53 protein-coding genes, 1 tRNA gene and 2 pseudogenes (1 of these 56 only partly in view) are annotated in these 56,253 nt (G+C 60.6%); 23 read left to right on the top strand and 33 right to left on the bottom strand.

All coding sequences use genetic code 11. The features are described from left to right. Positions 1-208 precede the first annotated feature (208 nt). The 7 genes from E4Q08_RS17135 to E4Q08_RS17165 form a co-directional block, all read right to left on the bottom strand. A complete protein-coding gene (locus E4Q08_RS17135; protein ID WP_169071257.1) occupies positions 209-1,156 on the bottom strand; it encodes a ParA family protein in 948 nt (315 codons plus the stop codon). A gap of 517 nt (positions 1,157-1,673) precedes the next feature. After that, positions 1,674-3,857: an SF1B family DNA helicase RecD2 gene (gene recD2, locus E4Q08_RS17140; RefSeq protein ID WP_169071258.1), complete on the bottom strand. Its 2,184-nt coding sequence runs from the start codon at positions 3,855-3,857 to the stop codon at positions 1,674-1,676. 163 nt (positions 3,858-4,020) lie between these two features. After that, the gene (locus tag E4Q08_RS17145) at positions 4,021-6,186 is read right to left on the bottom strand and encodes a DEAD/DEAH box helicase (RefSeq protein WP_169071259.1); all 2,166 of its coding nucleotides are present in this window, start codon (positions 6,184-6,186) and stop codon (positions 4,021-4,023) included. A 110-nt stretch (positions 6,187-6,296) separates the two neighbouring features. Next, a complete protein-coding gene (locus E4Q08_RS17150) occupies positions 6,297-8,036 on the bottom strand; it encodes an Lcl domain-containing protein (RefSeq protein WP_169071260.1) in 1,740 nt (579 codons plus the stop codon). Positions 8,037-8,061: 25 nt separating this feature from the next. Next, positions 8,062-9,354: an ATP-binding protein gene (locus E4Q08_RS17155; RefSeq protein ID WP_169071296.1), complete on the bottom strand. Its 1,293-nt coding sequence runs from the start codon at positions 9,352-9,354 to the stop codon at positions 8,062-8,064. A gap of 1,029 nt (positions 9,355-10,383) precedes the next feature. Further along, positions 10,384-10,875, bottom strand: coding sequence for a FlhC family transcriptional regulator (locus tag E4Q08_RS17160; protein WP_169071261.1), 492 nt, complete (start codon positions 10,873-10,875; stop codon positions 10,384-10,386). 5 nt (positions 10,876-10,880) lie between these two features. After that, positions 10,881-11,153 (bottom strand): flagellar transcriptional regulator FlhD, encoded by a 273-nt coding sequence (locus tag E4Q08_RS17165; RefSeq protein WP_169071262.1) that lies wholly within the window; start codon positions 11,151-11,153, stop codon positions 10,881-10,883. An 81-nt stretch (positions 11,154-11,234) separates the two neighbouring features. Here E4Q08_RS17165 and E4Q08_RS17170 point away from each other — a divergent pair, with 81 nt between their 5' ends. Next, a complete protein-coding gene (locus tag E4Q08_RS17170) occupies positions 11,235-11,879 on the top strand; it encodes a LexA family protein (protein ID WP_169071263.1) in 645 nt (214 codons plus the stop codon). Positions 11,880-11,987: 108 nt separating this feature from the next. Here the strand turns inward: E4Q08_RS17170 and radC are convergent, their stop codons facing one another. The 5 genes from radC to E4Q08_RS17195 form a co-directional block, all read right to left on the bottom strand. Beyond that, positions 11,988-12,587: a RadC family protein gene (gene radC, locus E4Q08_RS17175; RefSeq protein ID WP_169071264.1), complete on the bottom strand. Its 600-nt coding sequence runs from the start codon at positions 12,585-12,587 to the stop codon at positions 11,988-11,990. 91 nt (positions 12,588-12,678) lie between these two features. After that, on the bottom strand, positions 12,679-13,464 hold the full coding sequence (locus tag E4Q08_RS17180) for an ArdC-like ssDNA-binding domain-containing protein (protein WP_169071265.1): 786 nt from the start codon (positions 13,462-13,464) through the stop codon (positions 12,679-12,681). A 100-nt stretch (positions 13,465-13,564) separates the two neighbouring features. Beyond that, the gene (locus E4Q08_RS17185) at positions 13,565-13,831 is read right to left on the bottom strand and encodes a hypothetical protein (protein WP_169071266.1); all 267 of its coding nucleotides are present in this window, start codon (positions 13,829-13,831) and stop codon (positions 13,565-13,567) included. A gap of 13 nt (positions 13,832-13,844) precedes the next feature. Next, complete coding sequence (locus tag E4Q08_RS25835; RefSeq protein ID WP_169071267.1) at positions 13,845-14,597, bottom strand: DUF7146 domain-containing protein; 753 nt, start codon at positions 14,595-14,597, stop codon at positions 13,845-13,847. Further along, positions 14,503-14,934, bottom strand: coding sequence for a primase-helicase zinc-binding domain-containing protein (locus E4Q08_RS17195; protein WP_169071268.1), 432 nt, complete (start codon positions 14,932-14,934; stop codon positions 14,503-14,505). Before E4Q08_RS17195 ends, E4Q08_RS25835 begins: the two co-directional genes overlap by 95 nt. Before the next feature lie 1,168 nt (positions 14,935-16,102). On the opposite strand from E4Q08_RS17195, the gene E4Q08_RS17200 reads away from it, so the two are divergent. The 3 genes from E4Q08_RS17200 to E4Q08_RS17210 all read left to right on the top strand — a co-directional run bounded on the left by E4Q08_RS17200 (position 16,103) and on the right by E4Q08_RS17210 (position 18,181). Next, complete coding sequence (locus E4Q08_RS17200; RefSeq protein ID WP_169071269.1) at positions 16,103-16,777, top strand: HNH endonuclease; 675 nt, start codon at positions 16,103-16,105, stop codon at positions 16,775-16,777. 83 nt (positions 16,778-16,860) lie between these two features. Next, positions 16,861-17,562, top strand: coding sequence for a hypothetical protein (locus E4Q08_RS17205; protein ID WP_169071270.1), 702 nt, complete (start codon positions 16,861-16,863; stop codon positions 17,560-17,562). Positions 17,563-17,596: 34 nt separating this feature from the next. Continuing rightward, the gene (locus E4Q08_RS17210; protein WP_169071271.1) at positions 17,597-18,181 is read left to right on the top strand and encodes a hypothetical protein; all 585 of its coding nucleotides are present in this window, start codon (positions 17,597-17,599) and stop codon (positions 18,179-18,181) included. Here the strand turns inward: E4Q08_RS17210 and E4Q08_RS17215 are convergent. After that, entirely contained in the window at positions 18,167-18,355 is a 189-nt protein-coding gene (locus tag E4Q08_RS17215; RefSeq protein WP_169071256.1) for a hypothetical protein, read from the bottom strand. The genes E4Q08_RS17210 and E4Q08_RS17215 overlap by 15 nt on opposite strands. A gap of 779 nt (positions 18,356-19,134) precedes the next feature. Here E4Q08_RS17215 and E4Q08_RS17220 point away from each other — a divergent pair. Both E4Q08_RS17220 and E4Q08_RS17225 read left to right on the top strand, forming a co-directional pair. Next, on the top strand, positions 19,135-19,413 hold the full coding sequence (locus tag E4Q08_RS17220; protein WP_169071272.1) for an HU family DNA-binding protein: 279 nt from the start codon (positions 19,135-19,137) through the stop codon (positions 19,411-19,413). 431 nt (positions 19,414-19,844) lie between these two features. Further along, positions 19,845-20,714: an NHL repeat-containing protein gene (locus E4Q08_RS17225; protein ID WP_169071273.1), complete on the top strand. Its 870-nt coding sequence runs from the start codon at positions 19,845-19,847 to the stop codon at positions 20,712-20,714. Positions 20,715-20,917: 203 nt separating this feature from the next. On the opposite strand, the gene E4Q08_RS17230 is transcribed toward E4Q08_RS17225, so the two are convergent. The 5 genes from E4Q08_RS17230 to ssb all read right to left on the bottom strand — a co-directional run bounded on the left by E4Q08_RS17230 (position 20,918) and on the right by ssb (position 24,629). Beyond that, positions 20,918-21,238, bottom strand: coding sequence for a hypothetical protein (locus E4Q08_RS17230; RefSeq protein ID WP_169071274.1), 321 nt, complete (start codon positions 21,236-21,238; stop codon positions 20,918-20,920). A gap of 64 nt (positions 21,239-21,302) precedes the next feature. Next, the gene (locus E4Q08_RS17235; RefSeq protein WP_169071275.1) at positions 21,303-22,364 is read right to left on the bottom strand and encodes a recombinase RecT; all 1,062 of its coding nucleotides are present in this window, start codon (positions 22,362-22,364) and stop codon (positions 21,303-21,305) included. 93 nt (positions 22,365-22,457) lie between these two features. Further along, positions 22,458-23,291 (bottom strand): PD-(D/E)XK nuclease-like domain-containing protein, encoded by an 834-nt coding sequence (locus E4Q08_RS17240; protein WP_169071276.1) that lies wholly within the window; start codon positions 23,289-23,291, stop codon positions 22,458-22,460. A gap of 555 nt (positions 23,292-23,846) precedes the next feature. Beyond that, positions 23,847-24,095 carry a hypothetical protein gene (locus E4Q08_RS17245; RefSeq protein ID WP_169071277.1) on the bottom strand — a complete coding sequence of 83 codons (249 nt, stop codon included), beginning with the start codon at positions 24,093-24,095 and terminating at the stop codon, positions 23,847-23,849. A gap of 84 nt (positions 24,096-24,179) precedes the next feature. Then, a complete protein-coding gene (ssb, locus tag E4Q08_RS17250) occupies positions 24,180-24,629 on the bottom strand; it encodes a single-stranded DNA-binding protein (protein ID WP_169071278.1) in 450 nt (149 codons plus the stop codon). 261 nt (positions 24,630-24,890) lie between these two features. Between ssb and E4Q08_RS17255 the strand changes: the two genes are divergently transcribed. The 3 genes from E4Q08_RS17255 to E4Q08_RS17265 all read left to right on the top strand — a co-directional run bounded on the left by E4Q08_RS17255 (position 24,891) and on the right by E4Q08_RS17265 (position 27,367). Further along, complete coding sequence (locus tag E4Q08_RS17255; protein ID WP_169071279.1) at positions 24,891-25,544, top strand: hypothetical protein; 654 nt, start codon at positions 24,891-24,893, stop codon at positions 25,542-25,544. A gap of 464 nt (positions 25,545-26,008) precedes the next feature. Then, a complete protein-coding gene (locus tag E4Q08_RS17260; protein ID WP_169071280.1) occupies positions 26,009-26,242 on the top strand; it encodes a DUF4224 domain-containing protein in 234 nt (77 codons plus the stop codon). A gap of 21 nt (positions 26,243-26,263) precedes the next feature. Continuing rightward, positions 26,264-27,367, top strand: a complete 1,104-nt coding sequence (locus E4Q08_RS17265) for a tyrosine-type recombinase/integrase (RefSeq protein ID WP_169071281.1) — start codon at positions 26,264-26,266, stop codon at positions 27,365-27,367. Positions 27,368-27,474: 107 nt separating this feature from the next. Here the strand turns inward: E4Q08_RS17265 and E4Q08_RS17270 are convergent. From E4Q08_RS17270 to E4Q08_RS17285, 4 genes are all read right to left on the bottom strand, one after another. Further along, positions 27,475-27,564, bottom strand: a tRNA-Ser gene (locus E4Q08_RS17270). Between the two features lie 78 nt (positions 27,565-27,642). Continuing rightward, positions 27,643-28,926, bottom strand: coding sequence for a serine--tRNA ligase (serS, locus tag E4Q08_RS17275; RefSeq protein ID WP_034911197.1), 1,284 nt, complete (start codon positions 28,924-28,926; stop codon positions 27,643-27,645). A gap of 87 nt (positions 28,927-29,013) precedes the next feature. Next, entirely contained in the window at positions 29,014-30,330 is a 1,317-nt protein-coding gene (locus tag E4Q08_RS17280; RefSeq protein WP_034911195.1) for a replication-associated recombination protein A, read from the bottom strand. 393 nt (positions 30,331-30,723) lie between these two features. Further along, positions 30,724-32,121: a wax ester/triacylglycerol synthase domain-containing protein gene (locus E4Q08_RS17285; protein ID WP_169071282.1), complete on the bottom strand. Its 1,398-nt coding sequence runs from the start codon at positions 32,119-32,121 to the stop codon at positions 30,724-30,726. A 308-nt stretch (positions 32,122-32,429) separates the two neighbouring features. Here E4Q08_RS17285 and E4Q08_RS17290 point away from each other — a divergent pair, with 308 nt between their 5' ends. Continuing rightward, a complete protein-coding gene (locus E4Q08_RS17290) occupies positions 32,430-32,873 on the top strand; it encodes a phasin family protein (RefSeq protein ID WP_034911190.1) in 444 nt (147 codons plus the stop codon). Between the two features lie 56 nt (positions 32,874-32,929). On the opposite strand, the gene E4Q08_RS25840 is transcribed toward E4Q08_RS17290, so the two are convergent. Further along, positions 32,930-33,343: a LysR substrate-binding domain-containing protein gene (locus E4Q08_RS25840; protein ID WP_308240161.1), complete on the bottom strand. Its 414-nt coding sequence runs from the start codon at positions 33,341-33,343 to the stop codon at positions 32,930-32,932. Then, entirely contained in the window at positions 33,304-33,873 is a 570-nt protein-coding gene (locus tag E4Q08_RS25845) for a LysR family transcriptional regulator (RefSeq protein ID WP_308240162.1), read from the bottom strand. The genes E4Q08_RS25840 and E4Q08_RS25845 overlap by 40 nt, the downstream gene beginning before the upstream one ends. Before the next feature lie 127 nt (positions 33,874-34,000). Between E4Q08_RS25845 and E4Q08_RS17300 the strand changes: the two genes are divergently transcribed. Then, on the top strand, positions 34,001-34,180 hold the full coding sequence (locus tag E4Q08_RS17300) for a hypothetical protein (protein WP_169071283.1): 180 nt from the start codon (positions 34,001-34,003) through the stop codon (positions 34,178-34,180). A 193-nt stretch (positions 34,181-34,373) separates the two neighbouring features. Then, positions 34,374-34,808, top strand: a complete 435-nt coding sequence (locus tag E4Q08_RS17305; RefSeq protein ID WP_034911186.1) for an acyl-CoA thioesterase — start codon at positions 34,374-34,376, stop codon at positions 34,806-34,808. Positions 34,809-34,826: 18 nt separating this feature from the next. On the opposite strand, the gene E4Q08_RS17310 is transcribed toward E4Q08_RS17305, so the two are convergent. The 5 genes and pseudogenes from E4Q08_RS17310 to E4Q08_RS17330 all read right to left on the bottom strand — a co-directional run bounded on the left by E4Q08_RS17310 (position 34,827) and on the right by E4Q08_RS17330 (position 41,858). Continuing rightward, on the bottom strand, positions 34,827-36,302 hold the full coding sequence (locus E4Q08_RS17310; RefSeq protein ID WP_169071284.1) for a DUF294 nucleotidyltransferase-like domain-containing protein: 1,476 nt from the start codon (positions 36,300-36,302) through the stop codon (positions 34,827-34,829). Then, complete coding sequence (locus E4Q08_RS17315; RefSeq protein ID WP_211203473.1) at positions 36,283-38,469, bottom strand: 3'-5' exonuclease; 2,187 nt, start codon at positions 38,467-38,469, stop codon at positions 36,283-36,285. The genes E4Q08_RS17310 and E4Q08_RS17315 overlap by 20 nt, the downstream gene beginning before the upstream one ends. 12 nt (positions 38,470-38,481) lie before the next feature. Continuing rightward, on the bottom strand, positions 38,482-38,850 hold the full coding sequence (locus E4Q08_RS17320; protein WP_169071286.1) for a response regulator transcription factor: 369 nt from the start codon (positions 38,848-38,850) through the stop codon (positions 38,482-38,484). 31 nt (positions 38,851-38,881) lie between these two features. Continuing rightward, a pseudogene (locus tag E4Q08_RS17325) lies at positions 38,882-41,648 on the bottom strand (ATP-binding protein). Between the two features lie 9 nt (positions 41,649-41,657). Then, the gene (locus E4Q08_RS17330; protein WP_034920411.1) at positions 41,658-41,858 is read right to left on the bottom strand and encodes a hypothetical protein; all 201 of its coding nucleotides are present in this window, start codon (positions 41,856-41,858) and stop codon (positions 41,658-41,660) included. A gap of 236 nt (positions 41,859-42,094) precedes the next feature. On the opposite strand from E4Q08_RS17330, the gene E4Q08_RS17335 reads away from it, so the two are divergent. After that, positions 42,095-44,203: an ATP-dependent helicase gene (locus tag E4Q08_RS17335; protein ID WP_169071297.1), complete on the top strand. Its 2,109-nt coding sequence runs from the start codon at positions 42,095-42,097 to the stop codon at positions 44,201-44,203. A 138-nt stretch (positions 44,204-44,341) separates the two neighbouring features. Here the strand turns inward: E4Q08_RS17335 and E4Q08_RS17340 are convergent, their stop codons facing one another. From E4Q08_RS17340 to E4Q08_RS17355, 4 genes are read right to left on the bottom strand one after another with little or no spacing between them, the layout of a single operon-like run. Then, entirely contained in the window at positions 44,342-44,632 is a 291-nt protein-coding gene (locus E4Q08_RS17340; RefSeq protein ID WP_034920415.1) for a DUF167 domain-containing protein, read from the bottom strand. 3 nt (positions 44,633-44,635) lie between these two features. Beyond that, positions 44,636-45,175, bottom strand: coding sequence for a YggT family protein (locus tag E4Q08_RS17345; RefSeq protein ID WP_034920418.1), 540 nt, complete (start codon positions 45,173-45,175; stop codon positions 44,636-44,638). Continuing rightward, positions 45,175-45,990 carry a pyrroline-5-carboxylate reductase gene (gene proC / locus E4Q08_RS17350; RefSeq protein ID WP_034920419.1) on the bottom strand — a complete coding sequence of 272 codons (816 nt, stop codon included), beginning with the start codon at positions 45,988-45,990 and terminating at the stop codon, positions 45,175-45,177. Before proC ends, E4Q08_RS17345 begins: the two co-directional genes overlap by 1 nt. Continuing rightward, positions 45,987-46,676, bottom strand: coding sequence for a YggS family pyridoxal phosphate-dependent enzyme (locus tag E4Q08_RS17355; RefSeq protein WP_169071287.1), 690 nt, complete (start codon positions 46,674-46,676; stop codon positions 45,987-45,989). Before E4Q08_RS17355 ends, proC begins: the two co-directional genes overlap by 4 nt. Positions 46,677-46,745: 69 nt before the next feature. On the opposite strand from E4Q08_RS17355, the gene E4Q08_RS17360 reads away from it, so the two are divergent. From E4Q08_RS17360 to hybE, 10 genes and pseudogenes are all read left to right on the top strand, one after another. Then, positions 46,746-47,792 carry a type IV pilus twitching motility protein PilT gene (locus tag E4Q08_RS17360; RefSeq protein ID WP_169071288.1) on the top strand — a complete coding sequence of 349 codons (1,047 nt, stop codon included), beginning with the start codon at positions 46,746-46,748 and terminating at the stop codon, positions 47,790-47,792. 35 nt (positions 47,793-47,827) lie between these two features. Further along, positions 47,828-48,964 (top strand): PilT/PilU family type 4a pilus ATPase, encoded by a 1,137-nt coding sequence (locus E4Q08_RS17365; RefSeq protein ID WP_169071289.1) that lies wholly within the window; start codon positions 47,828-47,830, stop codon positions 48,962-48,964. A 198-nt stretch (positions 48,965-49,162) separates the two neighbouring features. Then, positions 49,163-49,525 (top strand): putative transposase, encoded by a 363-nt coding sequence (locus E4Q08_RS26210; protein WP_353739865.1) that lies wholly within the window; start codon positions 49,163-49,165, stop codon positions 49,523-49,525. Between the two features lie 90 nt (positions 49,526-49,615). Then, positions 49,616-50,787 (top strand): annotated as a pseudogene (locus E4Q08_RS17370) (hydrogenase small subunit). 1 nt (position 50,788) lies between these two features. Continuing rightward, the gene (gene hybA, locus E4Q08_RS17375) at positions 50,789-51,823 is read left to right on the top strand and encodes a hydrogenase 2 operon protein HybA (RefSeq protein WP_169071290.1); all 1,035 of its coding nucleotides are present in this window, start codon (positions 50,789-50,791) and stop codon (positions 51,821-51,823) included. Further along, positions 51,820-52,989 carry a Ni/Fe-hydrogenase cytochrome b subunit gene (hybB, locus tag E4Q08_RS17380; protein ID WP_169071291.1) on the top strand — a complete coding sequence of 390 codons (1,170 nt, stop codon included), beginning with the start codon at positions 51,820-51,822 and terminating at the stop codon, positions 52,987-52,989. The genes hybA and hybB overlap by 4 nt, the downstream gene beginning before the upstream one ends. A 166-nt stretch (positions 52,990-53,155) precedes the next feature. After that, the gene (locus E4Q08_RS17385; RefSeq protein ID WP_169071292.1) at positions 53,156-54,859 is read left to right on the top strand and encodes a nickel-dependent hydrogenase large subunit; all 1,704 of its coding nucleotides are present in this window, start codon (positions 53,156-53,158) and stop codon (positions 54,857-54,859) included. Positions 54,860-54,938: 79 nt separating this feature from the next. Continuing rightward, positions 54,939-55,430, top strand: a complete 492-nt coding sequence (locus E4Q08_RS17390) for a HyaD/HybD family hydrogenase maturation endopeptidase (RefSeq protein WP_034916029.1) — start codon at positions 54,939-54,941, stop codon at positions 55,428-55,430. Next, complete coding sequence (locus E4Q08_RS17395; RefSeq protein ID WP_034916027.1) at positions 55,430-55,741, top strand: HypC/HybG/HupF family hydrogenase formation chaperone; 312 nt, start codon at positions 55,430-55,432, stop codon at positions 55,739-55,741. The genes E4Q08_RS17390 and E4Q08_RS17395 overlap by 1 nt, the downstream gene beginning before the upstream one ends. After that, a protein-coding gene (hybE, locus tag E4Q08_RS17400; RefSeq protein ID WP_169071293.1) for a [NiFe]-hydrogenase assembly chaperone HybE crosses the window boundary here: on the top strand, positions 55,738-56,253 show its 5' portion. The gene runs 105 nt beyond the window's last position; only the first 516 of its 621 coding nucleotides appear in the window; its start codon is at positions 55,738-55,740; the stop codon falls past the right edge of the window. Before E4Q08_RS17395 ends, hybE begins: the two co-directional genes overlap by 4 nt.

Consider the following 56,253-nt stretch of genomic DNA (forward strand, 5'->3'; position numbering starts at 1 on the left):
CTTTAGGCTTTCGTCTAGTGAGATTCTTGCCGAGAATTTTTTGCGACTTCCGAAGACGATCTAGACCGCAGATAAGACAGAATCTTTCGATAGTCTTGAGTTGTTGCCTCTCCAAATCCAAGTGATTCGAGATATCGAAGATTTTTGTCAAGCAGCTCGATAACTTCGGCGAAACCCTCAAGTTGCTCATTCGAGTCTCGATCATTATTCACGGCAACAACCTCTTAGCAATTGCCTCACAAGTTGACTTCATCATGGGAATGACCTTCTTGATGTTCTGAGTCTCATAAGCCGTCCATACCGGCCAGCCCGCGTCGATCGCCTCTGCAACACCAGTCATGTGCTTGACAACAGGTTTGATCATCTCGTCGCCCCATTGACGGCGCAGAGCAGCTAGTTGTTCTGTATGAATATTGGTCAATCCAGACGCTGCGTTACCGGCAGTCTTCGCCATAAATGGAACGATGGCTGCCATTTTCGTCTTCGGGCAGTAGGCCCCTGGCACGTCCTTGTCGGCGACCGAAGATCCGGTGCGCAAGAAGTCAAGCTTCTTGTCAATTTTGTTCGTTACGAGCGTGCGAAAGTGTGTTACCCCACGACTTGACATCGCATCTGGTATCACCGGTATAAGGAAATAGTTGCTCGCGGCCAGAGCATTCTGACTCACGAGCTTCGTGGCAGGTGGACAGTCGAAAACAATGTAGTCGTAATTGCTGTCGGCTCTCACGTTGTCAAGCCACTCGGCCATCAATGTGCGCTTGTGCCATTCCGAGAGCATTGCCGACCCCATTGTCGTAGATGCCATTTCGATTTCCGTGTCGTCTAATTCAAACTGTGCGGGCACGAGATCAAGATTTGGAAAGAGATCGTATTTTGGGCTACGACTATGCAGGATATTCTTGTGAATTATCTCCGTGCCCGGCATCTTTACTTTGCGATTGCAAAACGACTCGAAGATGGTGTTGCAAGTAGTTCTCGCGATCGCCGCCTTGTCCCACAGCGCGCCGCCCATCATGACAATGGACAGACTGGATTGGTGGTCAACATCGACGACCAAGACCTTGGAGCTTGCTGCCAGATGGGCCGCAAGGTGGAAGGTGAGCGTGGATTTACCAACGCCGCCTTTGAAGTTGATTACTGACACCTTGATTGCCATGGCTTCCCCCGGTTACACGTTATTGATGGCCGGACCTCCTGCAGGGGCAAAGGATAGGAAATCCAAAGGTACCAAAGGGAGTATATGAGCCAGAGGGAGTATATGAGCTTCCATCAAGCGGCGTCAATCTCGCATTTGGCCCCGGGAGGCCCTGACAAGTCATGCGAAACCCGCCCCGCTCAGTGAGTTGTCCCACGACGGGCGATGGTAGCTCGTTTTGCTTTGGCTTCGAGCGTTGCGTGTTGGCACTTTCAGATCGGCACCGGTTGGGCTGCGCTTAGAGCTCGCCCATGGTGGTGTAGAGGCCCTGCCGGAACGGCGACACACGGGCAAGCATCAGGCGTGGTGGCAAGCATGGCACTGCTGAACATCGAACGGCGGCTTCCGTGTTGTCGGCGGTTGCGATGAATGGCCGCTTCCAAAATCCTCGACCGTCGGTTCAGGGTCGAAACGGGACGTAGCACATAGTTGCGACGACCCCACGCCGATTACCTTGTGACGCAAGAGTGGTGGCCCGCTATCGGCCCGTCGTGGAGAGACGCTCCTTCAGCTTCGACCACCGCCGTTCGACCTGCTTCCCCTTGACGGCCATGGCCAGCGCCTTCTTCTGGCCGACGAGCACCACCAGCCTTTTGCCACGGGTGATGCCCGTATAGATCAGGTTGCGCTTGAGCATCATGTAGTGCTGGGTCGAGATCGGAATGACCACCACCGGGTACTCTGAGCCCTGGGACTTGTGGATCGTCGTCGCGTAGCAAAGCACCAATTCGTCGAGTTCGTTGAACGGATAGGTGACCACCCGGCCATCGAAGGTCACGGTGAGTTCCTCTTCGTCCCGATCTATGCCGGTCACGAAGCCGATGTCGCCGTTGAAGACATCCCGGTCGTAGTTGTTCTCGATCTGCATCACCTTGTCGCCGACGCTGAAGCGGTTGCCGAACTTATCGACACTGTGTTCGCCGGGAGGATTCAGAGCCTCCTGCAGTGCCTGATTGATGCCTCGGGCACCGGTAATTCCCCGGTTCATCGGGCAAAGCACCTGAATGTCGCGAACCGGATCGACGTTGAACTTTCGGGGCAGGCGCGTCTGCACCAGATCGACCACAGTTTGCGCGATCACGTCCGGTTCCTCAGCGGCGACGAGGTAAAAATCCGAGGTCTCTCCTCTATTCGGCAGGCTGGGGAAAACACCCTGGTTGATCTGATGGGCGCTACGCACGATGCGCGAGGTGGCTGCCTGACGGAATACCTCGGTGAGGCGAATCACGGGCACGGCGCCCGAGTCGATGAGATCGGTCAGGAATTGACCGGGACCGACCGAGGGCAGTTGATCCACGTCGCCTACGAGGATCATCGCCGTGGAGGTGGCGACCGCCTTGAGGAGTTGGTTCGCCAGTGGCACGTCGATCATGGAGCACTCGTCGGCAACCAGGAGATCACATTCGAGCGGATTTTCCGCGTTGCGCTTGAACTGGCCACTGAGCGGATTGACTTCCAGCAAGCGATGGATGGTCTTGGCTTCGAGACCTGTCGATTCGGAGAGGCGTTTGGCCGCCCGTCCGGTGGGCGCACACAGCAGCGGCCTGACGCCCTTGACGGTCAGGATGGTCAGAATCGAATTGACCAGGGTGGTCTTGCCCACTCCAGGCCCGCCAGTGATCACCAGGATTTTCGAAGACAGCGCGAGACGAATGGCTTCCTTCTGGCTGTCGGCCAACTGGATTGAGAGCTTCTGCTCGACCCAGGGAATGGCCTTGTCGGCATCGAAGGCCGGCAGAGTCCCTGGATCGGTCTTGAGGCGCCGGATTTGAGCGGCAATCGATTGCTCGGCGTAGTACAGAGGCGCCAAGAACACGCAGGGCTGGCCTTCGACGGTATCGGGGAACAGTACCTCGTCGGTGATTTCCTGAGCAATGGCGGTTTCGATGATGGATTCCGGGATATCCAGCAGTTTCACTGCCAGGGGAACCAGTTCGGCATAGGGCAGACCGCAGTGGCCTTGGCCCGAGGCTTCGGTGAGCGCATAGGAAATGCCGGCCTGGGCGCGAAGGGGAGAATCCTTGGCAATGCCAATCTTCTGCGCGATCGTGTCGGCAGAAAGGAAGCCGATGCCGCGAATATCCTGGGCCAGCCGGTACGGGTTTTCCCGAACGATGTCGATGGCACCCTGGCCGTAGGTCTTGAAGATGCGAACGGCGCGGGATGTCGAAACGCCATGCGCGTGCAGGAAGACCATGATGCTGCGAATGACCTTCTGGTCGGCCCAGCCGGACGTGATCCTTCTGGCTCGCACTTCCCCGATGCCCGGAATTTCACGAAGACGTTCGGGTGATTGCTCGATCACATCGAAAACGGCCGCGCCGAAGGACTTCACCAGTTTGCCGGCGTAGATCGGCCCGATTCCCTTGACCATACCCGATCCAAGGTACCGTTCGATGCCCGTCAAGGTGGTCGGCGGGGAAATTTTGACGAACACGGCGCGGAACTGGCGGCCATGTTCGCGATCAGTGACCCAGGTCCCAGAGGCGGAAGCGTATTCACCGGGGGAAACGATGGGAGTGTGGCCGATCAGAGTGATCAGTTCTCGCTCACCCTTCACCTTCAGTCGGAGGACGCAAAAGCCGTTCTGCTCGTTGTGAAACGTGACCCGCTCAACGAGGCCGGCAAGGCGGTCGAGTGCGGCGGCGTTGGCGTCAGTCATGGCGAACCGCGGTCACGACGCCCCGCGAGCGATTGGCCGCTTTCCTTCTGCTTGCCCTTCCCATTTGTCGTCGTATCGCCTTCAAATTTCGGCGCCATTGTACGAATGTGCACTCCCACGTGCCATGGCAAGGTGGCCAAGGCTCCCTGCCCAGACAAATCGCCTAAATCCCCTTTGATGCAAAATCACGGGCCGCAGCTAAGTTAAGTCGTCGTGAGGCAAAGCTATTGAAGAACAAGCGGTCGGGTAGAGCCCAGTCCCACTTTTCGGGTGCACCCATCGCGGGCCGCTGGAGAATATCTGCCGGGTCAGGCAGCGGCGCAGTGGCGATTGCAGCCAGCGCATCGCTGACCTCGGCTTCGGCAGCGGCACGTACTCGCAGGCAGATGCCCATGTTTTCAGCCGTCAATCCTTGTGCTCGCAACAGCCAAACCAGTGCGTCCTGCGTGGCATCACCCCGCCAGGCAAATAGACTCACCGTGCGCCCTTCCGTAGACATAAGCTTTTCAGACAGATTCAGTTGATTGTAGTGGCAGCGTGCCGCTGTCAGCACCTCGCAAGCAGTGTCATCAAGCCATTCCGGGTAGTCGGTTCCGGCCAGCAGCATGCGCATCTCTTTGCGCACGCGATCATGAACTGGCATGCCGGAGCCGCCTGTTCTCGGCAATTTACCGGTGCTTGCGACGATCAGTTCCACGCGCAGCTTGTCATGGTCTATTTGGGCGATCTGCCAACGCCGCCCTGCAAAGATCAGTGCATCACCGATGCCATGGGCTCGTTTCAGGGGCAAGGTGCCCAGTTCCTTGCCCGCGTGCCGCAGTCGGTACTCGCGAGTGTCCTGAAAGGCGGCGAAGAAAGTGAAGTGATTCACGCGCCTCTCCCCAACGCGGCCGTGCAGGAGAACGCGATTGCTATCCTGCATGATTAGCTCGTTCGCCGCCAAGCTGCGCAGTAGTTCGATGAAATCGTCTGCGGCAACGCGAAACGGACCTTCCACACACAGGACCCGGTAAGCCTCTGCTGCGGTCACCCCACAACGCTCGCCGATCAAGCTCAGAATCTGCTGCACGAGTGTGGAGTAATGGAACGAACTGGGAGGTGGTGGCTCATACCACTTGGCCAGAAACAACCGAATCACTGCGATGGACTGCAACAGGTCGTCGTGCAGACCAGCCGCGAAGCCCGAGTCTGCAGCCAGTTCTTCCGTCACACAATACTGCCAAAGTTCGGCAGCCTCACCTTCTCGTCTTCCAGCTCGCCCAATACGCTGACATAGGCTTGCCACAGATTCAGGAGCACCGATTTGCACCACGCCGCGAATGGCGCCAATGTCGATGCCCATTTCCAGGGTACTGGTGCAAATTGCACTGACCGGCAGATTGCCGCGCTTCAGTTCAAATTCAGTGCTCTCACGTTCCGTTTTGCCTAGGCGGCCATGATGCGGGAGGAAGGTAACCGGCAATCCCGTGGTTTCGCAGAGACGGCGCAGGGTATCTGCGTAGAACTCGACCATGCCGGTACTGTTGGGAAAAATCAGGTAATTCGCGTCGCGCAGCCGCTTTAATAGGCTTGTCGCAATACTCGTGTGGGCCGTCTCAGCGGTATCTCCACCATTGGCGGGTTGCGACACCGCCTTAAGCACCAGGCGCAGTGATTTCGTCTCTGCCGTGCTGGCAATTACCCGAACATCTTGCCCTTCGTCCAGCCGCAGGAAATCCGCCGCCATTCCCATGTCGCCAAGAGTAGCCGACAATCCCACGCGCTGTATCCGTCGCCCCAGTGCAGCCTCCAGACGATGCAACAGCGATTGCAGTTGGCGGCCGCGCTCACTGGCGATGAACGCATGCAACTCATCGACAACCACCGCTTCGAGCGTTCCGAACAAATTGCTCAACTCAGCGCCCCGACGAAACAGGAGGGATTCAAGGGACTCTGGAGTGATCAGCACCACGCCACGGGGCGCAGCGACGAAGCGTTTTCGAGATGCGTCTCCGATGTCGCCGTGCCATGGATAAACGGCGATCCCCAGTCGCTCGCAAAGAACGCTCAGACGATCGCGCTGATCGTTGATGAGCGCCTTCATCGGCGCCACATAGAGCAGAACGCCTTCCGCACCGCCCTGCCATAGCCGGGTGAGCAGGGGCAGGAAAGCGGCCTCCGTCTTGCCGGAAGCGGTGGCTGCCGCGATCACCACATCGAGCCTGCCTTCCAGGATGGGCAACAATGCTTCCGCCTGTGCGGGCCGAAGGTCCGACCAACCCTGCTCATATAGCCAGCGCTGGAGAGGTGGGGCAAGATGCTCGAAGGTCGCGCGTGTCTCCGGTGCCATGTGAATCAGCCGAGTTCCAATTGAGCAACGACGGTCAGATTTTCCTCGAATTCCAGCATATGTCTATCAACTGGCCGTCCGACGTGGCTGGCACGAGAACAAGGCGGGCTTCACTCCCAGTTGGCAATCACGGTCGCAAGCACCTCTTTGAAGACAATAATCTCATCATCGTTTTCTTCAAGGGCGATGTCGCCCGTTAGATCGAGCGCACGTTCGTTGAGTTGGTCAATGACGGCTCCGGGGAGGAGGTCAAGCGGCAGGAGCCGCACGCGAAGATCTGAGAACGAAACACGTTGCTGGCAAGCCAACCAGTGTAAGACTTCCGCGAATGTGGGCACCGGCTCGGGCAGAACTTCCTTAACCATGACCGGCTCCGTGACGGCTGGTGCAGACCCAGCGAGCCACAAAGCGGAGAGCTCGGCAACCTCAGCCGGCAAGAGCGACGGGTTTCGCTTGATGAGGTCAATTGCATAGCGTGCAAGCAATTGCATCTGCTCAGGAGCTTCTATCCACTGTTCCAATCTTCCCAGCCAGGTGTCGAGTGTCGCATCCGCGGCTTCGAACCTTTCGACTCTCTCGACAGTCCCCGCCAATTCAGGTTTGCTTAGGTCTACGCGATCAGACTGTGTATCCCGCACCAGGCGAACGTGGTCATTAAAAGTGCGGCCGAGATTGCTGACTTTGCCATCGTAGAAATCCACGCCCCAAGCAAACTGCGGATGATCGGCGTTGTGAGAAGCTGACCAAAAGTATGTGCTTGGGGTCTTCGGAAAGACCTTGATATCAATGGCCGGCTTACCTCTGGTCCGATCTACGAGGCCCTGCAACTCTACAATATCAGGGAGCCGCCAATCGTTGAAGCCAGCAAATCGGTGCTGTAGCGTCGTGGCTTGATCCCAAGTATAAGAGTCGGGCTTCCCAACACAGGTCGTGCCGTCCCATGTTTGCCCCAGGGCGCAACGCATCCACATCAACCCGGTACGCTTATCGATAGTAGTCCCGCCGGGCCGATTAAGGAAATTGCTGTGCTCGTCGTAGCACCGTGGCTGAGGTGAGAACTTTGGCCGTGGTGAAAAGTTAGCGATCACGCTCTTGTGCCCATCCATGAGAACCGTACAACTCTTGTCATAGCTGGAGCAAGCGCCGCTCCAACCTGTGAAAACAGCGCCACCACTTGGAACAGCGGTCAAGATAACAACGGCGCCGGCTGGGAACCCTTCAGAGCCATCGGCCTCACCAAGATGCTCTTGTCGCTCGACGGTAACGGAGCCCAAGCCCAAGCCAGCTATAGTTGTCTGCAGTCCAAATCTAACCAAAGACGGCCCGCCGCGGACACAACGAACATGAACGTTGCGGCTATTCTTGTTGCCAAGAGTACCTGCGTCACCAATTTTGAAATTTACTAACCACGCCCTGAATCCGTCTCGAGAGAAGGCATGCTCGGGTGTGCACGACCAGAAGCACTTGCTTGGGGTGTTAGGAAAAGCCTCGGTATCGATAGCCGGATCGCTTCTTTCTCTATCAAGGATCGTTCTCAGTTCATCAATTTCTGGAAGCCTCCAGTCGTCGTAACCGCCAAAACTATGACGTAACTGTACCGCTTCGTCCCAACTGAAGGTATCAGCTGCGCCGAGGCAAGCAGCTCCTTCCCACGTCTGCCCTAACGCGCAACGCATCCACATCAGTCCCGTACGCATGTCTGTTACGGTACCGTCACGATTGTCCATAAAGTGCTGGCTAGCATTTCGGAATTGCTCGGCATTCCCGGCAATGCTCGGCTTCGGTATCGGCAAGTCACTTTCCGCCAGTGTCTTTCGCCAACGCTTGCTGATCTTTCCGAAAGTATTCATAGCAGGCTGGCCAGTTGGCTAGGGATTACAGTGTGAGCTGAACCAACTCGTCACTGATCTCCCGACTTGAAACGTCGGCATCCGTAGTCAGCTCTACTTCCCCCAGCAAGTCTTCCCAGCTGCTCCCTGGGTTCTGTTCCAGCACCGCCAGCAACCCGATGAACGCCTTGATAGCGGTACGCGGCGTGCGGAAAGTGGCCTCGCCAATCCGCTGCTCGCAGTAGTTCATGAACGCAGCAATGGCCGTATGGGGAAGCGGGAATGAATGGTTGTTCCCTCCGTGATAGACCAAGTGGACCTTGCTCAATAGCGTGGCGAACTGCTCCCGGCTCAGGTTGTCGAGGCGAAGTACGGGCCCAGTGTGATCAACCAGGCCGTTCCGTGCGAATGGATTATCAGTGAGGCGGGACTGCAGGGCCGGGTAGCTATAGAGGCCGCGCCTCGGATCGGTTAGGAATTCTGGGGTGCCACCAAGAAGAAAGCCGAGTCCTTCGGCGCCACCCTGTTCAAGGTCGTTAAGGATGCGAAGAATCTGTTCGTAGTTGCTATTACGTGATAATGGGTTGGGGAGTTTGTAGAGATTGACCAGTTCGTCGAGGCAGATGAGCAGGCCTTTGTAGCCCGCCAGTCGACAAAAGCGGGCCAGAAGTTTGATCTGATCGTAGAGGGCTGCATCACCGATTATTTCACGCACTCCGAGAGCCTGCCTGGCATCCGTCTTGGCGCTGAACTCGCCGCGCAGCCACCGGATGGCGCTCGCCTTGAGGGTATCGTCGTCCTTCTCGTAGGCACGCCAGTAGGCGGCGATCACCGTGGCGAAGTCGTATCCCATGACGAGTTCAGTCAGGTTTTCTAGTCGATCGTGGATAATGTCCTCTGGCTTGCGACCTGTCTTACGTGCCTCAGCGAGGGCGGTGGTGATGAATTTTTCGACCACGGTGGTCAGGGCTCCCCCGCTCGGCTTGGTACGGGTGGCCACATTCTTCATCAACTCAGCGTACAAGCTGCGGGCTTCACCGCCCGATGCTTGCAGGCGCCGACCTGGGTTGAGGTCGGCGTGAGCGACCACCAGTTGGCGATCCATGGCCTCGGCTCGAACGACATTCAGGAAAAATGTCTTGCCGGATCCGTATTCGCCGATGACCAAGCGAAAGGCCGAGCCGCCCTCAGTGATGCCACCAAGATCCTTGTCGAGAGCCATGATTTCGGCATCTCGGCCAACCTGGATGTGTCGTGCGCCCAGCCGGGGCGTCACACCCGCACGTAGAGACTGGATCAGAGCATCGCGTTCACGGGGACGGAGTTCTGGACTGAGCATCGCAGGCGGCTTCTTGATATTCAATGGTATGAGCATCTTACGCCCTTGGCCGCTAGCGATGTTCTGAAATACCAGTGTCGATTGTTGTGAATGGCCGGACAAGTGGCCTGAGGTGGCCCATCTGGCTTCAGCCAGACAGTCAGCAGCAGCAATGCGGGAGATTTGATGAATGGCGGGCATTGCCGCTTGCTAACTGCCACGAGCCAGACAGCCTTGCCGGCACTCATCTCGAACCGAGGTTCTTGCTAGTCGGACGCGGCCTCGCCCAGGCCGCCAACCGCGCCAATCTAGCGATAGTCTTTTTGAGATAATGCGGTGCGTCGGCATCAGACCGCTGCCGCAGACGACCAGCGTAGTTGGCAAATAGTCATCATGCCCACGAGCGGCCTCAAACGCCTCCTCCGGGCCGACAGCCGTCCATCACCAACCAGACATTCCGCGATGGCGTACCTCACGAAACCAAAGCACACGCCAACGCAAAACCCGTCCAAGCCACTCGAAAAGCCACTGTAAAACAACCACTTGAAAAAACCGTACTAAATTTTCGAAGTCAGGAGGTTTCGAGAGAAATGCCGCCTAAGAGCGCAGATATGACATTTGTTGGGTAGTCGAGGTCAACAGGTTTACACGAAAAACCCCGCAGAACATGGCGTTGAGCGGGGTCTTCATTTTTGCTGCAGAGAGTTTACAGCCGGTATCCTGGCGGGGACGCAGGGATTCGAACCCCCGGTACCGATTCGCGTCCCAAGCGCCGAATCATGCGTCCACCCGATCGACTTGCCAGTCTCCTGCGACGCCTGCCAGTGGTGTCAGTGGCGATCAAGAAGCGCCGATTACCTCAAGAGCCTGCTCCTACACCTGCTCTTTGCCGTCGCGGTCCCAGAAGAAAAGCTGCAGTGCCCTCCAGGGCAAGGCACTGACAACCATGCACCGGCAAGGGGTCATAATCTTTCGATCGCTCAGCCCGAACGCCAGACCCAAGCAGACCACCCTGCGCCTTAAACCGATGGCCCCTGGTTCGGAGCACGCTCAGCCCCGCGCCTTCGCCAGACGACAAAACGGGCAAGACCGCGCCTGCGAGACATCCGGCTCGTAGATGAACATCGCCTGACACCTCGCGCACCGGTGCCAACTGACGATCCGGGAGCGGACGTCCCTGATGGCATACCAGGCGGCGTTGATGTCCAGGTGATCCTGAGCAAGCCGACAATGCACCTCCCAGACCGACAAGAGCATCGCCGCCGTAACGATGCGGCCATCGCCATCGTCGAGCCGATTGTAGAGCGCGACGAAGGTCGAGAGATCGGCCAGCTTCCTCGCGCTGGTGATGAACGGCCGCACTGAATCCGGTAACTTGCCGTTGGGCGGACTCTGGCCGTGAAGCTGGCGCCAGCGCAGGCGTAGTGGCTTCGGGTGGATGCCCGTCAGGTAATGAACGATCGGCACACGCAGCTTCAGCCGGATCAGCTCGTGGGCTACCCGGCTGTTCTCCAACTGGTCAGGAGCCAGCAGCGCCGACATGATCGCTAGACCAGAGTCGCTTCAGCATAGGTGCCCTTCACCTCCCTCGGCATCTGGAGCAAGCGGTTGAGCGCGGCATCGGTCAGCCGGAAGGTGTAGAGCGATACCGGGACGGTCTCGGCCAACTCGTCGATCTCATCGAGGTCGAGGGAGCCGATCTTGTCGATCACCGCGCGCGGCAAGCCCGTCATGACTTCCGCCGCCCTCCCCTCCCGCGCCAGTTGTCGCGTGAGCAACAGGAACTGCCGGTTGATCTTCTGCACGTCGCGCTTTTCCATGATAGGCAATCAGAGAAGTGAACACACGAGCGCATTTTATATTACACTATGACCGAATTGCAACCTTTCGGAGCATGATTCATGACAGCTTCAGACAACCCAACGACTGCCGGCAGCAACCCGGTGGCGGAGATCCTCGAAGCGCTGATGAGCAAGCACCGCCTGAATCAGACCGAACTCGCCAACCGCTCGGGCGTTTCGCAACCGGCCATCAACCGAATCCTCAAGGAACGCTCGAAGGCCAAGCAGCCGCGGAAGGAAACGCTCGACAAGATCGCCGCCGTGCTCGGCGTGACGCCCGATCAATTGACCGGCCGGGCGGCTATCCCCAGCCGCATGCTCGCCCGCGGCGTGGTACCGGTATTGACTTGGGAGAACCTGCTGCCGGCCGGCTCACCGGAAGATCGGTGTCAAGGCACCTGGCTGGCCTGCCCGGTCGAACACAGTGATGAGACTTTCGCCCTGCCCGTGCTGGGTGAGGCGATGAGCGGAGACGAGGGCTACCGCGAAGGGGAGATCCTGTTCGTCGACCCGGATGTTCCCCCGGCACACGGCAAGGATGTCGTGGTGCTCAAGGGAGCCACCGCCCTCTTCCGGCGGTTGGTGGTCACGCCGGAGGGGCGCTTTCTCAAGACGCTCAATCCCGCCTGGCCGACAGCGATCCTGCCGCTGCCGGACGACGCCGTCATCTGCGGTACGGTGGTCTTCTCTGGTCGCATTCGCTGATCATTACGTTCGCCGGGCCTTGATGTAATTCTCCATTACATTGCATCGCCCCGGGTCAGGCGGCTCCAGCAAAAAAATACCCGCCGAAGCGGGTATTTTTGGTTGCGATCACATCAGTCCTCTTTCTGCGAAGGACAGCACGGTCGTCTCGGCCACAATGAAGTGGTCGAGCACGCGGATGTCGACGAGCGCCAACGCTTGCTTCAGCTCACTGGTGAGCAGTTCGTCGGCGCGGGACGGCTCGGCTTGCCCCGAGGGATGGTTGTGCGCCAGAATCACCGCCGAGGCGTTGAGTTTCAGCCCGGCGCGGACCACTTCCCTGGGATAGACCGAGGTCTGCGTCGTCGTGCCGCGAAAAAGCTCCATGCCGGCGATCAGCCGGTTCTGGGCATCAAGCCAGAGCGCGAGAAAGCTCTCGTACGCCTGCCCGGCCAGGAACAGCCGCAGGTAGTCGCGAACTGCCCCGGGCGAAGCCAGACTGACGGACGTATCCGCCAAGGTTTCCCCGAGTGCGCGGCGAAGGAGTTCGCGGGCGGCCATCAGCCGGTTCGGCAGGGGATAGGAGAAGGGTTCCTCCGCCACCCGCAGCGCCTGGTCCAGGCGAATCCGACGTAGCCCGAACAGCTCGGCCAGGGAGTACAGGGCATATCTTTGGGCCTCTTCACCGAGCAGGATCGAGAGCAGTTCGCGATCGGTTGAGTGGATCATCTTGGGTGCCTCCAAATGGCAAGGCGGGACGGCACCCTCCCCTTGCGGGACGATGGCACGCCCCGCGGGGTTAGGTATTTGACTGACTGGGTTACCGCTGGTCGCCCTTGGGGCTGCCGGCTTCGAGGATCTCCTGGCTGACCTTGAAGATTCGCTGCGCGGATTTCTCCGGCAGCGGGTCGCCTTCGAGCCACGACTGGATGTAGGCTCGCGACTCGTCCTGACCCGGGAGATTCAGGATCGAACACAGGAGAAAGGCCACGCCTTCGGCCTCGACTTCCTGGAGACTTCTGGGCGTCGAGGCCGCGTCCTGGCAATCAGCCGCCAAGGTGTGCCCGAGCACGACGTGCGCCATCTCGTGAAAGCGGGTCTTGTGGGGATAGTCGGCCAGCTTGCTGACTGCGATACGACGTTTCACCGCATAGCCCTGGACGTTGCCGTCCAGATAATCGAAGCGCTCAGCGGCGATGTCGAGCGCCGTCAGGGCCGCTTCGGCATGCCACTGCGGTGATTCCACCGGCTCGGTGTAGTCCTCGCCTTCGGTCTGCTCCAGGCTGAACCAGCGTGGCAAGCACTTGAAGCGGGTGAACACCGCTTCGGCGTCAGCGGACTCCCCAGAAACGGGCTCGTCCCGCCGTTTGACCGTGATCGGCATCCACAGCGACAGGGCTTTCTCTCCTTTGCGCACCGAGCGGCCCAGCGCCTTCCAGCGGCCAAAGCTCGCGATCGGTGACAGGGGCAGACCCTTTTGGTCGAGCTGAATGGCCGCCAGAATCTGGTTGCCAATGCTGAAGCGGTGGAACCGGCGGTAGGCCGCGCTAATGATCCCGGGCTCGGTGAGAGCCCGTTCGAGTAAGGGTGCGAATTGGTCGTACATGGTGCCTCCAAGGAAAAGAGGGAAGGCACCGCCCCCGTCGGGGAGCGATACACTCCCCGTGGGATGAAGAAACCGGTCGAGGCCGGCGATGGGTGCTGCGTCAGCTGCGGTGAATCGACGACCACACAGACAAGGCAAACTCGCGCGCTTCGACGGCATGCGGTCCGAGAAACCGGGGCGCCGTGCCGCCCGCCTGGCGCGCGAGGATTCGGCTGACGACGGCGATCTGCTGGCGCACACCGATGTCGCCATCGAAACGCGTTTGCAGGTATTGCCGGTAGTCGCCCTGCCATCCCTCGGGCGGGGCAAAGGGTCCGCAACTGCCGGGCAGGGTCTCGACCCGGCTGAAGTCGATGACTCCATACATGGCTTTCTCCTGATCAGGCGGCTCGGGTCAGCGCCGTGTCGACGCTGCCGAGGGCAGGAAACCCGGCCTTGCCAAGCCGGTTGAACACATCGAGCCAATCGACGCCCTTTCTCTCTGCGGGAATATCGAGCGTTGGCGCGATGGCGCCGGCGCGAATCCCCATGGCCCAGAGGCGAGTCACCAGTCCTCTCGCCGCTTCCTGTCCGTGACCGGAAGGATGCTGTCGAGACGGTCGATCCTTGTCGGCAAAGACGAGGACCTGACGCACGCCGGGCGGCGGAACGAAGGTTTCCAGAAGATGAGCGTTGCCGGTCGCCCAGGTTGGGAGGCCGGTGACCTCGATCACGGCCAACGCCGTCTCGATGCCTTCGGTCACCGCCAGGCGCCTGCCCGGCGCGACCAGGCGGATCGCGCCGCCGGTCAACTGTTTCGCCGTCTCGTGGCGCATCAGCTTCTTCGGCGCGTCCACTGGCGCTTTGTCGCCATCGACGGTCAGGTAGGTGCGATGCAGGGTAACGGCATCGCCGCCCTGCCCGGTCACCTGCGCGAGGATTGCGGGATAGCACCTGACGAGGCGCTGATCTGCGTAGTACCCCAGGTCGGGATGAAAGCGCAGGGCCTCGGGCGCTCGTGCGGCCAGGCCGCGTCGCGTCAGGTACCGGCGAGCCGGTTCAGCTGCTGGGTGGGTAAATGGCAGCGATTCCCGCCAGGTGCGGTTGAGCTGTTCGCGGCGTGTGGTATCGTCCGCAGAGCCACTGCGGCCCACCCCAGGCGACGCTCTCCTCGCTACGCTGGCGGCTGGGGCCCACGAGCTGCTGCGCGACTTCGCGAATCGTCTGGCCAAAATCCCAGCCGTTGATCCACATCAGCAGTGAGAATCCGTCGACGAAGTAGCCGCAGGTATTGCAGACGCCACCGCCGGTTTCGCTGACATCGGGAAAAACCCGAAAGCCATCGCGGCCACCATGGACCGGGCAAGGGACATGCTTCCCCCGCTTTGCCACGGCGTCCTGCAAAGCCGGCGCGAGGTCGGACAGGACCCGCTGCCACCGTCCGCGGGCGTCTTCCTTGACACGCGACGCCTGGTACTCGTATTTCATCATTGGTGCCTCCATGGAATGTCCCGACCGGGACCTTCCGAAGCACCCCTGACCGGGGATCCCTGGAAAGGTCCCGGCCGGCCGGGTGGGAAATCTCCGCGCGGTCTGGAGGTAGCCCCGCCGGGATACGCTCCCCGGCGGGGTGGATGCTGCTGCTTGTTTTGTCGTGGCCAGCTACCACACCTCGATCCTGCCCTTAGGGTGCGGGAACGAAATTCGATCGGCTTTGCGCAGGGGGCTCGGCGAACCCCCTCCGAAAAGCCCCGGCGCGGTGGCCGGGGAAGACTTGCGAGGGAGCGAGCAGCGACGATGGTACGTAGTCACGGTGAATCCAGACCGCCGAAACGTGACCGGAAAGTATCGATTTCGGTAGTCCGTCTGTCCGCTTCAAGATTGGCAGGGCGCGTGCAGTTCTTGGCTTGGGGAGCAGCCCTACGGCAACCCGGAATCTGTGACCAGAGTTGAGCGATGGTCGGTTTGAGCAGCCTCCCGAGTGGAGCGGCAAAACGAGTTGCTCATGATGCCGAGTGTTGTCCAGCAGCGCCGGAACGAAATATCGGGCTAACGGTGGCGGCCATAGTCCTCGACGCTTCAGGCTTCGATGTTGAAGTTCTTTGCCTTCGCGGTCACCCGTAAATCCATTCGACGGTCGAGGTCGTCATCGTCGGCTACGTGAAGTGAAGCCGCCTCTCGCAAAGTCGTTGTGATCTTCCGCTTGTCGGCGTCAGCTGCCGGTGGGGTTCTGTGCCAGCTCAAACCGCAATGCGCTGCATTTCAGCCATTGGGCTGAGGGCCGTCCCGAACGACAACTTGCCATATTGGCAAATTCACACTCCCGACCCGGGGCAGACGGTGGAGGCTCTTGAAAGCAGTCTTTCACCGCACCACCGGACAACGCGAAAACGGCCGTTCGGCTTTCGGCGGTGCTATTCTCGCCTGACCGACAGCTTTTAAGCGGGAGCGGTCACCGGGTGTAGGATGGCGTCGGTCGGCAATCGGCCACAAGCGGCCTATCAGAAACTTGCTCATCAGCGGTCATTCACAGTTGAGACAACCCCTTATTTACACACCAATGTCATCCTCTCCGTACTATCACTACATATGCGGACCGGTGGGTCCGTTTAATAGCTGTTGAGCACCAGATCGTGCGCTCGGACGAAAGGCAATTTGAATGACGTATCGCCGCTTTGACGGCCAGGAGAATGAGTTTGAGGAATGGGCTTTGAGCAATCCTGGCGGGATTGTTGTGAACTCCAGTCCTGGCCGACTGAACCCAACCTACCTAAAGGCGCACCGGCCGAAATGCAATTCGTTTTGGAACCATCCCGAGGCTAGGACCAACTACTCAAAGCACTGCTTTGACTCAGCAACCGAAGCGATTGAGTATCTGCGCGTCAACGAAATCGGGAAGCCAGGATTCGAGTGCACGGCCTGCAGAGTTGCTGCACTGGAACCTACCCCAGAGTTCACGGAGTTCGAGAAGAGAGTAGCCGTCCTTCTTGCCGAAGGAGTAACACAGGATCCGCCGGGGAACATACACCCAAGTAAGGTAGAAATTTCTGGCGGTACCGCTTACTACAGAGATCCCCTTGTCGCTGCACGGGTCCAGCAGTACGCGGAAGGCAAATGCGAACTTTGTAGAGCCCACGCACCATTTAGAACTGTGAGAGGGACTCCATACTTGGAAATACATCACGTTCGAAAACTCGCGGATGGAGGCGGGGATACGGTATGCAACACGGTTGCGCTATGCCCCAACTGCCACCGAGCAACCCACTACGCACAGGACGCTCGAGACCTTACGAGGGCGTTGTATGATGCGCTTGCTCGACTCCGTCCTCAGTAACCTGGTGCCCAACCCCACGTTCCAAGGTGCCGGCCGCACAAGGCCGTGTCCGGCCCCTGAACGCGAACGTTAGAGAGCAAAGCATGCCTCGTCGCACTCGTCCAGCAACAACTCAACGCAGCGAACATTGGCTGCGGGTTGCGGTCAACCAATACGAGGTCGTACTGAACCAACGCGTCCAGACCGCCCTTGGGATCGACGCTACTGACACCATCGAGTGGCTTTCACCCGTACGTTCCGACGATTTTGCGGAGTACTTCGATCAAGAATTCGTCGATCGCCTTGGTCTTGGCGAACTTGATGTCCCGCTGAACGACTTTTGGCCGAAAAGCGGCCCGCGATGGGATGGTCTTGCTAGAACCAAGTCGGGTAAGCTCATCCTCGTTGAAGCAAAGGCGTACATCGAGGAGGCAGTCGACTACAAGAGCAAGGCTGGCGCGGATTCGAAGGCGAGGATCAGTAAGGCGTTGGCAACCGCCAAAGCTGCATTTCGAGCCACAGCAGATGCCAACTGGGAAGAGCCCCTCTATCAGTACGCCAACCGTCTTGCACACCTTTACTATCTACGAGAACTCAATAAGCGCGATGCCTACCTTCTGTTCGTTTACTTTGCTAATGCCCCGGACGTCCCAAACCCGTGCACTTCAGCGCACTGGGAAGGGGCAATTCGCCTCGCCGAGAAGTGTCTAGGCTTGGGGGCACACCCGTTCAGACCGTACATCGGGTCGGTGGTTTGGAGCGTCGGTGAAATGCTCTCTAACCCGCTGCCGCAACCGACGCGCTGAGGCGCGCAGCTGAGCGCCACGTTAGGCGTCATACATGCATCCGGCTCAGCCAGAACTCAGCCCAAGAGATTCCGCCCTCTGGCGTGTGGGGCGCAACCTTCAGCGTTTCCAGTCCATTGAGGCGCTGCTCAAGTTGCTGCTGCCCACAACCAAGCTCGTGGGATCGTTTCAGCAGATCGAGTCCCAGATTTTGCAGAACAAGCGAGCCGCGAAGAAGGCCAGCCTTGGGACGCTGACGGAAACCTATTCACGACAGGTGCTGGGTCCGAAACAAGACGCGGAGGAGCCGGAAATCGGGTCAGAGATCCTGTTCTCATTCTCGCATTCGATTGATGCCACTCCCGAAGTCTTGAAGCAGATGCGCTCCGAGTGGAAGCGCCTTACAAAGGAGCGCAATCAGCTAGTGCATTCAACATTGCTCGTGTACGACTTGGAGTCAAACGAAGGATGCATCGCGCTCTGCGAGTACCTTGATGAGCAGTACGAACGCGCACGTGTACTCATTGAGCGATTGAGGCATCAGGAGAAGGCACGCTCGTTGGCAGCTTCAGCCTTCAAGCAGATACACGAGTCAGGGGAACTTGAAAGGCTACTCGCAGAGCCTTCAAATGACGCCTAACGATGCGCTCCACCGGCCGCATTCCGCATCTGTCACGCGGTTTGTGAATCCGTCGTTGCTCTTGCGCCGCCACAACAGTGTCTCGGGCACGTCCGGGAAATGCAGAGCGAGCTGCTGCTGCGCGCGCTCGGACATTTTGAGGCGCCGGGTCTGGGATTGCTTTGAGTTGGCCATGCTGGGCTCCGTTTCTGATGGTAGAAGTGTCCTTCTATCGACGAACCACTGCAATGATTCAATTGGCACGAATCCAGTGCTACTTAAGTGCGTGAATCTGCTTTGCGGTGATTAAGGTTGCGCATCCATCATGGAACCCAACCCAACCCAGTAAGTTGCGCGATATAATACAGACAATGCAGAAATCGTAGCGAATAATCAATTACTTGCTGCAGCATTGCGGTGCTCCTTATGCTTAGGTGCTGCTGGTGGGGTTAGCGAAGGGGAGGACCGCGCGCCCTTCGCGCGGCAACCATGCAGCTTGGCGGTCCGGCCGACGAAAAAATATGCAAGGAACGCAAGGCACCCGCTCATGAACTTGCATCGCGGACAGCCTACGTCCCCCGTGCATCATTCATAGGTCATTTCCGCGAGCCGCACCTCTGGCTGAACGACTGCTCGATGTCACTTTGCGCGAGTACGCCCGGCGATGCTGAACGACCACAACCGCTTCAAAGCTGCCGGTCAGGCGAGAACAGCACCGCCGAAAACCGAACGGCCGCTCTCGCGTGTCGGGCCGTTGCGATGAATGACCGCTTTCCAAAGCCCCGGCCATCGGTTCAGGGTCGGTTCCGGCCCACTGCGTTCTATCTGGCCGCGCGCACTCCAATGACGAAGCGCCAGAATGACGAAAAGTTGCCCGTGCTAGTCCAGTGCTATTCTGAGCGACCCCTTGAGGCACAATACGCAATTAGCCTTCAACGCCCGCTTTGAAACAACCCAAATCCAAAGGAAATGACATGAACAAAGCCGAACTGGTTGATGCCGTGGCCGCAAAGACAGGTCAAACCAAAGCGGCCACCGCGGTGCTGCTCGACGGCTTCATTGAAGCCGTCACGGAGTCTCTGGTCAAGAGCGAGTCCGTGCAACTGATTGGTTTCGGTACGTTCGAGGTCACCGAACGCGCGGCCCGAGAGGGACGAAACCCAGCCACCGGCGCTGCTCTGAGAATCGCCGCCAAGAAGGTCGTCAAATTCAAGCCGGGAAAAGCCCTGACCGAGGCTATAGCAGGCGAGTGAGAGGGGAGAAACAAGATGCAGAGCCGGTCTCCAAAACTGAAGCGCATCGCCGGGTGCCAGCCGCATCGATGCCAAGATCAGGCAGTTTGGCCCAGTGGAAGCAAAGCTGCGATTTGAGGACATGTAAGACTTGCCTGGCTACCGCGCGGCTTCTCAACCAGCGTCCCGTCGAGCCACTGCCGGCGCTGAATTCCTTCTATCCACGCTCCACAAAGAGCCCAAGATCACGCTGGCTGCTTTGCTTGCACTCCTGGCTGGACTGCCGACAAGGGCGCACCTGTGGTTCTGGTCGCGCATCAGATCACCATCAATGCCTTCACCCGCGAGGGCATAGCGTCAGGTGGCGGCAGTCTGTTCGCGCTGAACGGATCGGGCGAGCCCCGTTTGCTCGGTTCGATCAAACCCCGACTGAATTCACACCGGCGAGGTGAATGAGCATGCGCATCTTTGTATTGGCCGCTCTCTTCCTGTTGTCTCTGCCAACCTTTGCGCAAACGGGCCTGCGCGCAACGCAGCTGGCCGAGTTCGCAGATGGGCTTTCGCAACCTCACGACGCGGCCTTTTCGCCGGACGGCCAACTCATCTATCTGACCGACATGCGCAACAGCCGCATCCAGGTTCTCGAAGCCATGACGCTGAAACCGGTCGGCCGCTTCGGTGCCGGTGAGTTGTCCTATCCGCACGATGCCGAGTTCGACCAAGCCGGTCGACTGCTCGTCGCCGACACCGGCAACGACCGCGTGGCAATCTACGAGATCAAGGGCGCACAGGCCAAGCTGGTCGGCGAACTGAAGGGTCTCGCCGGCCCGGAAGGGGTAGCGGTCATGCCCGACGGCCGGATCCTCGTCACCAACACGCGCAAGGCGACGCTCAGCGTGTTTCGCGACGGAAAGCTGGTGCAAACGGCCGGCGGCCCAGGCAGCAGGGACGGCGAGCTGCGCAATCCGCATGACGTCGAAGTCGCAAGCGATGGCACGGTGTATGTCGTCGATTCGGCCAATAACCGCGTCCAGGTGTTCGACGCCGCACTGCAGCATCGCGCCAGCTTCGGCGCTGCGCTCGGCCTGAGCGGGCCGAAATACCTCGCCATCGACGGCGATCGCGTCTGGCTGGCCGACGAGTACAATCATCGCATCCTGCTCCTTGATCGCAGCCATCAACTGCTCGGTGTGCTCGGCAGCGGCAAGCGCGGCCGCGCCGCTGATGCCTTCCACAAGCCCGAGGCCGTGCTTGCCCGCGCGCCCTACGTCTGGGTCATCGATACCTACAACGATCGCGTCGTGCTGCTGCGCATCGACTGAGCCACGGCGGTCCGGGAACTCGTGTGCCGAGGGCCGTTGATCCGCGAGGCCGTCCGCTGGCCAGCGAATGGCGCCAATCACGTGACCCCGCAGCAGACGGCGGCAAAAAAATGCCCCGGGAACCACTGCCTGGTCGGGCAGGAGTCCCCGGGGCGACCGGTGGTTCCCGAACGCGGCTGGGCCGTCTTGCCGCGATGGGTTGATCAATCTGGAAAACAATGCCGATGACGCGCCAGCACCCGCTCGCGGATGTCGTCGGAGTCGAGGCCAAACAGCGCGCAGCATCTGCGGTACGAGAAGGCGCCTGGCCACTCCTGCGGTGCACGCAGCCAGGCGAGAATGTCGCGCCGCGTCGCCGCGGAAACCCGCGCATCGAAGAGATCGCGCAGTGACTTCTCCAGGAGATGCCCATGCAGACGGACAAGATCTTCGTCAGTCCACAAGGCGTTTCTCTCGGCTCCTGCCCCGCCCTTCCCTCTGACAGACGCCGGCGGCTGCGGCATGGGTTCGTCGTCCGCGTGCATCACTGTCTCCGAGGTGAGCGGCCGAGGTGCTCGCCCGGGACGGGGAGAACCTCGGCATCGCTGCTCAGACCGACGGGCTGTTGACCACGCCGCGGATCGGTGACGATGGGGACGATTGCGACGGCTGCGTCAACGCCGCCTTGCGGCTGCGATAGGCGCGTAGGAGCTGCTCGAGATCGTCGCCGGCGACAAAGTCTTCCGCCTGCGCGTAGACCTCGTCCAGGGCCTCGATCGATAACGCCTGACCGATGCTCGCCAGCAGATCGGCGAGCGGTTTGCGGGTCGCCACGCGTGCCGGGTCGGACGCCTGGCCGGCGTCATCCGGCGGCTCGTCGAGGACCGGCGCCCAGGAGCCGTCGATGGCCTCGGCGATCCCGAGGTTCTGGGTCTCACCGCGCTCGTTGATCTCATCCATCGCCAGCGCCATCGCCAGCTCGGGTGATTTCGGCAGCAGATGGCACAAGCGGCGAATCACCGTCTTGAGACCCATCGGGACAAAATGCGTGTCCCACGGACTCTCCTTGCGGAGTTTCCTGGCCATCTGGTAGCCGCGGGAATGATCCCGAACCTGCTCGACCTGCTCTTTCGACAGGGCGTGGAAGGTGCGGGTACCGTCCTTGAACACCGCGACGGCATAAAACCCGACGATCGCGCCTCGCTCCTCGTCGGCAGCCGGAAAGCCGTTCTGCTTCAACGGCTCGTGCATCAACGATCGATTGAGACCGAGGACGATGTCGAAACGGTCGTTGATCCGGACTTCGTGACCGTAGATATCCTGCACCAGGCCACTGTTGCGGGCGAGCTTCATCAAGCCCTGATAGCCGGGAATCAACTGGCACTGGCTACCAAACGGGACGAGGTGCGCTTCGCCCATCAGGCCAACTTCCAGGCCGAGCTGGCTGGACTGGATGACGGCCGCGAAGACGCTGCGCGGATCGACATCGGCGAGTTTCGGATTCAGGCGGAAGGCGGTCAGCGCGATCCGCACCATGCGATCCGGGCTGAGATGCCGGGGCAAGGCCCGGGCGACCTCGCCCTTGAACTGTTCGAGCATCGCCGGAAAGGAGACGACATGGGTCGGAGTCCCCTGACGGGACTTCTGGAGGTTGCGCAAGGTTTGTGACATGGTTTTCTCCAAAGAGGAACGGCGGAGACACCCTGTCGCCCAAAGCGGGGACTGGTTCCCCGCCGGGGTGGATGAACTACAGAAAACGGCCGCTCAGGCGGCGTCGAACGCGAAGGCTTCGGCGTTGGCGGCCCAGCGCGGCAAGGAGATCAGTTCGACCTCGCCCGCCGGCTGGTACGCCGGCCAGGTGCCGGACTCCTGGCACCACTTCAAGAGCTGCAGCGCGGCCTGATACTTCCTGCGACCGATCTCGATGATTTCCGGATCGGCCCGATACACCGCGACGGCATGCGGTGGATCCTTCTCGACGGCGACGAAGAGAAAGGGTAGCTCCCTGCCGGTCACGCGCTTGATTCCATCGACGTAGAACGCCGCCTGGACGTCGTAGCCGAGGTTGGCGATGGCGCGGGAAAAGCCGCGGCTGCTGGCATCGAGACAGCTCTTGAGATCGACGATGGCTGTCTCGTTGAACCAGTCGGGACGACACCGGCAGGCGATGCCGGTGGCTGGATCGCTCCAGAAAGCCGATAGCTCGGCTTCTCCCTGCTCGAGCAGTCTGGCCGCTCCCTGGTGGGCGAGTACGGCTGCACGCATCCGGCTCAGGGTCGCCAGATCCTCGGGGGTGATCAGGGTCTTGCCCTGGGTGGCCTCCTCGAACCGGGCAGCGGCTTCCTTGCCTTCCTTGGTGCGGCGATCGAACTTCTCGGCGACCACGAACTCCTCGGAAAAGCGCTCCGGCTCGAGGACATAGCTGTGAACCGCACTACCCAACGCCATCGCCGGTGTCGGTGGCGGCGGATGGTCCAGCGTTTCGCGCAGATGCGCGGGACTCTTGAGCATCTTGAGGATGCCGGAGTGTCCGATCGACTGATCGGCGTGATACTGCTTGGCCGGCAGGTGCAGCAGGCCAGGATGTCTCGGATGCATGGTGCCTCCAGAATGAGAATGCCGGAGTCACCTGCCCCTACCGGGGAAAGCGTCCCCGGACGGGTGGATGAATTGCTGCTTTTTTTCTGCGGCCAGCGACCGCGACTTGCTCGGGCGCATGAGAATCCATGGCGCTCGCTCAAAGACTGCTTTCCGGAAGGCGCTCAGCGAACGCGCTCGGGAAAGCCCCGGCAGGCCGGGGCGGGGTTCAGGCGACTGTTCGCGCTGGCTGCGAAAGGGCGAGTGCCCTGCGCAGCAACGTGCGGGTTTCCGGATCGGTGCGGCCTGCCTGGAGTCTCTGGTGGAGATCACAGGCAGGTGCGATCGGGAGCGCCTTGAAGAGTCGATCGAGAAGGGGATTGGATGGCACGATGGCCTCCTGCGCCGGGTCGAGGGCCATGGTCAGAGCCCCAGAACGCGGACAATTGGCCGGCTGATGATCCAGCCGGAGATGCCGCAAGCGATTAGAACGAGAATCATGAGATGCCTCCAGGAAAGAAAAAGGGGGCACCCTCCCCTGACACGGGGACGATGCCCCCGCTCGGGGATGAGATTTCAGGCGATGACTTCGAAGGAAGCCTCGCCGCTCTTGACGCGATCGGGTTCGATCAGACTCCGGCGCTGGCAAGCCGGAACGTGGTACGGCCGCCAGTCGGTCCTGGCTTCCTTTGCCAGCTCGGGCGTGACCGTCGGTGCGGGCTTCTGGAGAAGCCAGTCCTGGACGGTCTGCGCGGCGGAGCGGAGAAAGGAGAGAATCAGATGCAACCCTGCCAACAGGGCGAGAACGAGAATGACGCGCTCCATCAACAAACCTCCTGAAATGGGATTGGGGTCGGCTCCCGACCGGGGAGACGGACCGCCCGGTGGGGGAAAGAAGTCACGATCGGCTCAGAACGGCTCGATCGCCGCGACTTCGTCGAATGCCGGAGCGGTTGCCGGATCAGACGGAGCACTCTTGGCACGACGCTGCGCCTGACCAGACGCTGGCGCAGCGTTCGCGGACGGGCGAGCGCCGAGCATCTGCATCTCGCTGGCGACGATCTCGACGGTGTAACGATCCTGACCCGCCTGGTCCTGCCATTTGCGGGTCTGGATGCGGCCTTCGACGTAGATCGGGGCGCCTTTCCTGAGATACTCGCCAACGACTTCGGCCAGACGGTTAAAAAAAACCACACGGTGCCATTCGGTGGTTTCCTTGCGTTCACCGGACGACTTGTCCTTGGTGGTCTCCGTCGTCGCGAGGCGGATCGTGGCGATCGTCTCGCGGTTCGGGGTGACGCGCAGGTCGGGGTCGGCGCCGAGATGGCCGATAAGGGTGACTCGGTTCAACGAGGGCATGGGGCCTCCTGATGATGAAGGCAGGGATGCCGCCGTATCCTGACGGGGCGACCCCGCCGGGGGTGGAAGAAAATGCTGTTTGTGACGAAGGCCAGCTACCTTCACTTCGATCGGCCTAGGCGGAACGAGAGATGGTTGAATTCTGTGGCCCGGGCCAGCGTCGCAGGAGAGTGAAAAGCGCTTTCTCTGGTTGCTTTTCGAACGTCTCCACCGAAGTCCAATGGCTACGCTGTGACTGGTCGACACCACCAGAGACAGGCCATGGCGCAAAAGCAGCGCAGCGTATCGACGCAGATTCCGTCGGTCAGGCAGGACCACAGCCGGCCATTCCTGACGCAGAAGGCGATGCTCAATTCGCTACATGCGCAGCAGGTCTTCGACCGCGGCTACGAGATGTGCGCCAACGCGCTGTTCTCGTTGAGCGTGGTCCTGCGGTTCATCGGATCGGAAGCTCAGGCGCAGGAAGTCGACGCCCTGGTCGATGCGCTGATCGACCAGACCCTGGAGGATCTGCGCCAGGAATCCCTGCGCATCCGAGAGGTCGTCGAGAGCAACGGGATCGAAACCGCCATCGGCTACACCAGCGCCAAGACCGTCGACGCTCAGATCACCTCGCCGCGGGCGATCCGGTATCTGGCGATCATTCGTGAGTTCGACAGCATGCTGGCCCAGATGGATGCCCTCTGGCTGTCATCGGTCGTCACGGACAGCCAGTACGCGCGCGGGGTGTACGACTGGAAACGGCGGATTCTTCGTCTGGCGGGGCAGATTCGGCAGATTGCCAGCCGGGCGGTGCTGGCGGCGCGGAGGAAGGAGGAGGGGAAGATGGAAGATGAGGTAGGTGAGACCACACTTGGTCAGGATCTCGAAATAGCGGCGGAAGCCTCGGCTGGAAACCCACTGGACGACAACTAGGTGCAGTGCAACACGTTCCACGACCGAGCGGTTGTCGCAGGCTGCCAAAGCCGGCTACCGGTTCTCGCTAGGGCAGCGATCACTCGTACGGTCGCTGACGATATGGGGCGGATACTAAATGACGAACCTTTGGAATTGCGTTGCAACCCATCGCCAAATGATGTTCTTGGTTTCACGTCTGACGTGATGCCCCCCGTCAGCGAATCCCGACTGTTGTACGCAACACGTCTCTGCGCATGGTGTTCGTCGACGGTGAGCAAATGAACCCAAGTTCGACCAGAGACACTGAGAACTTCGGGAGGCTTCGGACCTCCTTACCGGCTGACACCCGGGTACTACATCGCGACCGCAGTCCGTTCTACCGCCGCAGAATCGTCTGCACGAAACCCTATAGGTTCGTCGGATGCCGTGCTTGCAGCATCGAACCCTGATTGACAGAGTAAGATATGCCCGCAGTTTTCGAGATGGCCCTCTCCAGCGAGATTCTGACTCCGGATGAAATCGCCGAAATAACCGGCTGCGGAAGAAGATCCGACCAGATTCAGTGGCTTACCGACAACGCCTGGACATTCCACAAGACCAAGGCCGGCAATCCCATTGTCGGGCGCTTGTACGCCCGGCTAAAGCTCACAGGGATCAACCCCGCGACTATGGCTACAATGGGAAAATGGGTGCCGGACTTTTCCAGTATCCGCTAGTCGAAGTATTATTCTATCCGTATGCGCCCGAAATCCTCAGCCCGAGACCTGCCACCCCGCATGCTCCGTAGAGTACGGACGCTTGCGGGCGGCAAGCGGTGGGAAGGCTACTACTACGATGGGCGGGACGACGCGGGGAACCGGAAGGAAATCCCACTCGGCACCGACCTCGGCGAGGCGAAGCGCAAATGGGCTGAACTGGAGTGCAGGCCAGCCCCGGTCGAAACCGGAATAATGCGCATCGTGTTCGACCGCTACGCACGCGAAGTCATTCCTGACAAGGCACCAAAAACCCAAGCCAGCAACCGGCTCGAGCTCGCGAAGTTACGTTCGGTCTTCGACGCGGCCCCAATTGACGCCATCACGCCGCAGCATATCGCACAGTATAGGGACAACCGGATGACCCGGGCCCGGACGCTCAAGGACGGCACGGTCGTCCCGGCAAAGCGCGCGACTGTCGCCGCAAACCGCGAGCTTGCACTATTCTCCCACATCTTCAACAAGGGGCGCGAGTGGGGATATACGGCGAAGACGAATCCATGCGCTGGCGTAGCGAAGAACAAGGAAGCCCCGCGTGACTTCTACGCTGACGATGACGTCTGGACAGCGGTTCGAAACTGCGCCGCCATCGAACTCCAGGACGCCATGGACCTTGCCTATCTTAGTGGCCAGCGCCCCGGCGACGTGCTCCGCTTCACCCAGCGGGACATCGTAGACGACGCCCTTACGGTTCAGCAGGGAAAGACCTCCAAGCGCTTGGCGATCATGTTGACAGACCCGGACAGTGGTGCCCGAACCGAGCTCGGCCGGCTCCTGGATCGTATCGGCGTGCGTACGGTGCGCAGCCTGTGGCTATTAGCAACACCCGATGGAAAAAGGCTAACCGCAGGCATGCTGCGCTTGCGGTTCACGTCGGCTCGTAACGTCGCTGCAGTCCGAGCCGAAGAGGCTGGTGACCAACGCCTCGCTGCTCGTATCCGGCAATTTCAGTTCCGCGATGCGCGCCCAAAGGCTGCGAGCGAGATGGCCTTAGATCACGCCAGCGACCTGCTCGGGCACACCGACAAGCAGATTACGAAGGTCGTCTACCAGCGTGTCGGGAAGCGCGTGCGACCAACACGGTAGCGTAGGTTGCGGAAATCGTTTCCGATAGTTGCGGAAACATCGCGACTTTAGCATGCTGGAACACAGTGACAAAAGATCAACAATATGTTTTTTAATCAATATGTTACTGGCGGAGAGGGAGGGATTCGAACCCTCGGTAGGCTCACACCTACGCCTGATTTCGAGTCAGGTACATTCGGCCACTCTGCCACCTCTCCGTCGGGCGCGAATGGTAGCACAAGATGAAGCGATGAGGCACGGACGGTGCCATTTTCTTGCGAGAATCGCCAGCCGGCTCAGCGCGCGCTGATTCTTTCGGTCCCGCCGAGATAAGGACGCAGCACTTCCGGAACGCTGATGCTGCCGTCGGCATTCTGGAAGTTTTCCATGATCGCCACCAAGGTGCGTCCGACGGCGAGACCGGAGCCATTGAGGGTGTGCACCAGTTCGATCTTGTTGCGCTCGTTGCGGCAACGCGCCTGCATGCGTCTGGCCTGAAACGCCTCGAAGTTGGAGCATGACGAGATTTCACGATAGGCCTGCTGTGCCGGCAGCCAGACCTCAAGATCATAGGTTTTCGCCGACGAGAAACCGATGTCGCCGGTACATAGCGTGACCCGCCGGTAAGGCAGATCGAGCATTTCGAGGATCCGCTCGGCATGCCCGGTGAGTTCCTCATGCGCAGCCAGCGAATCGCCTGCGGCGACGATCTGCACCAGTTCAACCTTGTCGAACTGGTGCTGGCGGATCATGCCACGCGTGTCGCGACCATAGGAACCGGCTTCCGAACGAAAACACGGGGTGTGACAGACGAGCTTGAGCGGCAGTTCATCGGCCGCGAGAATCTCGTTGCGAACGATGTTGGTGACTGGCACTTCCGCCGTCGGGATCAGGTACAAGGGTTCGGCGTCCGCGCGCAGGATCTTGAACAGATCTTCCTCGAACTTCGGCAACTGCCCGGTACCCGTCAGGCTGGCAGCGTTGACCAGATAAGGCGCGTAGACTTCAGTGTAGCCATGTTGTGTCACGTGCGTATCGAGCATGAACTGGGCAAGCACACGGTGCAGGCGGGCCAGCTCTCCCCTCATCAGCGAAAAGCGCGTACCGGCGATTTTCGCGGCAGTGGCGAAATCGAGCTGGCCGATCCCCTCGCCGAGATCGACATGATCCTTGACCGCGAAGTCGAATCTGCGCGGCACCCTCCAGCGCCTGATCTCGACATTGTCGGCGTCAGACCTGCCGATCGGCACGCTGTCCTGCGGCAGGTTGGGAAGCCCCGAGAGAAATGCGTCGAGTTCCTTCAGTAATTCGCCAAGACGGACTTCATTGGCCTCGAGCTCGTCTTTCAGTGCCGCCACCTGCGCCATGACTGCTGCGGCATCTTCGCCGCGGCTCTTGAGCACGCCGACCTGCTTCGAGAGACTGTTGCGATTCGCCTGTAGCTCCTGCGTGCGCGTCTGCAGGGATTTGCGCTCGCTTTCGAGTGCCTGGAAGGCCGAGCGGTCGAGCGTGAAACCACGCGTGGCCAGTCGTTCGGCAACGCCATCGATGTTGTTGCGCAGCAGCTGAATGTCGAGCATGGTCAATCCTCACGTTGGCGGTCGCGCGGCGACTCGCGAATCTGTCCGTTTTCCCGGCTGCGCACAGCGGCAAGCGCAGCGGCGGGCTTAGTCCTTCTTCTGTCTTGCCTGGCGATCGAGTTCGCGCAAATGTGCGAGCTTCTCGCCAATCCGGATCTCGAGACCGCGATCGACCGGTCGATACCACTCGACCGCCGGCATACCCTCGGGGAAATAGGTCTCGCCGGCAGCGTAGGCATCTACCTCGTCGTGCGCATAGCGGTAGTCTTTCCCATACCCCAGGTTCTTCATCAGTCGCGTCGGCGCGTTGCGTAGATGCGCCGGCACCGGCCGTGAACCGTCACCGCCGATGAAGCCGCGCGCGGCATTATACGCGAGGTAAGCGGCGTTCGACTTGGCCGCCATGGCCAGGTACAGCAGTGCTTCGGCAAGCGCCAGTTCGCCTTCGGGAGAACCCAGACGTTCGAAGGTCTCGGCCGCGTCGAGCGCGATACGCGCCGCGCGCGGATCGGCAAGGCCAATGTCTTCCCAGGCCATGCGCACGATGCGACGCGCCAGATAGCGTGGATCGGCGCCACCGTCGAGCATTCGGCAGAACCAGTACAGCGCGGCATCCGGAGACGATCCGCGAACTGCCTTGTGCAGCGCCGAGATCTGGTCAAAAAAGGCATCTCCGCCCTTGTCGAAGCGACGCAGATTCTGCGCCAGCGTGCGGTCGATGAAGGCGCCGTCGATGCTGCGCGCCGGGGAGGTCTGGGTTGCCGTATCGATCTGCTCGATGAGGTTGAGCAGGCGTCGGGCATCGCCATCGGCGAGGCCGATCAGGCGCGAGCGCGCATCATCGTCGAAAGTCAGCCCCGGCAAGACCTGCCGGCACGCGCGCTCGAAGAGCTGGCCCATCTCGTCGGCCGAGAGCGGATGCAAGACGTAAACCGAAGCACGCGAGAGCAGCGCCGAATTGACTTCGAACGACGGGTTCTCGGTCGTCGCGCCGACAAAGGTCAGCAGCCCGCCTTCCACATAGGGCAGAAAGGCATCCTGCTGTGCCTTGTTGAAGCGATGTACTTCGTCGACGAAGAGAATCGTCCGCCGTCCACTGCGGGCGCGTGTCACTTCAGCACGTGCCACCGCCTCGCGGATGTCCTTGACGCCTGCAAAGACCGCCGAGATGGCGATGAAGTCGGCAGCGAAGGCGTCCGCCATGAGACGCGCCAGTGTCGTCTTGCCGACTCCGGGCGGCCCCCAGAGGATCATGCTGTGCAACTGGCCGGACTGAAAAGCCATCGCCAGCGGCTTTCCGGGACCGAGCAGATGCGCCTGCCCGATCACCTCGGCCAGCGACTTCGGTCGCAAGCGCTCGGCCAGGGGAGCACTTGCATGATTGTCAGTGGAAAAGCCGTCCATTCCCTTCTCTCGTAACGACAATTGCCTGGCATTGTGACATTGCACACAGTGCCATGTGTTGGTCGCCGGTATCGTTAGCACATCACTTCGGCACGTGTTGAAAGACAACCAGCAATGAAAATCGAGAAACCTCGAAGCGGATTTGACAGGCGCGAACACGACTTTGGCCGGCCCAACAAGCTCCCCGACCGTCGCCGCATTCCGGATCGTCGTCTCCCGGAGCTTACCGAAGTATTCGACATATCCTTCGAGGAATTTCAGTTACTGCTGGCCGGCAATGACAAACCGGCTTCCATAAAATCTTCCCGTAGTTAACGATGCCACGTCGCGGGTGTCCTGCTTGGATTGGCGTTTATCGGCGTCAATGATGTAGTTCAAGAGCCGAAACAGCCGCTAGGCAGCGGGCTTGCCGGTGTCCAGGACGGACTGCTCGAGTTCGGTGAAGGCTTCGGCAACATAGTGGCTCAGACGCTGGAGGTTCGGCAATTCGTCGGTAGCAATCAAACCAAAATGCAGTTGCCCGGCATAGCTGAAAAGCGTGATGTTGAGCAGGTTGCCGGCCGGGAGCGTGCTGATTGGATGCAGTTCCTCCAGGCGCGCACCCTTGAGATACAGATATTCGGCCGGACCAGGCACATTCGAGACCAGCGTATTTCCGGTCGGCGGCAAGTGCTTGCTGAGCTTCAGCATTTCCGCAAGTTGCCCGACAACACCGGTGATCAGGGTGTAGGACTCGATCGCCTCGGGTTCGACGCTGTCGATCATGGTGCGTACATTGCGCAGCGAAAAACCGATGTTGCGCAGACGAATGTAGGGATCATCGGTCGGCGGCGATAACTCGACCTGGATGATACCGATCTTGTTGCCCGCGCGCTGATCGCCTTCCTTGCGCAGGTTGACCGGCATCTGTATGGTGATCGGCCTTTGCAGGTCGACGCGTTCGTCACGCAGATAGCGATGCAAGGCACCATCCAGGCAGGTCAGTGCGACATGGTTCAGGGTCGAGCGAGTTCTGCTGCGGATCAGGCTGACCCTTTCCATACTCACGCTGGTCGTAGCAAACTGGCGGCCGGCCGTCACCTGCCCGGTCAGCGGCGTATTGCCGTCGGCAACAAACGGCAGCGAAATGGCATTCTTGGTGAGCTTGACACTCTCCAGCAGCAACATCGCGGCAAGACGGCCAATCCCCAGAACATGCTTGCCGGCGCCCGCGAGATCGCCAAGCAGCGACCTGGCCATTTTCTCCTGGAGTCGCTTCTCCTTTGTCCCAGCAGCGATGTGCGGGACGGACCAGAGCGGTTTCAGCTCGAGATCGTCAGCGCTTGGGGACAGCGAATTCACAGCCCAGCGCATCATGGTCACGCCGTCCGCGCTGGCGTGATGGGTCTTGACATAGATGGCAAAACGAGCCTCACTCAGGCCGTCAATGACATGCACTTCCCACAAGGGCCGCAAGCGGTCGAGCATCGGCTGATGCAGATCCGATACCAGCCGGTACAATTCCTCCCGACCGTTCTTGCCGCGCGGCAGCTTGTGATAGAAGACATGCTCGCCGAGCTCAACCGAATCGCACTCCTCCCAGCTGGGCATGGCCGTCAGAGAAAAACGAATGATCCGGTTGAACGGCGCCTGGACATCGGTGAAGGTGAGAAATTCCCGGTACAGATCTGCGGCAAAACTGGTTTTCGCTCGGGGTGGGCGCTTGCAGATCATCAGGCCGCCCACATGCTTCGGGCTGGCCTCCGACTCGGCGATGAAGAAAGCCACATCCAGCAAGGAAAGTTTGTTCATCGAGGTTTCCTTCGCCCTTCGTATGGTTATCCTGCAAACTGACTGACGCATCTCCGTGAGACTGGCAAGGGTTTGCGAGGAACCCCCTTGGCATGCGGTCACCGACAATCTTTCTCCGGACAAGCGCAGGCAGCCTTGGTCCCGGCGTCATGGCGCGCCAAGCATACCTCATCAAGGGACGGCCGTTCCAGAGGACCGTGCCTAATCCTTTAGTGTGCTTCCTCTAGATCTTCCCGCTAGACTGATCCGCAGTGGTTGCAAAGGCAACTGCAGGAAATTTCAAATACAGTCAGACAAAGGAGAAACACATGAGCAGGAAACTCACCGCGTTGGTCGATCGGGTCGGCAACGAGCAACTCCTGACGAAGGCTCAGGAAGCGGCACGGAAGCTGTGGCTTTGTGGTCTTGGTGCTTATTCGCTGGCCACCAGGAGCAGTGTCAGGACCGTCGAGACGCTCGTTCGTGAAGGTAAAGCCATGCAACCGAAAGCGTGCCAACAGATCGAAGAGAAGTCGGCCGAACTGATGAACACCGCCAATACCACCATTCAGCGCGGCGAGCAGGTGGTCAGGGAACGCTTTCTGCGGCCGCTCGATTTCGTTCTCCTGGCGACCAGGCGCGACATCGAACAACTCTCGCTACGGGTCATCGAGTTGACTGCCGAGGTACATCAGCTGGCGACCGGCAAAGCGAAGACGGCAGCCGAGCCTGCAGAGAATGACGATTCGCCGATGATGGCCAGCACGGCGTAAAGCCTTCAGCGCCGGACGATTCGGCCGGCGCTTTTCGCAAGCATTGCCTGACCCGACTATTTCTCGGCAACCTGTGCTGCTTCGCTGAGCAACCACTGGCGAAAAACGTTGACGATCGGGCGATCAGCAACGGCCTGGGGCACCACCAGGTAATAGGCCTGGGTGCGGCGAATGATGATGTCGAAGGGCACCACAAGACGCCCGGCAGCGACCTCGGCTTCGACCAGCGGTATTGAGGCAATAGCCACCCCGACGCCATCGACCACCGCTGCGTGAACCAATGCCGAGTCGCTGAAATGCGTGCCGGCATCCGGGTCGATGCCAGTGACCCCTGCGACCTGCAGCCATTCGGCCCAGGTCGGGCGGTCCATCAGTTCCATGATCGATTCGTCATGCAGAAGGTTGTGTCGCCGCAGATCGGACGGCACATTCAGGGGCCGCATCCCGAACAGCAGACGTGGACTGCACACCAGGCATACGCCGGAACGAACAGCCGGTCGACGCGGCAGCCGTCGTATTGACCCCGACCGAAACGAATGAACAATTCGGTCTCGTCGTCGCGCACATCGATTCCTTCGAGCCCCGAAATACCTGAAGCGTCGTGAGCATCGATCGTATCGACCGACGCTGCCATGTGCAACTGGATCTCCGGGTGTTCGGCAGTAAAAGCGGGTAAATGGCGAATCAGCCAGCGGCTGGCGAAAGCCGGCGGCGTCGTGATCAGCAGGCGCCCGGCGGCTTCGTGAAAGCGTGTGCTCTCGATCGCCGCAGCAAAGCATTCCAGGCCTTCGCGCACCTTCGGCAGCATCGCCCGCCCTTGGCGCGTCAGTTCCAGCGCGCGCGTCAGGCGGTGAAAGAGCGGAAAGCCGAGGTATTCTTCAAGACCCCGGATCTGGTGGCTGATGGCTGTGGGCGTGACCGCAAGTTCCTCGCTGGCATCCTTGAAACTCAGATGGCGAGCGGCCACCTCGAAGGCACGCAGCGAGTTGAGGGGGGGCAATCGGTAAGTCATATGAATGAGATATTCTCACGCATTGGCTGATTATTGATCGTTTGCCGGCGCATCGGCAAACAAATACAGTAGCGTTGCAGTCTCGGGGACCGAGAACAACACAAGGAAGAAAGCAATGAAAACCGACCTCAACCGCGAACAGATGATGATCATCGTTGAGCGCGCACGATACCAGCGCAGCCTCGCCACCGGCGACCTCTATGCCGCTGCAACCCGCAAGACGCTTGTCTGGCTGGCCAGAGGGATCGACAAGTTCCTGCATCTCCTGCTGATGTCGCCGACGGCGCACCACTGAAGCGATCGGACCGTCGTAATTCAAGCGATCCGCGAGGGGGAGGGGAGATTCGTGAGTCGCATACGCGACTTTCACATTAATATGTATCCGCGCTTGCCCTGAAAGCGAGAGTGGCAGCGTCACGCATCGAGGCCAAGCGGGCCACGATGCGTGCAGCGTTCCTCTCTTGCCAACATCCGATACAGGCCAGGCCATGCCCAGAATACAGATCGAGCTACCAGAGAATTTTGCCTTTACGACCGAGATTCCGCTCTATCTCAGTCACATGAACTATGCCGGCCACCTCGACAACGCTGCGCTGCTGTCGGTGGTGTCGGAAGCACGAGCACGCTTTTTCCAGTCGCTTGGCTATAGCGAACTCGATGTCGAAGGGTTGGGCATCGTCATCGCCGACGCTGCGCTGCAGTACAAGTCCGAGGCCTTTCACGGCGAGGTGATGGTCGTTCGCATGACCACCAGCGATTTCGGCAGCAAGGGCTGTGACCTGTTGTGGAGCATGCGGGAAAAGGCCAGTCAGCGCGAGGTCGCACGGGGCAAGACGGGAATCGTTTTCTTCGACTACGCTGCGCGCAAGGTGGCCGCAGTGCCCGACCATTTCCGCCTGCGGGTAACAGCACCATCGCTATAGGGGCGCCGCCCCCTCAACCTACACCCTGCCGTACGCCGAAAGATACTGGCGAGTCAGCCGCTTCTGCAGATGCTGGACCTGCTTGAGCGATTCTTTCAGGATCAGGCGATCGAGTTCGTGCAGTTCATCGGGATTGACGCGGTTGGAGTCCATGGCGACGCCGCTGTTGACCTGATGCTCCAGTCGAAGACGCTGAATGTGATGAAAAGCGTCAATCAGCGCAGCCAGTTCGTCGGCGGCCATGCCCCCCTGTTCGCCGCTGATGCGCAGACGCTCGACCGTATTGGTATCGGGTATCTGCCCGGCCAGCGCATAGATCCGGGCGGCGTCAACGAAGGGCCGCGATCCGTGCTTCTTCAGATCGATGGTGTGCGGAAACTCCTTGTCCTGATCATAGCGAAAACCTTTCCACCAATTGAGTGGTGACTCCCAGTTCATCGTGTTCTCAACCATCGCACGCAGAAAAATGGGATAGGAAGAGGCTCTCGACAGCAGCCAGCTCCGCAAGTCATTGACCAGCGACTCCTGCCCATAGAGGCCGCGCAGGTCGAAAAAGATGCTAGAATTGAGCAGCGCCTCGGGTTGTGGGGAGTTCAGCCAGCCGGAGAAAGCTGTTCGCCACTCGTAGACGGACAGACACCACTGCGGGTTGCCGGCCATGATGTTGCCCTTGCACAAGGGAAATCCACAGGCATCGAGTGCCTCATTGACTGCTCGTGCAAAGGGTAGGAAGGCTTCGCGCAGGCCTGACGCCTCGGCATCGGAATCGGCAGCGAAGATCAGCCCATTGTCCTGATCGGTGGCCAGCGTCTGTTCGAGTCGCCCCTCTGAGCCAAATACCAGCCAGCACCAGGGTACGTAAGGCAGATCGAACTGGCTGGCCACGAGTTCGATCACCTGCAGGGTCAGCAGATCGTTGAGCGCAGAGATGCGATGACAGAGGGCATCGGCACTCACCCGCTCGGCAACGAGGCGGGAAACGAAGGCACGGACATCGCCAGCCAGAACCGCCAGCGTCCGGATATCGCGCGCCGCCAGGATCGATTGCACCAGGTCGGCGTGCTGCGCACCCGGCAATGTATACAGATCGGTCTGCGAGACGAGGTTGAAGTAACTGCCATCGGCTTCGGTGAGCACCAGATGACGCACGCCACGACGCACCATCACCACACTCGCCTGGTGTGCCGTGCCGTCGGCCGGCACGGTGATCAGACCACTGGTCATCACCGTGGCAATCGGCGCCTGCAGGTCGCAAGCCTCGATTCCAATCCGGCGAACCACGTCGGGCAGGGTAACGATTCCCAGCGGCACGCGACTGTCCGCATCGATTACCACCACCGCATCCGCGCGCATCCGGTCGAGCAGCAGCAAGGTCTCGCGGATGCTCGCCCCCGGCGCAATGGTCAGCGGCTGCGCACGCACCAGATGACGCAACGCAACGTACGGCGAGAAGGGTGCAACGCGCCTCGTCTGTTCAGTACTTGAGCCGGGCATGGTACGTTCTCTGACTGGCTTCGCGTGCCTGCCGCAACGTCTTGATGCCCATCTCGGCAAGCAAGGGCAGCATTTTCAGGAAAACTTCGCCGGTCACGATGGCGTCGCCGAGTGCCGTATGGCGTCCGAAGACCGATACTCCGAGGCGTTCGGCGATGGCTTCCAGGCGATGCGTCGTCTGGTTGGGGTGAAGTACGGCCGAGAGCAGCAGGGTGTCGAGCAGCGCCTGCTCGAAACGCAGACCCGTCTGCTTCTCCTTCATTTGCAGGAAGCGCATATCGAAAGCGGCATTGTGGCCCACCAGGACCGTGTCGGCACAGAAAGCATGAAACTTCGGCAATACGGCATCGATGTACGGCTGCCCGACGAGCAGTTCCGGAGTGATGCCGTGGATGGCGACCGACTGTGGCGACAGCGAACGCCTCGGGTCGACCAGTTGGTCGAAACACTCCTGGCGCAGCAGCCGACGATTGACGATACGCGTCGCACCGATCTGAATGATCTCGTCGCCCTCGGAAGGCTGCAGCCCGGTCGTTTCGGTATCGAAGATGGTATAGGACAGTTCCGTGAGCAGCCGATCATCGAGTTCATGGCTGACGGCCGACCAGAGGAAGATATCGAAATCGTAGAATTCCGGACGCTCACCCTCCGGTGCAGCGACGATCGCCCGAGGCAGATCCTTCGGCGCCTCGGCGGCCGGCAGCATGGTACGGAAAAAGGCGCGATGCGAAACCCGTTCGCGCTGAAACCAGATGTCGCCGTTGCAGCGTTCGATCACATCGGTAACGCTGAGCGGCGACGCTTCACCGCCAGTGGTCATCGGATCCTGCAGCCAGCTCATCGCCGTTTCATTGTTCATGAATGTGCCGAGCCAGGATAGATCGAACTGCGCCAACTGTCCGCTGCGCGTCAACGACAGCCGTACCTCGCGCACCTCATACTCGTCCTGCAGGCGCAGGGCCAGGTAGTGCAGGGCTTGCAGCAACCCGAAACTGTCGACACGCAGCCACAGTTCTTCATCGACATTCTCGGTCTTGACGGCCAGCGCGCGCCGTTCGCTCGAACGTCGTTCACCGATACGGCGCGCGGCCACGGCAAGCAGTTCGGCTCCAAGAATTTCCTCGAGCAACCAGCGCTCACGCAAATCATTCGAGAAGGCACTCGCCGTTTTCTCGAACTGCGCTGTCAGTACCCCCGCTTCGTCGCGGATGACACGCAGGAAGCGATCGCGCTGCTGGCTCGGCATGTCGGGAAAGTCGGAGAGCATTTCGCCGGCAGCACGAATGCTGCCCAGAGGCCCGCGCCCGCCCTCGACCAGCGACTGGATCAGCACATCACGTCGCGCATGCCGCTCATTGGTACTGGTGACGTCTTCAAGAACGAGCACGAAACCGGTAATGGAAAGTCCGCCGACGCGGGCGTGGTGCGGGCCATCCTCCCCCAGTACCGGCGACATATGCGCGCGCAACAGGCGCCCGGAACGGGTCGCCGTGACGAACTGCGCCGAACCGACGAGCTTCTTGCTGTCCCCGTCGCTCCCGTCTCGACTCGCTTGCTGCAGACGTTCCAGCGCATGCCCGATGAGCGCGCGGTCAAAGACGGTATAAATCGAACGTCCAAGGCCGAGCAATTCGGCATTGCTGCCGTCGGCAGCGGTCGAGAGTTCCTGTTTGGCCCGCTGGTTATAGAGCAGAACCCGGCCGTCGAGGTTGCAGACCACGACACTCTGACTCAGATCGGCCATCAGTGCAGCCAGACGGCTACGTTCCTCTTCGAGCGAAGCGCGGGCTTCGCGCACGCGTTCAGCGACATCTTTCTCATGAGCTTCGCGCAGCGAGAGCAATTGATTGCCCACCTTGCCGAGAACCTGCAGTTCGCCGGCAGCGTACTCACCCAGCCGCAAACCACTGTGCGCCACCGCCGCAGCCAGTTCTTCGGCCATTCGCAAGGGGGCGCTGACATAGAGCTCGTGCAGCCGGTAGGTCACCCAGAAACTGATGGCACAGGCGACGAGCAACAGCACCAACAGGACGACGATCCTCTCCTCTGCAGTCCGGCCGCTGCCGCTGGCGTCAGCTTCGCTGGCCAGCATCAGAAGCGCTGTCGCGACCACCACGGCAAGCAGAAACAGAGCGATGGCCGCCGCTGCGAGGAGCAGCTTGCGCATGTGCTTCACCGGCTACATCCCGAGCAGTTTCCGCACTTCGGCGAGCAACTCCTTGGTCGAGAAAGGCTTGGTCATATAGCCATCAGCACCGAGCCCGAGACCCTTGCTGACTTCGGTGTCGCGTCCCTTGGCGGTCAGCATCAGGATACGCGTCGCACTCAGGTCCGGGTCGGCACGCAGGGCCTGGCAGACGTCGAAGCCATTCATCCTCGGCATCATCACGTCGAGGAGAACAAGATCCGGTCGCTCGGCACGCACTTTCGCCAAGGCCTCTTCACCATCGCCAGCGATCAGCACCTCGAAACCCTCGCGGCGTAACAGAAACTCGATCGAGATGACGATGTTTTGCTCGTCGTCGGCAATCAGTATTTTTTTGCTCATCAACTCTCCGATCATCAATAGCCACAATCCACTATGCTGCTGCAGCCTGCGCAAGCGCCTGCTCCTGAACGGGAGCGAAAGGCAGGGTAAAGCGGAAGGTCGCCCCATCTCCCGGCACGCTTTCCACCCACAGCCTCCCCCCGAAGTGCTCGACAATGCGCCTGCTGATCGGCAGCCCGAGCCCGGTTCCTGACGGCTTGGCGGTCAACGTGTCGCCCACCTGACGGAACTTTTCGAATATCAGTTGTTGATCTTCCGGACGAATTCCCGGCCCGTTGTCGGCGACACTGACTTCCAGTCCGTCCGCCAGCATGCGCAACATCACCGTAACCCGTCCGCTGCCTGGCGCCAGGAACTTTACCGCATTCGACAACAGATTCAGCATGACCTGGATCAAGCGATCCCGGTCGGCGAGAATCCGTGGCAGATTATCGGGCAGATCGAGTTCGACAAGCGCCCCTTTCTCGCGGAACAACTGACCGGTCGCGGCCACTGACTGTTCGATGACCTCCTTCAGGTCCAGTTCGCAGCCGTTCCAGTCGGCCCGGCCCGACTCGATCTTCGCCAGGTCCAGGGTCTGGTTGATCAGCCGGGTCAGGCGCTCGGCCTCGCTGACGATCAGCCCGAGAAAACGCTCGCGATCGGCCAGGTGCATCTTCGGATCGTCGCGCAGCAACTCCGAAAAGGCACGGATCGAGGTCAGCGGTGTCCGCAGTTCGTGCGTCACCGACGACATGATGTCATCCTTGACACGATCCAGCTCCTGCAGACGTTCATTGGCTTCCTGCAGATCGAGCGTGGCCGCCGTCAGCTCGCGCGACTTGCGCTCGAGTTCGCGGCTGTAGGTCCGCAACTGCGAGGCTTCGTCGAGAATATGCATCACTTCGTCGATGCTCAGCGGCTCCTCCTTGGCCACCGAAGCGACCATCACGCGCGCCGAAGCGCTGCCGATCGCACCGGCGAGCAGCGATTCGGCGAACTGCACGAGTTGCGCGTCCGCCTCTAGCATCACCCCGCTGGCCACGCCGCGGCGACGCGCATAGGCTGTAAAAAGCGATTGCGCCCGCTGTGGGCCGAGAAAGCGGCCGACCAGTTCCTGCAGGTCGCTGACTTTCGCGCGTCCCCGCCACAGCGCTGCGCCCACCGGTCCGGCATCCTTCAGCGCGTCGACGAACACCGTCGCCTGCGTCGCCTCTGCCGCCGTTGGCGGCCGCAGCAGCGAGACGCCAACATAAGCGCCGATATTGGCGAAAAAAACTCCAGAACAGGCAATGAGCAATCTCGTCGAAACCGGTCAGACCGAACAATTGCTGTGGCCGCAGCAACTCGGTCCCGAGCAGGCCCTGCGTCAGGAAGTCATCCGGCAGCCAGCCCGACTTGGCAAACGACGGCAGCAGCAAGGTATAGGCCCAGACCAGAAAACCTGCCGACAGGCCCGCCAGGGCGCCGCCGCGAGTTCCCCCGCGCCAGTACATGCCGCCGATCATCGCCGGTGCAAACTGGGCAACCGCAGAGAAACTGATCAGGCCGATGGCCACCAGCGCGTACGCTTCGCCGGCCAGCCGGAAGTACAGGTAGCCGAGCAGCAGGATGACCACGATGGCGCCGCGCCGGATGCTCAGCAACAGCCGCGAGAGGTCCCCGGATTCTTCGAGTGCAACGCGCTTGTGGCGTATCAGCAGCGGCATCACCAGGTCATTGCAGACCATCGTCGACAGGGCGATGGTTTCGACAATGACCATGCCGGTTGCGGCCGACAGGCCTCCGACGAAAACCAGCAGCGTCAGGCCCTCATGCCGCTGCGACATCGGCAAGGTCAGCACGAAGGTGTCGGCATCGACGCCCTGCCCGGCAAAATGCAGCAGACCGCCGAGGGCGATCGGCAACACAAAAATGTTGATCAGCAGCAGATACAGCGGAAAGAGCCACGCAGCCCGCTTCAGGTGCGCCTCGTTGACATTCTCGACGACCGTGACCTGGAACTGGCGCGGCAGAAAGAGTACCGCCATCGCCGACAACACGATCAGCGAAAACCAGCCGGTGTAGCCCTTGCCCGAGGGAATCGCCGTCGCCAGGCGCTGCAGTTCCGGATTGGCGTCGATGTGCTCGAAAATATCGCCGAAACCGTCGTACATGCCATAGGTGACGTACACGCCGACGGCCAGGAAAGCGACCAGCTTGACGCCGGACTCCAGGGCAATCGCCGCGACCATGCCTTCATGTCGTTCGGTGGCATCGAGATGACGCGTCCCGAAGACAATCGTAAAAGCCGCGAGGATCAGGGCAATATAGAAACTGATGTCGGCCGCCACCGACATCGTCGCGCTGTGGCTCGGCATGACGATTTCCGGGTAGCTGAGCAAGAGACTGACCGAGCTGGAGACCGCCTTGAGCTGCAGGGCGATGTACGGAATGATGCCGAGCACGGCGATGATCGTCACCAGCCCACCCAGGAGATGGCTCTTGCCGTAGCGCGAGGAAATGAAGTCGGCGATCGAAGTGATACGGTTGGCCTTGACGACGCGGATCATCTTGAGCAGCAGGAACCAGCCGAGCGCCATCACCAGCGTCGGCCCCAGGTAGACCGGCAGGAAACCGATTCCCGACACCGCCGCGCGACCGACACTGCCGTAGAAGGTCCAGGTCGTGCAGTAGACGGCCATCGACAGGGCGTAGATGGTCGGGTTGGCAATCAGCGATCTTTTCTGATCAGCGCGCTTGTCGCCCCACCAGGCGACCGCAAACAAGAGCCCGAGGTAAAACAGCGAAACGGCGATGACGACCGGGGCTTCAAGCATCGCTGCTGCCTACTTGAAGCGACGTTCGATGGCCCAGGCCATCACGGCGATGACGACGGCCCAGGCGAAAAAAACATAGGCATACACCAGGGGAATTCCGAAGACCGCGGTGTGCCGGTCGAAAAGCGAAAGCAGCGGATAATTGAACAGCACGCAGCCGACCAGGAAAGCCGCGATCAGTCGGTCACCCGCCAGTACCCTGCGATGCATGTCACCCTCCCGCTCCAAAGTGATCAGCACCAGTCGCCATCAGGCTTTCTGGTCACTGCCGTCGTCGCACGACAGCCGGTCGTCCCCCGCACCGCTGGGAGGCTGGCGACCGCCTTGCCGCAGGCATCGCCGGCATTGTCATCAATCGGCACGAGTGACGCAATGCCTTTCGAGCGGAAACCGTTGATAATCACCGTGACAAGAGAACCCTTACCGTGAATGAATCAGACAAGACCATGAAAATCCTCGAGGACAGCAGCCGTAGCATCGCCGTCGACCCACTCGCGCAGCTCAACGAAGCGCAACGCGCGGCGGCCACTTTCGGCATCCTGCAGGCACCGGGCAGTACCGGCGATGACAGCACGCATCGTCCCTTGCTGGTGATCGCCGGTGCCGGATCGGGAAAAACCAGTACGCTGGCGCACCGCGTCGCGCAACTTGTCGCGCAGGGCGCCGATCCCGAACGTATCCTGCTGCTGACCTTCTCACGACGCGCCGCCAACGAGATGAACCGCCGCGTCGAACGCATTCTGACGCGGCACACCGGCGCTTGCTGGATGGCCGGCATCAGCACGTTGGCCTGGTCCGGCACTTTCCATGGCATCGGTGCGCGCCTGCTGCGCGAGTACGCCGGCCGCATCGGTCTCGACGCGGCGTTCACCATCCATGACCGGCAGGACTCGGCCGACCTGATGAACCTGGTCCGCTACGGCCTCGGCTTCTCGGCGAAGGGCAAACGCTTTCCGCTCAAGGGAAGCTGCCTGGCCATCTACTCGGCAGTGATCAACACGCAGGCGACGCTCGGCGAGGTACTGCAGTCGTCCTTTCCCTGGTGCAGCGAATGGGAGTCCGACCTGCAGCGGCTGTTCCTTGAATACGTCGAGAGCAAACAAGCGCAGCAGGTGCTCGACTACGACGATCTGCTGCTCTACTGGGCGCAGATGGTCGGCGAACCCGAACTCGGCCGGGAAATCGGCGAGCGCTTCCGGCATGTGCTGGTCGACGAGTACCAGGATACCAACCGTCTGCAGGCGGCGATCCTGCTGGCGATGAAACCCGATGGCCGCGGCCTCACCGTGGTCGGTGACGACGCGCAGTCGATCTACGCCTTCCGCGGCGCAAGCGTGCGCAACATCCTCGATTTCCCCGGCCATTTCGATCCCCCGGCAGAGCTGGTGACGCTGCAGCGCAACTACCGCTCGACGCAGCCGATCCTGACCGCAGCGAACCAGGTGATCGCTGCTGCCGCCGAGCGCTTCACCAAGGATCTGTGGAGCGACCGCGCTTCCTCCGAGAAACCGAGGCTGGTGACGGTGCGCGACGACACCGGGCAGGCGATCTACGTCGTCGAACAGACGCTCGCTCGCCGTGAGGCCGGTATCCCGCTGAAGGCGCAGGCGGTGCTGTTCCGGACCGCACAGCACAGCATGCGGCTGGAACTGGAACTGACGCGGCGCAATATCCCTTTCGTCAAATACGGTGGCCTCAAGTTTCTCGAAGCGGCGCATGTCAAGGATCTGCTGGCGATCCTGCGCTGGGTGCAGAATCCGCGCGACCGCATGGCCGGTTTTCGGGCCATGCAACTGGTCGCAGGCATTGGCCCGAAAACCGCCGGCAGGGTACTGACCCGGGTCGGCACGGCCCACTCGACGGGCGCGCTGCTCGGGGAGGCAGCGGTGCCGGAAGCGGCAAGAGTCGCCTGGATCGAGTTTGCCAGGCTGATCGAAGCCAGCGCAAGCACCCCCTGGCCAGCCGCTTTCGACCGCATCTGCGGCTGGTACCAGGCGCAAATCGACCGCCTGCATGCAGACGCGCCGATCCGGCAAGCCGACATCGAACAGCTCGCGCGCATCGCCGTCACCTACGCCAATGCCGAACGCTTCCTCACCGAACTCACGCTCGACCCGCCCGATGCCAGCAGCGACCAGGCGGGAACACCGCTACTCGACGAGGACTACCTGATCCTGTCGACGATCCACTCGGCCAAGGGACAGGAATGGACCGCCGTTACCATTCTCAATGCCGTCGACGGCTGCATCCCCTCCGACCTGGCCAGCGGTTCCACGGGCGAAATCGAGGAGGAACGGCGCCTGCTGTATGTCGCCATGACGCGTGCCAAAGAGCACCTCGACCTCCTGCTGCCGCAGCGCTTCTACGTTTCCCATCAGCCGGGATTCGGCGACCGCCACGTCTACGCCAATCGTACGCGTTTCATCGCCAATGCCCTGCTGCCGCACTTCGAACAGATCTCCTGGCCGCCGCCGCCCGAAGCGCCGCCCGCCAATGCGAACGCCAGGCAGCAGACGCTCGACCTCGCGACGCGCATGCGGGCGATGTGGAAGTGAGGCGGGACTTCCCGCTGCCCGGACAATTGCTCGGAGTCGAGTTGATGCGATCAATTCATGCCGAATGATTGGTGCGTAAGTAGATGGAATTTCCTGGTTGAGGATGCACAAATGTTGATCCGTCAGGCAGACGCCTGCTCACTGCCCAAGCAGGCGCCGTACCGCGTCGGCATGCGTACCAGGCAGCAACAGTACCTTGTGCCGCGAGGTCTGGCCACTTTTCAGTTCGACCGCCGACTTTGCCAGGCCCAGCCGTTGCGCGACAAACGCCAGCAGCGCGGCGTTTGCCCGGCCATCGATCGGTGGCGCGGCAAGGCGAATCTTCAGCGCGTCGCCGTGCAGGCCGGCCACTTCGCTGCGTTTCGCGCCGGGCTGGACATGGACGGTCAGAGTGAGCACGCCGTCGGCTTCGCGCAGCCAGTCGAGCACGGTTTACAGAAAAATCAGCAGCAACTGCGCGAGGACGATGGCCACCAGCGGCGACAGGTCGATGGCGCCGATGGGCGGCACGAAACGCTGGATCGGACGCAGGATGGGCCGCGTCAGTTGCGATACCGGCTGGCTCAGGGGCGAGTACGGGCTAACCCATGACAGGACGGCCTGCACCAGCAGCGCGCCAATCAGCAGGTAGATACTGAAACGCAAGGTGGCCAGCAGACCTCGCCAGAGCAGCAGCGGCAGCAAGGTTTCCGGTGCCCAGAGATCGCTGCCGACATGCAGCAGAATCACCGCGCCGGCAAAAATCACCTGCAACAGATAGGCCGGCAGGAGACTCGCCAGATCCAGGCCGTACCAGCCCGGCAGAAGCTTGCGCAAGGGCCTGACCAGCCAGTTGGTCAACTCGACGACGAAAGTGCCGATCTGATTGCTGAAGGAAACGCGGCAAGCCTGCATGTAGAAACGCAGCAGCAGCGCGAAGGTCAGGAAACCGGTCAGCGTTTCGAGCAGGAACAAGCCGGCCTGTGCGATCATCAATTATCCTTGCCCAGCAGTTCGCCCAACTCACGACCGCGGAGGTTGGCGGCCAGCACCCCGGCGACAAAGCCTTCCTTGACACCACGTTCTGCCATGGTACGCAATGCCGCCTCGGTGGTCCCACCTTTCGAAGTCACGCGCTCGCGCAGCACACAGGCCGTTTCATCGGATTGTGCGGCAAGCTTGGCGGCGCCGAGCACGGTATCGATCGAGAGCTGGCGTGCCTGTGCCGGCGTCAGACCCAGCTCGCTTGCCGCTTGCTGCAGGGCTTCGATGAACAGGAAGACATAAGCCGGACCACTGCCGGAAATGGCGGTGACCGCGTCCATGTGGTTTTCGTCGGCGATCCACAAGGTGCTGCCGACCGCCTGCAGGATGCGCTCGGCTCCGAGTCGCTCGGCCATCGACACCGCCTGCATCGCACATAATCCGGTAATGCCGGCGCCAACCAGCGCCGGAGTGTTGGGCATCGCGCGCACGATCTTGCCGTAGCCACCCAGCCAGCGCGAAACATCGGCCAGGCGCAGACCGGCGGCAATACTGATCACCAGTTGCTGCTTGAGGTGTTTCAGTAGCGGCATACAGGCTTCGCGCATCTGCTGCGGTTTCACCGACAACAGCACGGCGTCGCAATCCAGAGCAATGGCGCTCACCGCTTCATAACAACGCACCCCGTAGGCCAGCCGCAGTTTGGCGCGCCCCTGCGCACCCAGTTCGATGACGGCGATGTCGCTTGCCGAAAAGCCGGTCTTCACCAGCCCACCGATCATCGCGTTGGCCATATTGCCACCGCCCAGGAAAGTGATTCTCATGCTCTGTTTCTCTCACCAAAAATTGCGGTGCCAATACGCACCAGCGTCGACCCTTCGGCAATGGCTGCTTCCAGGTCATGCGACATGCCCATCGAAAGGGTGTCAAGCAACAGGCCATTGGCCTGCAGTCGTTCAGAAAGTTCCCGCAGAAGACGGAATGGACGGCACTGCTCGACGAAGTCATCACTCGGTGCCGGGATGGCCATTAGACCACGCAGCCGCAGCTTCGGCAGCGCCGTCAGCGCCTGCGCCAGTGCCGGCGCTGCGGCAAGCGAGACCCCGCCCTTCGATGCCTCGCCACTGACATTGACCTGCAGACACACCGACAGGGGTGGCAGCGACGCCGGACGCTGCTCGGAGAGGCGTTGCGCAATCTCCAGACGGTCCACCGAATGTACCCAGTCAAAGGCCTCGGCAACCGCACGCGTCTTGTTGGTCTGCAGCACGCCAATGAAATGCCATTCAAGTTGCAGCGCGCGCAGTTCGGTGATCTTCTCGATGCCTTCTCGCACATAGCTTTCGCCAAAAGCCCGCTGGCCGGCGGCTGCCAGCTCGCGTACCTGCATGGCGGGCCAGGTCTTGCTGACTGCGAGCAGCTGGATCGTATCGACAGCACGACCGCACTGCCCCGCGGCGCGGGCGATTCGCGCGCGAACGGCTTGCAGCTTGGCGGAAAGTATGGTCATAATCAGGCGTTACGCAGATTGTTGGAATTATAACACTGCGCTCCGCCCACCGCCCCAGGACCGAAGCTCATGGACATCACCGAACTGCTGGCCTTCAGTGTCAAGAACAAGGCTTCCGATCTCCACCTGTCGGCCGGCCTGCCGCCGATCATCCGGGTGAACGGCGATGTGCGGCGAATCAACCTGCCCGCCATGGAGCACAAGGACGTGCATGCCATGGTGTATGACATCATGAGCGACCTCCAGCGCAAGCAGTACGAAGACACAAGGGAATGCGACTTCTCGTTCGAGATCCCCAATCTGGCGCGTTTTCGCGTCAACGCCTTCATCCAGAATCGCGGTGCCGGCGCGGTCTTCCGGACCATTCCGTCGAAGGTGCTGACGCTGGAAGACCTCAACTGTCCGAAGATCTTCAAGGACATCTCGGATTATCCCCGCGGCATCGTCCTGGTCACCGGACCGACCGGTTCAGGCAAGTCGACCACCCTGGCGGCGATGATCAATCACATCAATGAAACAGCGTATAGCCACATTCTCACCGTCGAAGATCCGATCGAGTTTGTTCACCAGCCGAAAAAATGCCTGATCAACCAGCGCGAAATCGGTCCGCACACCCTCTCCTTCCAGAATGCCCTGCGCTCTGCTCTGCGGGAAGACCCGGACGTGATTCTGGTAGGTGAGATGCGCGACCTCGAAACCATCCGCCTGGCGCTCACCGGCGCGGAAACCGGCCACCTGGTATTTGCCACCCTGCATACCTCGAGCGCCGCCAAGACCATCGACCGGATCATCGACGTCTTCCCGGCTGCCGAAAAGGAAATGGTCCGATCGATGCTATCCGAATCGCTGCGCGCGGTGATTTCACAATCCCTGCTCAAGACCAAGGATGGCCAGGGGCGGGTCGCGGCACACGAGATCCTGATCGGTACGCCGGCGATTCGCAACCTGATCCGCGAAAACAAGGTCGCGCAGATGTATTCCGCCCTGCAGACCGGACAGCAGTATGGCATGCAGACGCTTGACCAATGTCTGACCGAACTCGTCAAACGGAATATCGTTTCGTCCATCGAGGCGCGCAACAAGGCTGCCAACAAAGACAACTTCATGGGCATGTAGGCTGGCCTTGCAAGCGGAATAAGAAGAGAGAAAGTATGGAAAACGACCAGGCATTAAGATTCATGCACGAGCTGTTGCGCCTGATGGCCCAGAAGAATGGCTCCGACCTCTTCATCACTGCCAATTTTCCGCCGGCGATCAAGATCGACGGCAAGGTGGTGCCGGTGTCCAACCAGCCGCTGCTGCCCCAGCACTCTGCAGAACTCGCGCGCTCGATCATGAACGACCGGCAGGCTTCTGAATTCGAGGCGACCAAGGAATGCAACTTCGCCATCTCGCCTGCCGGAATCGGCCGCTTTCGCGTCAATGCCCTGGTACAACAGGGGCGTGTCGCGGTGGTCTGCCGCACCATCAACCTGTTGGTGCCGACCCTCGACGAACTCGGCCTGCCGCCGGTACTGAAGGATATCGCGATGACCTTGCGCGGCCTGGTCATTTTCGTCGGTGGCACCGGCACCGGCAAGACCACCTCACTGGCAGCGCTCGTCGATCACCGCAACCGCAATAGCCAGGGTCACATCATCACCATCGAAGACCCGATCGAATTCGTCCACGAGCACAAGAAGTGCATCGTCACTCAACGCGAGATCGGCGTCGATACGGATAGTTGGGAAGTAGCGCTCAAGAACACCCTGCGGCAGGCGCCCAATGTGATCATGATGGGAGAAATCCGCGATCGCGCGACCATGGACTATGCCATCGCCTTTGCCGAAACCGGACATCTTTGCCTCGCCACACTGCATGCCAACAGTACCAACCAGGCCATCGACCGGATCATCAATTTCTTCCCCGAGGAACGCCGCCACCAACTGCTGATGGATCTTTCGCTCAACCTGCGCGGCCTCATCTCGCAGCGTCTGCTGGCCAAGAAGGACGGCAAGGGACGCGCCCCGGCGATCGAGATCATGCTCAACTCGCCACTGATTTCCGACCTCATCTTCAAGGGCCAGGTACACGAAATCAAGGAGGCGATGAAGCGATCGCGCGAACTCGGCATGCAGACCTTCGACCAGGCCCTGTTCGACCTCTACGAAGCAGGACAGATCAGCTACGCCGACGCTTTGCGCAACGCCGACTCACTCAACGACCTGCGCCTGCAGATCAAGCTGCATGGCAAGGAGTCGAAAGACCGGGATCTGACGGCAGGCATCGGGCACCTCGATATCGTCTAGGATTGCGAAGATACCGATAGAGGCGGATAGGTAGGGCTTTTTTGGCCGGCGACCCGCCGATCTTGCGGGAGAATCCGATGCCCCAACTGCTGTTGCCGATCTTTCCTGATGCCGTGACGCCGATCAAGGACCTGCTGTCTGTCGGGAAGCAGGACGGTCAAGAAGAGCGAGCGGAGCGCGCTCGACAGCGCTGCCCCAATGGGGGTCGGGGCGAGCAACGTGGACGCCCGGGTGGCAGCAAGCGTGGGTGGGCTGAATGCGGTGCTCCCCCAGTTCCAGGCGGCCGTTGCCGTACCGCGTGGCGGAGTGCTGTTCGCGCTGCCTGCCTTGTTGGCGGTCGGACTGCTTGAAGGGTCCGAGGGGCTTCCCCTGCCACCGGGTTACCATTGCTCGACACGCTCAAGATCTGTGGGTACCGAGGTGCGTCGGCCACCGTCGATGGTGCTGGTAAGAAAGTTTCCACTTCGCACAGCAAGCGCAAAGAAGAAATCGATTTCGGTACCCTTTGAAAACCGTACATCGATGTTCTTTATCATTATTCTTCCCTGGCACGTTTCTTGATTGCATTCTCTGCTGTGAGCGCACAGGTGTTAGGTGTGTCGATATCAACCTCCCGACCAGCGGTCGGACGACGAGATAGGGGGCAGTAAGATGGCAAATACCAGTCTGCTGAAGCTGGAAGGGGATTCGCGTATCGCCGCGGTGAGCCAACGACTCAACCTGCCGCGGCGGGAGTTTCTGCAGTTCTGCGCCACCGTCGCCGCCAGCCTGGGCTTGCCGCAAGGTGCTGACGCGGCCGTTGCCGAAGCGCTGGCCACCCGGAAGCGGCCTTCAGTGATCTGGCTGCACTTCCAGGAATGCACCGGCTGCACCGAGTCCATGCTGCGCGCCGAGCATCCGACACTGGAAAAGCTGATTCTCGATGTGATCTCGCTCGACTACCACGAAACGCTGTTCGCCGCTGCCGGCCACCAGGCGGAGCAGGCGCGCAAGACGGCCATGGCCGAGAACAAGGGAAGCTACCTGCTGGTCATTGAAGGCGCCATCCCGACGCGCGACGGAGGCATCTACTGCAAGGTCGGCGGCCAGACGGCGATCGAGCTGACCAGGGAATGTGCCGCCGACGCGGCAGCGGTGATCGCCATTGGCTCTTGCGCGAGCTGGGGTGGCATGCCATCAACCGACCCCAACCCAACCGGTTCTTCAGGGGTCGCGGCAGTACTCGGCAAACCGGTGGTGACGATTCCCGGTTGCCACCCAATCCCTACAACTTCCTGTCCGCAGTAGTGCACTTTCTGACTTTTGGCAGCCTACCGCCGGTCGATGAACTCGGTCGACCAAGGTTTGCCTACTCACGCCTGATCCATGAAAACTGCGAGCGCCGCGCCCACTTCGACGCCGGGCGCTTTGTCATCGAATTCGGCGATGAAGGCCATCGCAAGGGTTACTGCCTGTACAAGGTCGGCTGCAAGGGCCCGGAGACCTACGCAAACTGCCCGAGCATCCTGTTCGGAGACGCTGGCGCCGGCACCTGGCCAGTTGGCTGCGGTTGTCCGTGCATTGGCTGCACCGAGCAGGGTGTCGGTTTCACGAAACCGCTGCATATGCTGGCGAAGGTCAAAAACGTCGAGCCACCGCAGCAATACCCGCGTATCGTAGAGGAAAAAGGGATCGGTGCGACACTTGGCTCGGCAGCCGTACTCGCTGCCGTAGCCGGTGCAGCAGCCGGTGGCGCGGCGATGGTCGCACGTAATCTGGGCCTGTCACACCAGGCCGAGGAAACCAAGAAAGCCAGGGCCGCAGCAGAAAAAACGGAGGTGTGAGATGCATACAGAGGTCACGACCACTCCAGCAGACGAGAACTCCCGTCGCAAGTTCCTGAAAGGCTGCGTCAACGCCGCCGGCGCAGCGGTCACTGCCGGTACCGTCAGCTCCACCGTCGAGGCGCGTGACACCTACCAGCGTCCACCCGAGGCGCTCGGTCTGCTGTACGACGCGACCCTGTGCATCGGTTGCAAGGCCTGCGTCGCTGCCTGCAAGCGGGCCAACGACAATCCGGCTGAGTTTTCGACGGCCGACAAGCTGTGGGATACCCCGCTCGACACCAGCGGCTACACCTTCAACATCATCAAGATGTACCGTAGCGGGACGATGAGCACCAAAGACGATGAAAGCAACGGCTACGCATTCATGAAGACCTCGTGTATGCACTGCGCCGACCCGTCGTGTGTCTCGGCCTGCCCGGTGACGGCGATGACCAAGGATCCCAGAACCGGCATCGTCGCCTACGATCCCGAGGCCTGTGTTGGCTGCCGCTACTGCGTCGTTGCCTGTCCATTCGGGATTCCCAAGTACCAGTATGACTCGCCGACCGGCAAGATCGGCAAGTGCGAGCTCTGCCGGCATCGCTACCAGGAGGGTCACTACTCGGCTTGCGCCGAGGTCTGCCCAACCGGCGCGACGCTCTACGGTCGTACCAGTGACCTGCTGATCGAAGCCAGGCGACGCCTGGCGCTCAAACCGGGCAGCACGACCATCTATCCGCGCGGCAATCTGAGCGGCGGTCAGGATCAGAGCTACGAAGGCTACGTCGGCAAGTACCAGCAGCATATCTACGGCGAGACCGAGTACGGTGGCACACAGGTGCTCAAGCTCTCGGCGGTCGACTTCGAGAAGGTCGGGATGCCCTACCTGGCACCCAAATCGTCGGCATCCACTTCCGAAACGATTCAGCACACGCTCTACGGCGGACTGCTGATGCCCTTCGCCGTCCTCGGGGCAATGACCTACGTCGCCAGGCGCAATGTTCATCATGAGGACGATGCGTCGGCGCAGGAAGCAGGTAAGGAGTCATCATGAACGCTCAGCCACATGCTGCACCGGCGCCGGTTGGCGGCAGCCTGTTCAATGCCACGACACTGGTCTGTGGCGTGCTGATTGCCGTGATGGTGACGATTATCCTGGTGCGTCTTTTTTTCGGGCTCGCTTCGACCACCAACGTCAACGATGGCTACTCCTGGGGTATCTGGGTGGTGGTCGACGTCTTCATTGGTTCGGCCCTCGCCTGCGGAGGCTTCTGCATGGCGCTGCTGGTCTACATCTTCAACAAGGGCAAGTACCACCCGCTGGTGCGGCCGGCTCTGCTTGGCAGCCTCTTCGGTTACACCCTGGCCGGTGCTGCCATCACCTTCGATCTGGGTCGCTGGTGGAATTTCTGGCATATTTTCTGGCCGGGCTACTTCAACGTCAATTCGGTGATGTTCGAAGTCGCAGCCTGCATCACCCTTTACATCATTGTCATGTGGATCGAGTTCTCGCCGGTTTTCCTCGAGAAAATGGGCCTGCGTGACGCCCGCAGAAAACTTGAAAAGGTGTTGTTCCTGTTCATCGCGCTCGGCGTCGTCCTGCCGATGATGCACCAGGCTTCACTGGGAACGATGCTGGTGGTGATGGGTGGCCAGGTCCATCCACTCTGGCAAACCCCGATGCAGCCCCTGATTTATCTGCTTTCGGCAATCACGCTGGGCTACGGGGTGATCCTCTTCGAGTCCTGCGTTGCCGCGTCTGCTTACCGGCGGCAAATCGAGGTGTCGATGCTCAATCCGATGGCCAGAGTGATGCTCGGCATCATCGCAGTCTTTCTGTTGGTACGGTTCACCGATATCGCCGTGCGTGGCGTCCTTGGCGAGGCATTCCAGCCCACCTACATCGCACTGACTTTCTGGATTGAAAACGCCTGTTTGATTGCACCGTTACTTCTGATCGGCACGGTCGCAGCGCGCCGCAATCCGGCCAGGCTGTTCCTGGCGGGCATCGCGGTGATGCTCGGTGGCATCCTGTTGCGTCTGAACGGTTTCCTGATCGCTTTCGACACCGGTCCGGGCTGGAGCTACTTCCCGTCGGTGCCGGAACTACTGGTGACCATCGGCATCTTCGCCGCCGAAATTCTCGGCTACATCATCATTACCCGTCGCTTCCCGGTTTTACCTCGTGAAGAAACGTATGCTCTGCCTGCGCGCAGCTAACGGTCATGGCTGTTGCAGGCACCCTCGATCATGAAAGCCATGACCGTTTCCCTCTCCCCCCGACCCCTCCCCCGCGAGGGGGGAGGGGAGCCTTTCGGCAAGGCTCAGGGCAGGATTCATGAGTCGCTGACGCGACGTTCACATTAACGCTTCAGGAGACACGAAAATGTCGCAAAGAGTCACGATTGATCCGGTCACGCGAATCGAAGGTCACTTGCGTGTTGATGTCGAGGTCGACGGCGGCAAGGTCAAGAAAGCGTGGGCCTCGGGCCAGATGTGGCGCGGTGTCGAGAATATTCTGATTGGTCGCGATCCGCGCGATGCCTGGGCGATCACACAGCGCATCTGTGGCGTATGCACAACAGTGCATGCGATTGCCTCGGTGCGCGCGGTCGAGAATGCCTTGCAACTGGAACTGCCGGTCAACGCCCAGTACATAAGGAACATGATCATTCTGGCGCATGCTGTACACGACCATATTGTGCACTTCTACCACCTTTCGGCGCTCGACTGGGTCGATGTGACCAGCGCCCTCAAGGCCGACCCGGGCAAGGCAGCCAGCCTCGCCGAAAGCCTGTCGAACTGGTCCGGCAACAGCAAGGCCGAATACACCAAGGTCAAGGAACGCCTGGGCGGATTTGTCGGCACTGGACAACTCGGCATCTTCACCAACGGCTATTGGGGTCACCCGGCGATGAAACTGCCGCCGGAGGTGAATCTGATCGCAGTGGCGCACTATCTGCAAGCGCTGGAAGTGCAGCGGCATGCCAACAAGGTGGTCAGCATTCTCGGCGGCAAGACACCACATATCCAGAACGTCGCAGTCGGTGGCGTCGCCAACGCTTTGGCCATCGACTCGCAATCGGTACTGACCGTCGAACGCCTACTGGCGGTGAAGGAATGGATCGATCAACTCAGCGACTTCGTGAAAAACGTCTACCTGATCGATGTCGCTGTGGTAGGTGGCTTCTATCCCGAGTGGACGACCATCGGGCGTGGCATCGTCGACTACATCTCGATGCCGGACATTCCTCTCGATGGCAAGAACACCCAGTTTGCCCTCCCTGGCGGTCACATCGCCGGAGGCGACCTGGCCAGCTTCAAGGAAATCAAGACGCATAACGACCCCTACTTCAAGGATGGCGTCAGCGAATCGGTCAAACATTCCTGGTACGAGGGCGGCAAGGGTCCATTGCACCCCTACCAGGGAGAAACGCGACCGCAATACACCGATTTCCAGGATAATGGCAAGTACTCGTGGCTGAAATCACCGACGTTTTATGAGAAGCCGATGCAGGTCGGTCCGCTGCCGCGCGTTCTGGGTATGGTCGCAGCCGGGCATCAGCCGACCATTGGCTATGCCACGCACACGCTTGAACTGGTGTCCAGCGTGGCCAAGACCAAGGTCGGCATCGATGCGCTGCACTCGACAATCGGCCGTCACGCGGCGCGCGCCGTAGGCTGTGCGGTACAGGTTGATGAACTGGCTCGCCAATGGGATCTGCTGCTGGCCAGCATGGCCAAGGGAGACCTGAAGACCTTCAACAAGCCGGCATTTCCGAAAGGCGAGATCTCCGGCGTCGGCATCCATGAAGCACCGCGCGGTGTTCTTTCGCACTGGATCGTGATCAACGATGGGAAGATCAGGAACTACCAGTGCGTCGTTCCCACCACATGGAATGCAGCGCCGCGCAACGAGAAGGACGAACCTGGCGCCTACGAGGCCTGCCTGGCGGGAACGCCAGTCGCGATTCCCGATCAACCGCTCGAAGTGCTGCGCACGGTGCACTCCTTTGACCCTTGCCTGGCCTGTGCGGTGCATGTCGTCGATCAGGAAAAGCAACCGGTGGTCAAGGTCAAGGCAGCATGATCGGGCACGCGGCTGCATTCACAGAGGCACCGGGATGCCATCCCGATCCCTCGCAACTCGCCCTGCACCCGCACTAGCGATGCGCATTGTCGTCCTGGGTGTTGGCAACATCCTGCTAAGCGATGAAGGGCTTGGCGTGCGTATCGTCGAGCGCCTGCCGCTGAGTTATTCCTTGCCACCGGAAGTCGAGCTGATCGACGGTGGCACCTGCGGCATGGAAATGCTCGAGAATCTCGAGGGCCTCGACGCGCTGATCATGATTGACGCGATACGCGCCGGCAAGCCCCCGGGTACGCCGATCCGGCTGGCGGATACAGCCGTACCGGTATTCTTCAAGACCAAGCTGTCGCCGCACCAGATCGGTCTATGCGACGTTCTGGCCACCCTCGCGATGCTGGGCAGGGCTCCGCGACACACCACTATCCTTGGCCTGCAGCCGCAGTCTCTGGCGCTGGGCATGGAGCTGAGCAGTGCAGTCGAAGCCGGCATGCCGAAACTGCTGCACATGCTGGTCGAGGAACTGGCGATGCTGGGAATCAGCGCGTCGCCGCTCGCTGGCGAACCTGCCTGATGTGCCTGTCGATCCCCATGCAAATCGTTGCGCTGGAAAACGAAAGCGGTGAGTTCGCGATCGTCGAGCGGCGAGAAGGAGAGTCGCTGCGGCGGGAACGGGTAAACCTGATGCTGATCGGCCGGCAACCGCCGGGGACATGGATTCTGGCTTCCCTCGGCTTGGCCAGGGAAGTTCTTGATGATCGGGAGCGGGCTCTGATCGAAGATGCGCTTGCCGCACTCGCCGCCTCTCTGGCGGGTCGCTATGATTCGTCGCAGCATTTTACCGACCTGCGCGATACGCTCAACGACCTGAACGACCGGCAATGAGCCCGCGTTCTCGCAATGCGGCCTTTCAGGCACCGCAACCTCCCCCGGCTGAACCCATCATCGAGAACCCGGCAGCGCGACTGGAGGCGATGTATCTGCACATCTGGACGACCAGTATGCACAATCTGCCTTTCGTCAATGCCGCCTTGTCGGTTGAAGCGGTTGGCTTCCGCCGCTGGAATTCCACCCACTGGTCTGCCGTCGGCCCGTCGCTGCCTGCACCGGGAGCCGGCGATGCAGAGCACGAGTCGGGTGACTGGGTGGGAGCAGTCATCACGCCCTGGTTCATCAATCTCTTTATCCTGCCCGGTGGCGGAAACCTGTGGTCTGACCGACGTTCCGGCGAGCGCTGCCAGATCACTTTTCCGATTGGCCCGTTAGAGTTCATTGCCGATTACAACCCATCCGCAGTGATCCCCTCGTACCAGTATTGCCCCTTGTTCGCGCCTCCCAGCCAGATCGCCTCGCAGACCGCTGCACGCGCTGCCGCCACCGCTGCACTCGATGCGATG

This window comes from Candidatus Accumulibacter contiguus, from assembly GCF_012940005.1.
GTDB lineage: Bacteria > Pseudomonadota > Gammaproteobacteria > Burkholderiales > Rhodocyclaceae > Accumulibacter > Accumulibacter contiguus.

Excerpts from the sequence above, each read along its gene's own strand:
- E4Q08_RS17210 (WP_169071271.1), top strand. The coding sequence starts at position 17,597 with ATGCATCCGGCTCAGCCAGAACTCAGCCCAAGAGATTCCGCCCTCTGG.
- E4Q08_RS17165 (WP_169071262.1), bottom strand. The coding sequence starts at position 11,153 with ATGGAAAAGCGCGACGTGCAGAAGATCAACCGGCAGTTCCTGTTGCTC.
- radC (WP_169071264.1), bottom strand. The coding sequence starts at position 12,587 with ATGATCCACTCAACCGATCGCGAACTGCTCTCGATCCTGCTCGGTGAA.
- E4Q08_RS17135 (WP_169071257.1), bottom strand. The coding sequence starts at position 1,156 with ATGGCAATCAAGGTGTCAGTAATCAACTTCAAAGGCGGCGTTGGTAAA.
- E4Q08_RS26210 (WP_353739865.1), top strand. The coding sequence starts at position 49,163 with ATGGGGGTCGGGGCGAGCAACGTGGACGCCCGGGTGGCAGCAAGCGTG.
- hybA (WP_169071290.1), top strand. The coding sequence starts at position 50,789 with ATGCATACAGAGGTCACGACCACTCCAGCAGACGAGAACTCCCGTCGC.
- E4Q08_RS17260 (WP_169071280.1), top strand. The coding sequence starts at position 26,009 with ATGGCCCTCTCCAGCGAGATTCTGACTCCGGATGAAATCGCCGAAATA.
- E4Q08_RS17290 (WP_034911190.1), top strand. The coding sequence starts at position 32,430 with ATGAGCAGGAAACTCACCGCGTTGGTCGATCGGGTCGGCAACGAGCAA.
- E4Q08_RS17365 (WP_169071289.1), top strand. The coding sequence starts at position 47,828 with ATGGAAAACGACCAGGCATTAAGATTCATGCACGAGCTGTTGCGCCTG.
- E4Q08_RS17390 (WP_034916029.1), top strand. The coding sequence starts at position 54,939 with ATGCGCATTGTCGTCCTGGGTGTTGGCAACATCCTGCTAAGCGATGAA.
- E4Q08_RS17320 (WP_169071286.1), bottom strand. The coding sequence starts at position 38,850 with ATGAGCAAAAAAATACTGATTGCCGACGACGAGCAAAACATCGTCATC.
- E4Q08_RS17280 (WP_034911195.1), bottom strand. The coding sequence starts at position 30,330 with ATGGACGGCTTTTCCACTGACAATCATGCAAGTGCTCCCCTGGCCGAG.
- recD2 (WP_169071258.1), bottom strand. The coding sequence starts at position 3,857 with ATGACTGACGCCAACGCCGCCGCACTCGACCGCCTTGCCGGCCTCGTT.
- E4Q08_RS17385 (WP_169071292.1), top strand. The coding sequence starts at position 53,156 with ATGTCGCAAAGAGTCACGATTGATCCGGTCACGCGAATCGAAGGTCAC.
- E4Q08_RS17160 (WP_169071261.1), bottom strand. The coding sequence starts at position 10,875 with ATGTCGGCGCTGCTGGCTCCTGACCAGTTGGAGAACAGCCGGGTAGCC.
- E4Q08_RS17155 (WP_169071296.1), bottom strand. The coding sequence starts at position 9,354 with ATGCTCAGTCCAGAACTCCGTCCCCGTGAACGCGATGCTCTGATCCAG.
- E4Q08_RS17180 (WP_169071265.1), bottom strand. The coding sequence starts at position 13,464 with ATGTACGACCAATTCGCACCCTTACTCGAACGGGCTCTCACCGAGCCC.
- E4Q08_RS17245 (WP_169071277.1), bottom strand. The coding sequence starts at position 24,095 with ATGGAGCGCGTCATTCTCGTTCTCGCCCTGTTGGCAGGGTTGCATCTG.
- E4Q08_RS17345 (WP_034920418.1), bottom strand. The coding sequence starts at position 45,175 with ATGATCGCACAGGCCGGCTTGTTCCTGCTCGAAACGCTGACCGGTTTC.
- E4Q08_RS17220 (WP_169071272.1), top strand. The coding sequence starts at position 19,135 with ATGAACAAAGCCGAACTGGTTGATGCCGTGGCCGCAAAGACAGGTCAA.
- E4Q08_RS17265 (WP_169071281.1), top strand. The coding sequence starts at position 26,264 with ATGCGCCCGAAATCCTCAGCCCGAGACCTGCCACCCCGCATGCTCCGT.
- E4Q08_RS17285 (WP_169071282.1), bottom strand. The coding sequence starts at position 32,121 with ATGAACAAACTTTCCTTGCTGGATGTGGCTTTCTTCATCGCCGAGTCG.
- E4Q08_RS17150 (WP_169071260.1), bottom strand. The coding sequence starts at position 8,036 with ATGAATACTTTCGGAAAGATCAGCAAGCGTTGGCGAAAGACACTGGCG.
- ssb (WP_169071278.1), bottom strand. The coding sequence starts at position 24,629 with ATGCCCTCGTTGAACCGAGTCACCCTTATCGGCCATCTCGGCGCCGAC.
- proC (WP_034920419.1), bottom strand. The coding sequence starts at position 45,990 with ATGAGAATCACTTTCCTGGGCGGTGGCAATATGGCCAACGCGATGATC.
- E4Q08_RS17235 (WP_169071275.1), bottom strand. The coding sequence starts at position 22,364 with ATGTCACAAACCTTGCGCAACCTCCAGAAGTCCCGTCAGGGGACTCCG.
- hybB (WP_169071291.1), top strand. The coding sequence starts at position 51,820 with ATGAACGCTCAGCCACATGCTGCACCGGCGCCGGTTGGCGGCAGCCTG.
- E4Q08_RS17355 (WP_169071287.1), bottom strand. The coding sequence starts at position 46,676 with ATGACCATACTTTCCGCCAAGCTGCAAGCCGTTCGCGCGCGAATCGCC.
- E4Q08_RS17215 (WP_169071256.1), bottom strand. The coding sequence starts at position 18,355 with ATGGCCAACTCAAAGCAATCCCAGACCCGGCGCCTCAAAATGTCCGAG.
- serS (WP_034911197.1), bottom strand. The coding sequence starts at position 28,926 with ATGCTCGACATTCAGCTGCTGCGCAACAACATCGATGGCGTTGCCGAA.
- E4Q08_RS17170 (WP_169071263.1), top strand. The coding sequence starts at position 11,235 with ATGACAGCTTCAGACAACCCAACGACTGCCGGCAGCAACCCGGTGGCG.
- E4Q08_RS17185 (WP_169071266.1), bottom strand. The coding sequence starts at position 13,831 with ATGTATGGAGTCATCGACTTCAGCCGGGTCGAGACCCTGCCCGGCAGT.
- E4Q08_RS17305 (WP_034911186.1), top strand. The coding sequence starts at position 34,374 with ATGCCCAGAATACAGATCGAGCTACCAGAGAATTTTGCCTTTACGACC.
- E4Q08_RS17335 (WP_169071297.1), top strand. The coding sequence starts at position 42,095 with ATGAAAATCCTCGAGGACAGCAGCCGTAGCATCGCCGTCGACCCACTC.
- E4Q08_RS17195 (WP_169071268.1), bottom strand. The coding sequence starts at position 14,934 with ATGATGAAATACGAGTACCAGGCGTCGCGTGTCAAGGAAGACGCCCGC.
- E4Q08_RS17145 (WP_169071259.1), bottom strand. The coding sequence starts at position 6,186 with ATGGCACCGGAGACACGCGCGACCTTCGAGCATCTTGCCCCACCTCTC.
- E4Q08_RS17225 (WP_169071273.1), top strand. The coding sequence starts at position 19,845 with ATGAGCATGCGCATCTTTGTATTGGCCGCTCTCTTCCTGTTGTCTCTG.
- E4Q08_RS17230 (WP_169071274.1), bottom strand. The coding sequence starts at position 21,238 with ATGCACGCGGACGACGAACCCATGCCGCAGCCGCCGGCGTCTGTCAGA.
- E4Q08_RS17300 (WP_169071283.1), top strand. The coding sequence starts at position 34,001 with ATGAAAACCGACCTCAACCGCGAACAGATGATGATCATCGTTGAGCGC.
- E4Q08_RS17200 (WP_169071269.1), top strand. The coding sequence starts at position 16,103 with ATGACGTATCGCCGCTTTGACGGCCAGGAGAATGAGTTTGAGGAATGG.
- E4Q08_RS17395 (WP_034916027.1), top strand. The coding sequence starts at position 55,430 with ATGTGCCTGTCGATCCCCATGCAAATCGTTGCGCTGGAAAACGAAAGC.
- E4Q08_RS17310 (WP_169071284.1), bottom strand. The coding sequence starts at position 36,302 with ATGCCCGGCTCAAGTACTGAACAGACGAGGCGCGTTGCACCCTTCTCG.
- E4Q08_RS17255 (WP_169071279.1), top strand. The coding sequence starts at position 24,891 with ATGGCGCAAAAGCAGCGCAGCGTATCGACGCAGATTCCGTCGGTCAGG.
- E4Q08_RS17240 (WP_169071276.1), bottom strand. The coding sequence starts at position 23,291 with ATGCATCCGAGACATCCTGGCCTGCTGCACCTGCCGGCCAAGCAGTAT.
- E4Q08_RS17360 (WP_169071288.1), top strand. The coding sequence starts at position 46,746 with ATGGACATCACCGAACTGCTGGCCTTCAGTGTCAAGAACAAGGCTTCC.
- E4Q08_RS17315 (WP_211203473.1), bottom strand. The coding sequence starts at position 38,469 with ATGCGCAAGCTGCTCCTCGCAGCGGCGGCCATCGCTCTGTTTCTGCTT.
- E4Q08_RS17330 (WP_034920411.1), bottom strand. The coding sequence starts at position 41,858 with ATGCATCGCAGGGTACTGGCGGGTGACCGACTGATCGCGGCTTTCCTG.
- E4Q08_RS17205 (WP_169071270.1), top strand. The coding sequence starts at position 16,861 with ATGCCTCGTCGCACTCGTCCAGCAACAACTCAACGCAGCGAACATTGG.